The organism is Sphingobacterium sp. SGL-16 (assembly GCF_011043515.1).
GTDB lineage: Bacteria > Bacteroidota > Bacteroidia > Sphingobacteriales > Sphingobacteriaceae > Sphingobacterium > Sphingobacterium litopenaei.
On sequence record NZ_JAAKGQ010000028.1, the window covers coordinates 1 to 50,006 of the forward strand.

Here is a 50,006-nt window from a genome sequence, read left to right on the forward strand (position 1 = left end):
GGTTGATGTATGAGAGGTTGGACTTGCTAGGTGTTCTGGAGATGCCCATATGGCTCATGTTTCCTGTAGTACTACGAAGCCCATTAGAAATATCACGAACGGAATCAGCTGAGGAAAGATGGCAGAAAAGCATACTTACAAAGTGTGTCCAACTATTAATTCCTTTATGGTGTTTATCGGAATGATATTGTTGAACTAATTTGTTAAAAATATTGCGATCTACTAGTCCTAATATCTGAGAAAATACGTTTATATTTACCATGGCGGTGATGGAATTTTAGCGAATTAAATATAGCAATCCCTGCTATATAAATACACCGCCATTTTTTCCCTTATTTTGGACACTACTGATTGATTATCAATAAAGTAGTAGGTATATAGAAATTAAAAAAACCGAATTTACCACCATCTTTGCTCTCAATATGAAGCATATCATCTAAATAAAATTGAATCACGATGAAACCAAAAAAGGCTCAACAAAACTGTTGAGCCTTTTAAAATATATTACAATATTGCTTTTATTATGCCTTTACCATGCTAACGAAATCGTCAAATAAATAACGAGAATCGTGAGGACCTGGAGATGATTCTGGGTGGTATTGTACTGAGAAAGCTTTTTTACCTTTCACACGGATACCTTCAATAGAATTATCATTCAAATTGATATGTGTTACTTCGATATTATCTGAGTCCTCAATATCCTCTCTTACTACCCCGAAACCGTGATTTTGAGAAGTAATTTCGCAACGGTTAGCAATGATATTTTTTACTGGGTGGTTGATACCACGGTGACCGTTAAACATTTTCTCCGTACGGATACCGTTAGCTAATGCTAAGATTTGGTGACCTAAACAGATACCAAACATTGGTTTGTCAGCAGCTAAGATTTCTTTTACCGTGTTGATCGCGTAATCCATTGCAGATGGATCACCAGGACCATTAGAAATAAAGTAACCATCAGCCCCCCAAGCTTCCATTTCTGCGAAAGAAGTTTTTGCTGGGAATACTTTAGCATATACTTGACGTGCATCAAAGTTTCTTAAGATATTGCGTTTGATACCTAAATCCAAAACCGCAATACGAACTGCAGCATCTTCATCCCCATAGAAGTAAGGTTCAGTAGTGGTTACTGTAGAAGACAATTCCAATCCGGCCATCGAAGGAACTTTCGCCAACTCAGCTTTCAATGATTCTGCATCCAAATTCTCCGAAGAAATGATAGCATTCATCGCTCCTTTGTCACGGATATGACGAACTAAAGAACGTGTGTCGATATCGGAGATACCTACCAAATTTTCTTCTTCAAAATAAGTCTGAATAGAACTGTCAGCCATTTTACGGCTATAATTAATGTTATAGTTTTTACAAACTAATCCAGCAATTTGAATTTTTTTAGATTCAGTATCATCTTCGTCAATACCATAGTTACCAATATGTGCATTGGTTGTCACCATGATTTGTCCATAATACGAAGGGTCTGTGAAGATTTCTTGATAACCTGTTGTACCTGTATTAAAACAAATTTCACCAGTAGTTGTTCCTATTTTTCCGGCAGCTTTACCGTGAAAAACAGTACCATCTTCTAAAACTAAAATTGCGGGTAATTTACTGTAGCTGGTCATTATTTATATTGTAAAAATAAATTATTCATTTTGTAGTGTATGTAACTTCTGACGATTAGACACAAAAAAAGCCCAAATGGGCTAAACGTATCAAAAATATGATATTTCAATGATAACATTGAAGTTGATTGCACTAATTACTGGGTCAAAAGTATCAAATTTCACGGGAGACAAAGGTACAACAAAAAAGTAAAAATTAAAAAGTAAAAAGCGAAAAATCACCTTTTATCTTATTTAATTAAAAATCGTCTTCAATAATCTCTTGCACCCTTCCAATTTGCCCATCTGTCAAACGTACTTTTATGCCACGATGATGAAATGCTGCGGATGTCAACAAATCTTTTACTATTCCTTCCGTCAATATCCCTGTGCGCTGGTCTTTCTTCAATACAATATTAACCAACATCCCCGGTTTTATATCCGCTCTTGTTTTTCCGTCTTTCATCTTATTATTTAAACATTAAACCAACAGACACATTGAAATGTTGGTGTTGAAAATCTTTCATAAAAATATTCTTGGTCAATTGCTGATAGCCATAAGCCGCCGAAATCGTCCACTTTGTTTTAAAAGGTGTATCATGCAAATAGAAAAAACCTGCTTTAAACAAAAATCCTTTATCGTACTGCGCGCTTAGCTTAGGCGCGTAACCCGCATTAGCCCAAAGTCCAATTCGCGACACCTCATTAAACTCTCCAATTGGCAAACGACCATCTACAAAGATTGGAAACAAATTTTGGTCGTAGGAATATTCTGCTTGATTAGTTTCATGCGGATTATTTGTTTTATAGGTTCCTTTAAGACGCTCATTCCCTAATCCCAACCCTAAATAAGCACGCTCATTGTAATTCTTTCCGAAAATAAAATGCGCCGAATATCCATTGAATGCACCTTTATATCCTTCATTTGCAAAACCCAAATTACCTCCACCTTGGATAATCATATAATTTGAAGATTGTGCTTGCACCGCAAATGAAGCACTTACTAAAGCCAAAGCAAGTAAGATTTTTTTCATATGTAAATATTAAATTAGTTTAGAATTTTAAAAATCATTTCACGCAACAAATCGCCAACCGAAGTATTAGGCCCAGCATCCAATCCTTTAAACTTCAAATCGTAATCCTTCAAAATCGTCATCACATGAAACAATTTGAGTTTATTAAAATTACGCGCTGCATATTCGTAATCTTTTACAAAGTAGGGGTTCACGCCTAATTCTTTTGCGGCAGTGGATTTATCTGGCAGATAATGGTACTTTAATACCTTAGAAAAGTAGCCATACAGAGTTCCCATTACCAATACTACGGGATTTGATTTGGGGTTGGCCGCAAAATAATCTACAATCTGAATAGCTTTCAACGCATCCCGTTTTCCTAAAGCATTATTCAGTTCGAAAACATTGAAATCTTTACTGATACCAATATTTTGTTCAATATCCTGAACCGAAATTTCTCGTTCTTTGGAAACGTTTAAAATCAGCTTTTGAACTTCATTAGCTACTTTAGAAAGATCCGTTCCTAAATATTCAGCCATCAATGCTGCGGCTTGCGGATGAATCTTGCGACCTTGACTTTGAATTTCATCTACAATCCAAGGCGCTACTTTATTATCATATAGCTTCTCTGATTCAAACACTATACCTGCCTTTTCAATGGCTTTATACAATTTAGTACGTTTGTCGAATTTGCCATGTTTGTAAGCAAATAGCAGAATCGTAGTTGGGGTTAAGTTTTCGACATATTTTGCCAACATTTCTACACCTTCTTCCCCTTTCCATTTTAGACCTTGCGCTTCTTTGATAATGATGACTTGATAATCACTCATCATCGGATAACGCTTTGCCGCACTAATAATAGTTGAAAAGTCCACATCCTTTCCATATAGGATAGTCTGATCAAAACCTTTCTGCGCATCATTCAGTACAGTACTTTCTATAGCATCGCAAATCACATCGATATAATGTGATTCCTCTCCATGTAATAAATAAAGAGGCTTATATTTACGTTGCTTTATTGCGCTAAGTATTTCTTGTACTTTCATAACATCGCGAAATTAACTATTTATTACGAAACATTTTGAAATTGCACAATATTGAAGTTGCATATATTTTCAAATTCGTGCTTAGTTTTGTATATTTGTATATGTTTAGTCCCGTTCCATTAAACTTACCTCCTACTTCACTAAAACTTTCACGCGTTAACGACAAAATCTACATTTTTGATGTATTGCGTAAGAAAAATTTGGTTTTGACTCCAGAAGAATGGGTGAGACAACATTGGGTACATTTTTTGCATCAATATAAAAAGTACCCGAAATCGTTAATGAAAATTGAAGGCGGACTCATTTTAAATGATCTACATAAACGTTCGGATTTAATCATCTACAATAACAGGGGTGAAAAAGTCATTTTGGCAGAATTTAAAGCTCCTGAAGTAAAGATAAATTCAAAAACTTTTGAACAAATAAGTTCATACAATAGTAAGCATAAAATACCCTTGTTATTAGTGAGTAACGGTCTAGAGCATTATTTTTGCAAAGTAAATTTTGAAGACAACAGTTATCAATTTATTGAGGATCTTCCAAATTACATTATTGAGACATAAAATTTATATGTATTTAACAAAAAGCATTTATATTTAGTCTTTAATTAGGGAATTGAAAAATATATACATATGAATATAGATAAAAACGAATTCAGAAAATATGCGATTAAACACCACAGAATTGGTAGCCAACATGTGGATGGTTTTATCTCAAGAGTAGAAACTAAAATGCCTACAAACTTGACACCTTACATCGTTGAAGAGCGTCAGTTAAATGTAGCTCAAATGGACGTTTTCTCTCGCTTGATGATGGACCGTATTATTTTCTTAGGTGACGGAATTAATGATCAAGTAGCGAACATTATCCAAGCTCAATTGTTATTCTTACAGTCTACAGACGCAAAAAGAGATATCCAAATCTATATCAATTCACCAGGTGGTAGCGTATATGCTGGTTTAGGTATTTATGACACCATGCAATATATTACGCCAGACGTAGCAACTATCTGTACTGGTATGGCGGCTTCTATGGGTGCTGTATTATTAGTTGCAGGAGCAAAAGGCAAACGTGCAGCATTGAAACACTCCCGTGTCATGATTCACCAACCATCAGGTGGTGCTCAAGGTGTAGCTGCAGATATGGAAATCAATTTGCGCGAGATGTTAAAATTGAAAGAAGAATTATACACCATTATTTCTGAACATTCAGGTCAGTCTTACGAATGGGTAGAAAAATCTTCAGACCGTGATTATTGGATGAAAGCTGCAGAAGCCAAAGAATTTGGAATGATTGATGAGGTGTTAGCACCAAGAAAAGATATTAAATAAAATGAGTAAAAATCAAAAAGATATACAATGCTCCTTTTGTGGGATCAGTAAGAATGAAGCTTTGATGCTGATAGCTGGTGATGGAGCGCATATCTGTGATCGTTGTGTAACTCAAGCTGGAGAAATCTTAGCAGAAGAGTTAAATCAACGAAAAAATAAATCTTTACAGACGACTTTAAAATTAATTCGTCCTTTAGAGATTAAACAGCACTTGGATCAATACGTTATCGGACAAGATGATGCGAAAAAAGTAATTTCAGTAGCAGTTTACAACCATTACAAACGATTGAACCAAAAAGCTTCTGCTGATGAGACGGAAATCGAAAAATCTAACTTGATTATCGTAGGTGAAACAGGTACAGGTAAAACATTATTAGCAAAAACAGTTGCCAAAATACTGAATGTACCTTTCTCTATCGTCGATGCGACAGTATTAACTGAAGCGGGTTATGTGGGTGAAGACGTAGAAAGTATCTTAACAAGATTGCTACAAGCTGCGGATTATGATGTTGCTGCTGCCGAAAGAGGTATTATCTATATCGATGAGATTGACAAGATTGCACGCAAAAGCGATAATCCATCTATCACACGTGACGTATCTGGTGAAGGTGTACAACAGGCTTTATTGAAAATATTAGAAGGTACAAATGTAAACGTTCCGCCTCAAGGTGGCCGCAAACATCCAGACCAAAAAATGATCTCCGTAAACACAAGTAACATCTTATTTATTTGTGGTGGTGCATTCGATGGTATTCAGAAAAAAATCGCTAACCGTTTGAGAACACAAACTGTTGGTTTCAAAATGTTGGAAGAAGAGGAAGATGTAGATTTAAACAATCTATACAAATATATCACACCTCAAGATTTGAAAAATTTTGGTCTGATTCCAGAATTAATTGGTCGTCTTCCAGTATTGACACACTTGAATCCTTTGGATAAAGAGACGTTGTTAAGCATCTTGACAGAACCAAAAAATGCCTTGATAAAACAATACATTAAGTTATTTGAATACGAAGGGGTTGATTTAGTTTTTGACAAAGAAGTGTATAGCTTTATAGTAGACAAAGCATGGGAATTCAAATTGGGTGCCCGTGGCTTACGTAGCATTTGCGAGGCGATTATGCTGGATGCAATGTTCGAGATTCCATCGACAAAAGAACACAGTGAGGATAAAACACTTCACATTACGCTCGATTATGCGAAGAAGAAATTTGCAAAATCAGACATTAAGAAATTAAAAGTAGCGTAATAATAAAAAATCCCTCACTCTAAAAAGTGAGGGATTTTTGCAAATAATAAATTAAAACTAGAATTGCTTATGACAAAAAAACAAAAAACAGTAGACAGTCCTATTACTCCAGGACTTAAATCGAAAGAGGAAATCGTAGAAAACTGGCTTCCACGTTATACAGGTAAGCCATTAGAAGAGTTTGGCCAATACATTCTCTTAACCAATTTTTCGAAATATGTAAAGATGTTTTCGGAAATGCACGACGATGCACCTATTTATGGAGAAGATAAAGCGATGCAAGCGTGTACTGCCAACGGTATTACGATAATTAATTTTGGTATGGGTAGCCCTATGGCAGCTACAGTGATGGATCTACTAACTGCTATAGATCCCAAAGCGGTACTTTTCTTAGGAAAAACTGGAGGGCTGAAAAAGAAAATTGAAGTAGGTGAATTAATACTTCCTATTGCTGCTATTCGTGGCGAGGGTACATCAAACGATTATTTCCCACCCGAAGTCCCTTCCCTACCGGCTTTCGCCTTGCAAAAAGCCATTTCGACTACTATACGTGATCACGGAAGAGATTACTGGACAGGAACTGTATATACCACTAACCGTCGCGTATGGGAACATGATAAAGCTTTCAAAAAGTATTTAAAATCCATCCGCGCAATGGCTGTCGATATGGAAACCGCAACAATCTTCAGTGTAGGATTTGCAAATAAAATTCCAACAGGTGCATTATTACTCGTTTCGGATCAGCCGATGGTACCAGAAGGTGTGAAAACTGCAGCATCTGACTTATCGGTAACGGCAAAATTTGTGGAAACACATTTGAATATTGGTATTGATGCGCTGAAACAACTTATCAATAATGGTCTAACAGTAAAGCATTTGAAATTCTGATGCAATGAAACCGAAAATCAATCAAACCTCATAAAAGTTCAATTCTTAATCGATTGAACTTTTATTTTTCTATTATTTTTCAAATAGTTTTTATTTTTTAAAAATTCTACTATATTTGCCGAGTACTTTAGTAGAGTATCTAATCAACACCTTTCTAGTATCGGTCTTGATTTATAAAGAAGTGGCGAGAGACTGGCTCAATGACCCACTGGCAACCTTCAATAAAGATTGAAAAGGTGCCAAATCCTGTCCAAAGTAACATTACTATGGAGCATATAAATGAAATAGACTATGACAACATTAACAATATTAAATCTTACAAATATTGCTGTACTAGAAAAGTGCACTCCAATCTTGCTACCAAATAATCCCGTATTATTTTCTATTCGAATGCGCTAGTCGTCTGTCGTACTATTACTTTTTGTAATGGTATTACATTCATGACGACCAAACTTTTGCATCTCTTAATAGAATTTATACATATATTTAATAACCTAAAAAAACAGAAAAGAAAATGGCAGAGAATAAAAACTTAAAATTCGAAACTTTACAGATTCACGCAGGACAAGAAGTAGATCCTACAACTGGCTCAAGAGCAGTTCCAATTTACCAAACTTCATCATACGTTTTCGAAAACGCAGAACATGGCGCTAACTTATTCGCCTTAAAACAATTCGGAAACATCTATACACGTATCATGAACCCTACTACTGATGTATTCGAAAAAAGAATTGCATCGCTAGAAGGTGGTGTGGCAGCAGTAGCTGTAGCTTCTGGCCAGGCAGCACAATTTATCGCTTTAAATAATATCTTAGAAAGCGGTGATAACTTTGTTGCTGGATCGAATTTGTACGGCGGAACATATAATCAATTCAAAGTAGCTTTCAAAAGATTAGGTGTAGATGTCCGTTTTGCAGCTGATTCTGATGCTGAAAATATCGAGGCTTTAATCGACGATAAAACAAAAGCTATCTACGTAGAAACCATTGGTAACCCAAGTTATAACATTCCTGATTTCGAAAAAATTGCTGCTGTAGCACGCAAACACGATTTACCTTTAATCGTAGATAATACATTTGGTGCTGGTGGTTATTTATTCAAACCATTAGAGCATGGTGCTAATGTTGTCGTTGAATCTGCTACTAAATGGATCGGCGGTCATGGTACAAGTATCGGAGGTGTAATCATCGATGGTGGTAACTACAACTGGGGCAACGGTAAATTCAAACAATTCTCTGAACCTTCAGAAGGTTATCATGGATTAGTATTCTCCGATGTATTTGGCGAAAACGGTCCTTTCGGAAATATCCAATTCGCTATCCGCGCTCGTGTAGAAGGTTTAAGAGATTTCGGTCCTGCCCTATCACCTTTCAATTCATTCTTACTATTGCAAGGTTTGGAAACATTGTCTTTGCGCGTACAACGTCATGTAGATAATGCTTTAGAAATCGCACAATGGTTGGAAGCGCATCCACAAGTGGAAAAAGTGAGCTACCCAGGTTTGAAAAGCCATCCTTATCACCAAAATGCACAGAAATACTTGAAAAATGGTTATGGCGCTGTATTATCATTCTCTATCAAAGGTAGTGCAGATAAAGCGAATGAATTTATCGATGCATTGGAATTGGTAAGCCACTTGGCAAACGTAGGTGATGCGAAATCATTAATCATTCACCCAGCAGCGACTACGCACCAACAGTTGAGCGACGAAGAACAAGCTAAAGCGGGAGTGTACGCAGGTTTATTACGTTTGTCAGTCGGTATCGAACATATTGATGATATCAAAGCAGATTTAGAACAAGCTTTCGAAAAAATTAAGTAGTCAATCGACTACTTAATTTTTTAGGAAAATATACATACAAGGAAAAGGAAAACTGAAATTTTAAAGCTATATATGAGTAAGAAACTTACTATCGGTATGTTCGGGTTCGGCGTAGTTGGGCAAGGATTATACGATATTATTAAAACAAAAAACTTAAACCTAGAAATTAAAAAATTCGTAATTAAGAATGCAGACAAAAAACGTACGTTGCCTGATGAATTATTTACAATAGATGCGAATGTTATCTTAGACGATCCAGAAATCAACACGGTAGTAGAATTGATTGATGATGCTGATGCCGCATTTGAAATCACTAAAAAAGCACTTTCTTCAGGTAAAAATGTTGTTTCCGCAAATAAAAAGATGATTGCGACACATTTAGAAGAATTGACAGAATTACAAAATCAATACGGTACTTCTTTATTGTACGAAGGTGCTGTTTGTGGAAGTATACCAATCATCCGCAATTTGGAAGAATACTATGACAACGAACTTTTACATTCGGTAAGTGGTATTTTCAATGGTTCTTCAAACTACATTTTATCAAAAATTTTCAACGAAGGTCAAAGTTATGCCGATGCGTTGAAAAAAGCCCAAGAATTAGGTTTTGCCGAAACAAATCCAATTTTGGACGTAGGTGGTTATGACCCGAAATACAAATTAACTATCGTTGCCTCACATGCGTATGGCTTGTTTGTAAATCCAGAAACTATCCTAAACTTAGGCATTGATAAATTAAATGATAGTGATATCCGCTACGCACGTGAAAAGAATTTCAAAATCAAATTGATTCCTTTCGCTAAAGAAATCAGCAATAGCGAAGTAGTATTATATGTGTTGCCAAGATTTATTACGAAAGATAATATCCTTTATAACGTTGAAAATGAAAACAACGGGGTACTGGTAAAAGCCGCTTTTGCGGACGAACAATTCTTCTATGGTAAAGGCGCGGGAGGTCACCCTACGGGATCTGCTGTACTTTCAGACATTGCTGCTTTACGCTATGATTACCGATACGAATACAAAAAACATTTGGAATCCCAAGAGCTTCAGTATTCGACAAATTATGATTTGAAAGTTTATTTCCGTTATCAAGATGAGGATGTATTAGAGAATATTGAGTTCAAATCAATAACCGAACGTTATTACGGTGAACATTCGAAATATGTAATCGGTTACATCAACTTGCAAGAGATTATTGATAAGCGAGATTTGATTAATCAAGACGGTTATTTCTTAGCGGAATTATCTTAAGTCACTATAAATATGTCCACGTATACGTTAATAAGTTAGTTTTTCCATCAAACGTTAAAAAGTCTTAAAAGGGTTGCGAATATGATGTTTAATAATTAGATTTATTAGAAAACGTTATATTCTGATTTTATGAAAAAGTTAGGTGGCATATTTTTCTTAACATTGTGGTCTAGTTTGGGATGGGCTCAAACACAACAGCAAGAAGAGCAGGGATCTTCTACTGGTTATATCATCATTGGTGCCATCCTACTTCTAGTCGTAATTATTATTCTTTACAATAGACAAAAACGTAAGTTTAATCATTAACAAAAAAGGTTGTGAAATATCACAACCTTTTTTGTTATATATATGCTCCAAATTTCTGAAGCTTATTTTTTAAATCATCTTCGGAAATACCAATGATATGTGCAGTCTTGCCAATATCGCCTCCATTCTTATTCAATTTATGCACTAAGAATTTCTCTTCGGCAAAATTCAAAAAGTCACCATACGTTTCCATTCGATCCAAATCAATCATAGATGTACCTGCTACTTTAGAATTGTGCGTTGATACCGAAGGGTTAGCAAACATATTGACATCCGTGTCAGTAATTTCTTTGCCGCTCAATATAATTAAACGTTCCACCATATTTCGAAGTTCACGGATATTACCTGTCCAAGGTAAAGCTTGCAAGGCTTTCATCGCATCGTTGGTAATTGGTTTTGTTGGAATATTATATTCTTCGCATATCTCGGTACAGAAGGAAGAGGCTAAAGTAGGAATATCGTCTCGACGCTCTGCCAATGAAGGCACATGAATCAATATCACACTCAAACGGTGATACAAGTCCATTCGGAAATTACCAGCATCTATTTCTTTCAACAAATCTTTGTTTGTCGCCGCTATCACACGTACATCTACCGATATTTCTTTCTCGCCTCCTACACGCGTAATTTTATTCTCTTGTAATGCACGTAATACTTTTGCTTGTGCAGAAAGACTCATATCACCTATTTCATCCAAGAATAAAGTACCGCCATTCGCTTGCTCAAACTTACCTATACGTTGTTTTACAGCTGAGGTAAAAGATCCTTTCTCATGACCGAATAATTCGGATTCAATCAATTCAGAAGGAATAGCAGCACAATTTACCTCAATCAAAGGCGCGGAAGAACGGTTAGATTTCTCATGCAACCATCGCGCAACTAATTCTTTACCCGAACCATTAGCTCCAGTGATTAATACACGTGCATCTGTGGGTGCTACTTTATCAATGCTGTCTTTTATTAAAGAAATTCCATGCGAGTCGCCCAAAATTTCTTTTGTTTTTGAAACTTTGCGCTTCAAAACTTTTGTTTCTTTCACTAAAGTTCCTTTTTCCAAGGCATTACGTACCGTAATCAAAAGCCTGTTCAGATCCAAAGGTTTTTCCAAGAAATCAAAAGCGCCTTTACGTGCAGCCTCCACGGCAGTTTCAATAGTTCCGTGTCCCGATATCATAATGAATGGGACATCTGAAAATTCTTTAGCTCCGCTAAGTACTTCCATGCCATCCATTTTATTCATTTTAATATCACAAAGCACAAGATCAATCTTGTCCTTTTTCAATATTTCCAATCCATCGGCACCATTATCAACATCCAACACCTTGTAATCTTCGTATTCTAAAATATCGCGAAGAGAGCTTCGTATCGGTCGTTCGTCATCAATAATTAAAACTGTCGCCATAATGTGTCTGTATATATTTTTGATTGGTTAACAAAATAAGAAAATATGTAGGAAAAACAAAAAGAAGCAAACCTTATAAGCCGGGTTCTGTATCCTTAAGTAAGGATTTCTATCATTTATCTAGGCTTGCACTCACGCACAAGCTCCATCAACCTACCCATTGTGAGTTCCCCGAAAAGAAAAAGACGAGCAGCCCTTGATTCTCACAACCTATTTGGTTTTTCAACACACGAGGTTTACCGTAATGTATGTCACCATACAAGACCGTGAGCTCTTACCTCACGTTTTCACCCTTACCCTACATTAAAGTAAGGCGGTATATTCTCTGTGGCACTTTCTGTCTACCCAAAGGTATCCTTCCCGTTAGGAAGCGTGTCGCTCTATGTTGCCCGGACTTTCCTCTCTCCCATTACAGGACAGCGATAGAACCAGTTTGCTTCAACTGCAAATGTACTGCAATTATTCGTATTCATAGTAGAAATCATTAAACAATTTAAAATGGAAATTTATTTTAACTCATTAAACAGGTAGAATGAGCAAATGTTCAATCTTTCTTTTAAATGTCTTCTATAAAATTGACTGAAATAATTATGATTTTATGGAGCAACTAAAGTACATATAAGCTGTTCATTAACTGAACTAAAGGACAATGCGTATGTTTTTCTCCATTTTATTCGGTGTAGTATTTGTTGCTGTGGTGTTGTATTTGATTTTCAGAAAACAGAAAAAACGTGAAGTAAACCCACGAAGAGATGACTACATCTAGATGTAAAAAAGTTGTATTAAAATGAAAAATCCCTCACAGAAGTTGGCGAGGGATTTTCATTATTAGCTATTTTCTACAATTAATGCTTCCTTCTTTACATAACCCTTTGTCCACATTCCTGCTCCTAAAGCGGAGAAGCCCATTACTATATGAAATAAGAATGTTTCTCCATAAAAACCTAAGAGCCAAGGAGAAATAATTAAAAATAACCCCAAAAGAATATCTGTCATAAGATGTATTCGCATTGGAATCAATCGTACAACACCATATTCATAACGAGTCAGAAGAGACATCACTAATATCATAACGCCCACAAAAATGGATAGCCATTTTGCGGTAGGAACATCACTGAATTTGAAAAGCCATGGGCTAACCAAAAAAATTAGAGCAGATCCGTAATCTATATACGCATGTACTGTAGTTGGTATCTTTTTCATAGCATTATAGTTTATATATTTAAACATTTAGCCTATAAATAGTTCAAGATTTTTAGTCATATCCGTATGTTTTACTATAGAATAGAGTACTTAAGGAAAGTCCATAGGTATATAACTAATCATTAACGATTTATTTCTTTTCTTATGCAAAGTTTTTTCACTTAAATTTATAATAGATTTAACAGTCTATTATTTCTTCTTTAACCTAATTAAATAAATATGAGAATCTTTAAATTTATTGTCTGTCTACTTACTGGCCTAATGTTTATTAACGCCGGTTTAAATAAACTCTTCCACTACATTCCTACGCCAGAACTCAGTGAGCAATTACAAAAAGTAGATGCTGCTTTTGCAACTATAGAATGGTTAATGCCACTTATTGCTATAGTAGAAATCATTGGAGGAATCCTTTTTATTATCCCAAAAACAAGAGCTTTAGGAGCTATTATACTGTTTCCTTTAATAGTGGGTATTATATTACAACACATTTATTACGCTCCAGAGGGATTAATATTAGCATTAGTATTTTTTGCGGTAATTCTCTGGGTTATTATTGATAATAGAAATAAATATCTCACGTTAATAGAGAAATAACTAACCTAATAAACTTATAACGATGATAAAAGTACATTCATATCTTAATTTTAACGGAAATTGCGAAGCAGCTTTCAATTTCTATAAACAAGTTTTTAATGCTGAATTTTCTGGCATATATCGTTTTGGAGACATGCCAGAAGATCCTAATTATCCCATTCCAGAGGCAGACAAGGATAAAGTAATGCATGTTGGCTTACCTATAAATGAATACACAATGCTAATGGGCTCCGATTGTTTGGAGAGTTTTGGACAAAAGGCTATTTCAGGAAGCACAACGTATATAATGCTCGATGTGGAAACTGCTTATGAGGCTAAATCCCTTCATGATGCCTTATCTGTGAATGCTCAAAAAATTGAAATGGACCTTGGCGAAACATTTTATGCCGAACTCTTTTCTTCCTTTGTCGATCAGTTTGGAATTGCATGGATGATTCATTTCGAAGGAAATAAAAAATTTGACTAATTGGATGACGACCTATATAATACTGTTGCGCGCCGTCAATGTTTCAGGAAAAAATATTATCAAAATGGCTGAATTAAAAAGTCATCTTGAGAATACTTCTTTTCAAAGTGTGAAAACTTATATACAGAGTGGAAATATCATCTTAAAATCCGATTTGAATAAGACAGAAGTACAAAAAAATGTAAGCCAGCTTATAAAAAAAGGATTTGATTTGGATGTACAAGTATTTGTACTTACCAAAGAAGAATTACAAACTATTATTGCTCATAATCCTTTTCCTGAAACATATCCACCAAACAAAGTATACATAACAATATTAGATCATGTGCCTTCAAAGGAAAATATGGAAAAATTCTCAAACATTGACTTAGCTGAGGAACAATATGTATTGACCAATGACATCTTTTATTTTTATGTGCCTGAAGGAATGGCTAACGCAAAACTTTCTAATCCTTTTATTGAAAATAAATTGAAAGTAAAGGCAACTGGAAGAAACCTTAATACAATATTAAAATTACAAAACCTTGCTGATCAAATAAACTAACCTATATTTTGTATGAAAATTTTAAAATATATACTTGTCACCTTGCTTGTTTTGGTAGGAATAGTATTAATAATTGCAGCTATTTTACCAAAAACTTTTCACGCAGGAAGCGAATTAATTGTCAACAGAAATGCTAATGAAGTATTTGACTACGTAAAACAAATCAAAAAGCAGGGGGAATATGACAATTGGTCACGCCAAGACCCTAATATTCAAAAGGAATATGTGGGAGAAGATGGCACTGTAGGATTTACGTATACCTGGAAAAGTGATAAGGTAGGCAATGGCAAACAAGTAATCACCAATGTAATCGAAGGCAAACGCGTAGAAATGGATCTATATTTTGATAACTCAGAAGAAGCCAATAAATCGTTTATTGCGGTAGATTCTGTAGGTCCAAATCAAAGCAAGGTAACTTGGCAAATAGATGGAAAAATCCCTTTTCCATTCAACATTTTCACTTTGTTTTACGACATGAGCGAAGATTTCAATCAAGGATTGGTTAATTTGAAAAACAATCTCGAAAAATAAATCGAAGAGTAGGCTCTTCGATTTATTTACACGAAAGCACTTCTTTTTCGAAAGATACACCGTCCCAACCATTGACTAGGAATTGGCGGATGTTTTGGTGATCAGTTCCATCAGGAGTAGATAAAACTGCATCGAAATGTTCCGCGAAAAGTTGTAAAGTATCATCTTGGAAAAGATAATTCAGCTTTGCAAAATATAATACACGTGCACTTCCTTGATTTTCACTTTCCCCATTTTTTTGACTACCATTGGTAAATGCAGAAGGTGTATAATCATATCGTTCTTCGATATACGCTAAAACATCTTTGAAGACTATTTGTTTAGCTTTTAATTCTTGTAATAAATCTTGTAGATTCATAAACAAATATACTTTATTAAAATGCATACTATGAAAAATACTTCTTTATTATTATCAGGATGTTTAATAGCATTGTGTATAAGTTGTCAAAATAACAATGGAAAAACAGAACAACAAGAACACGAAGACAGTATCTCTGTACATGATGAACATACTTCACAAACTTCATTAGATTGGGCTGGTACTTATCAAGACACAATACCTTGTGCGGATTGTCCAGGAATCCTTACAACCATAAAGCTTTATGAAAATGGAAACTACACTTATAATGCAGAGTATCTGGAGCAAAATACTACCTTACAGGATTCTGGTCAATTTATGTGGCATGAGAACGGAAGCGTGGTACATTTAAAAGGAAAAAATGTAGATACAAAATATAAAGTTGGAGAAAATACACTTTATCAAACTGACACCGAGGGAAAAGTGATAGAAGGTGAAATGGCAGAAAAATACACGCTACATAAAGTATTCTAAAAAAAGAAAGGTTGCTTCTTTTTAGAGCAACCTTACAAATTGTAAGTACCAATTACAATTACCAAACAAAGATCTATTTTTTACCACCACGTAAAAGAGCTACTAAAAGTAAAATAAATACCGCTGCGCCTACAATCCAGACCCAAGGTCTTGCAAACAAATTGTCATCATCTTTATTAATGTCTACATCTATATCCAATCCTTTATCTTGTGCAAAAGTCTGGATAGACGTAAAAACGAACATAATTAACATTAATGATCGTTCCCATGATAGTGTGATAAACTTTTTCATAATGAAATATTAGAATTTATAATTTATAGTAAAACACAGAACAACATATAATTGTTCTAAAAGGGCAAAAATTTTTAATAAATTACAATATGAAAGATGAATTAACTGCTAAAGCATCCATACAGATTTCCAAACCTATAGAGGTGGTATACGAGGCAATAGTTGACCCAAATAAAATGAGCAATTATTTTATAGAACGCGGCTCGGGACGATTGAATGAAGGAAAGACTGTAGAATGGAAATTTCCTGAGTTTGAGGACGTATTTCCAGTACAAGGAAAATTAACCCAACCACATGATTATATTTCTTTTGATTGGAGTGGTGGAAACCCAGATATGTTAGTCGAAATATTTTTGGAAAAAACTTCGCCTATGACAACTGTGGTTCGTGTCAAAGAAAGTAAATTTAATGATGATAGTAGTGGTATCATACAAGCATTAGGGCAAACTGAAGGTTGGGCAAACTTTTTAGCTTGCCTTAAAGCTTATTTAGAATATGATATCAATCTTCGAAAAGGAGCGTTTGATTTTATGAAACCATAAAATATGAATAAGGATTTTGAAAATATAGACGAATATATCGCGCTACAGGAACCTTTGCACCAAAAGAAACTAATGCAATTGCGCTCAATAATAGCCGAGATTGTTCCCGAAGGAACTAAAGAAACGATTTCTTACAAAATACCAACGTTCAGATTGAATGGCAATCTTATTCATTTTGCTCAATTTAAAAATCACATAGGCATTTATCCAGGATCTGAAGCCATTGAAGCTTTTCAAGAAAGACTTCATTCTTACAAAACTTCTAAAGGCGCTATTCAGATTCCCAATAGTAGCCCTATAGATAAAGATTTGATATACGATATTGTTCAATATAATATTGAAATTCTACGCCAGAAAAAATCACCAAATTGGACGAGTTACCAAAATCAATGGCAAGAACTTTACGAGAAAATGAATGTAACCATCTCCAAATTAAATCTTAAAAAAGAGATAAAATGGGGCATGGATATTTATACTTTCGAAGGGAAGAATGTGCTGGGTTGGGCTGGATTTAAAAATTTCTTTTCAATTTGGTTTTATAATGGCGTGTTCTTGAGCGACCCATACAGCGTATTATTCGCAGCAACAGAAGGAAAAACCAAGTCATTGCGCCAATGGAGATTGAAGAACGCGAATGAATTCGATGAGAAAAAAATTATAGAATATATTGAAGAAAGCATTCAAACCATAAAAGATGGAAAATTTGTTCCTGCAGAAAAAGGAATAAAAAAAGAAGCAGAAGGTGTCTTGAAAGATGAATTGCTAACAAATAAAGAACTTAAGCAAGCCTTCGAAAAATTAACACCTGGAAAACAAAAAGAATACATAGAATATATCGAGGAAGCCAAACAAGAAAAAACTAAACTTACGCGCTTAGAGAAAATCATTCCCTTTATTTTGGGCGGAAAAGGTTTAAATGATAAATATAAACGCTAATTATATGGAAAAAACTGTTGTTCACATAGAGGCAGAAGTAAATGCGCCTTTACAGAAAGTATGGGATGATTATAATTCGCCACAAGCAATAACTAAATGGAACCAAGCAAGTGCAGATTGGTATTGTCCCTCGTCTACCGTGGATTTACGTACAGGAGGTAGATTCCAGAACAGAATGGAAGCTAAAAACGGTAGTTTTGGTTTTGATTTTGAAGGAGAATATCTAGAAGTCTTACCGCTTCAAAAAATCGTTTACCGAATGGATGACGACAGAAAAGTGTGGATAAATTTTATTGAAGAGGGCGATAACACGAGATTAAAAATAGACTTCGAAGCAGAAGATATGAATCCTGTGGAACTTCAAAAAGAAGGTTGGCAAGCAATCTTGAATAGTTTTAAAAATTATACAGAAAACAATTGATGAGTAACGAAAAACCTAAAAACGGTCAACTTTATTGGACTGATATGACTGTGGATAATCCTGCAGAAGTAAAAGAATTTTACAAACAAATCTTTGGCTGGCATGAAATGGAAGTTCCCATGAAGGATGGCGATGAATCCTATGTGGATTACGGAATGGCTGTAGACCCATCGACCGCTGCTGGAGGAATATGTCACAATAGAGGCAAAAACAAAGGCATTCCACCCCAATGGATTTCCTATTTTTATACTGATGATGTCGAAAAAGCATTGCAGACTTGTATAGAATTGGGTGGAGAATTATTAAAAGAAAACCGAAAGAAAGACGGGACTCTAAGTTTTGCCATCGTCAAAGATCCGCAAGGAGCTGTTTTCGGAATGGGAAATCTTACTTAATTCTTATGTCAGTAAATAAAACACACTATACTGAAGCGAATGTTTTAGCTTTTATTGAGACTGTTGACAATCTACAGAAGAAAGAAGATAGCCTTCGACTAATCGAATTAATGGAAACAGCTTTGGGAGAGAAAGCAAAAATGTTTGGACCTTCCATAATAGGTTTTGGAAAATACCATTATAAATACGACTCGGGACATGAAGGTGAAGCGCCAATTTTAGGATTTTCACCACGAAAAGCAGCCATCTCTTTATATGTGTATTCAGGCAGCGCTGAACAAGACGGCTTCTTAACTCAACTCGGTAAATTCAAGATGGGAAAAGCTTGTATTTACGTCAAAAAACTAAGCGATATTAACTTAGAAATTCTCCAAAAACTCATGGCTTCTTCGATTGATTTTATTTCTAAAAAATATCAAAGAATACTTGAATAATATATAAAATAAAAGCTGCACTCTCGTGCAGCTCTCCTCTTTAATTGTTGTTTGTTGTTATTTTAAAAGATCTCTATATACTTTAGCTTTTTTAAGCTCTGTTTGAATATCTTTTCTGTTCGAGTCGTAAGCCAAAACTTTTTCGTAATCCGCTACAGCTTTATTATAAGCGTCTGTTGCAGCTTGTTTATTGTATCCTTTAGCTCCTTCTGTACCTTTCAAAATTCCTAAATCTCTATAAGCTACAGCACGATTTTGATATAATTTTGCATCGCTAGCATTAATAGCAATGGCTGCAGAATAGTCCGCTACTACAGATTGTAACAATTGTTCTTTTTGCGCCACTGTTAATTTTGATTCTTTCTCTACTGCTAATACGTTGTTTGCTTTTGCTTTGTAATATAAAGCATTTGCATTTTTAGCGTCCAATGCAACCACTTTGCCAAAAGTTTCTGCAGCTTTTTTGAAATCTGCAGACTGGAATTGAGAATATCCTAATAAATAAAGAACGTTAGGATCGCTAGCTTCAGCAGGTAAGGCTTTTTCTAAGTGCGTGACAGCCGATTTAAAATCTCCATCCAAAAGTGCTTTTTGGCCTAAGCGCACATTTGGATTTTTGTGTTCCTCTTGCTGCGCAGATACTGTCATTGTCAACATAGCTAAAGCTAAAGTTGACAAGCCGATTTTCACTGATTTTAATCTGCTACTCAAATTGTTAAAATTCATATCGTGTATTTTTAATTGTTTCTATCCTGATTAGAGTAAAGTTGGGACATTAAGTTTAAGGTATCAATAAATACTTATAAACATTTCCACATTATACATGTTCTTTTACTCAAATGGTAATTTTATATTCTGCCATAAATCGAATATATTGCTGACGAATTAGCAGAAAACTGCATTCATATAGCATAAATGATACCAAATTTGTATTTGGCATTCCACTTGCAATATACTATAACACATCATAAAGTCTAAAATAAATACAAACGTCTGACATCTTGTCGGATAAGGAACGAAATATCATATGAGTAAATTTAACACATTCGACTTCAATCAAGCTATTCCGATTATTAGTGAGGATACGGAGTTTTTTCCATTGTTGAGTCAGCAAGATGAAGATGAAATGCGAAACGAAGATATACCTGAAATTTTAGCTATTCTGCCGTTACGAAATACTGTTTTATTCCCTGGCGTCGTAATTCCTATTACTGTAGGTCGCGACAAATCTATAAAATTGGTAAAAGAAGCCTACAAAGGCGACAAAACTATAGGGGTTGTAGCGCAAAAAGATATGAGCGTCGAAGACCCAAATTTTGAGCAGTTGCACAAAATTGGTACCGTAGCCAATATTATTAAAGTATTGCAAATGCCGGATGGAAATACAACCGTTATTATCCAAGGTAAACAACGCTTTAAACTGAATGAATTAGTACAATCTGAACCTTATGTAAAAGCCAAAGTAGAACGCTTTGCCGAAGAAAAGCCCAAAACGAGCAGTAAAGAGTTCAAAGCTCTAATTTCTTCCATCAAAGAACTGGCTTTACAGATTATTCAATTGTCACCAAATCTCCCTTCCGAAGCTGGAATTGCGATTAAAAACATTGAAAGCCCTACTTTCTTAGTGAATTTCATTTCTTCTAATCTTGCGTTAGAACTTCCATCTAAGCAAGAATTGTTGGAGTTGAAAGACTTTGTAAAGAGAGCGAAACTTTTATTGGAGCATCTGACTACTGAAGTACAGATGTTGGAATTGAAGAATCAAATCCAAAATAAGGTGCGCATTGATTTAGATAAACAACAACGAGATTATTATTTAAATCAGCAGCTAAAAACTATTCAAGAAGAATTAGGTGGAAATACGCCTGATTTGGAAATTGAAAACCTTAAAATCAGAGCAAAAGCTAAAAAGTGGCCAGATGATGTCAACAAGCATTTCGATAAAGAAATTGAAAAACTGGCACGCATAAATCCCGCTGCAGCGGATTATTCTGTCCAATTGAATTATTTGGAATTGCTTTTAGACTTACCTTGGGGTGAGTTTACCAAAGATAAATTTGATTTAAATCGTGCTGTAAAAGTATTGGATAAAGATCATTATGGTTTAGAGAAAGTGAAGCAACGTATCATTGAATATTTGGCCGTATTGAAGCTGAAAAATGATATGAAAGCTCCTATCCTATGTCTAGTAGGTCCTCCAGGAGTGGGTAAGACTTCTTTAGGAAAATCTATTGCCAAAGCTTTAGGTCGTAAATATACACGTATGGCATTGGGTGGTGTACGTGACGAAGCTGAAATACGCGGTCACCGTAAAACCTATATTGGTGCTATGCCCGGTCGTATTATCCAATCGTTGAAAAAAGCAGGAACTTCCAATCCAGTATTTGTTTTGGATGAAATTGACAAATTAGGAGCTGATTTCAAAGGTGATCCTTCTTCAGCATTATTGGAAGTACTAGATCCAGAGCAAAATACGCATTTCTACGACCATTATGTGGAAATGGAATATGATTTGTCAAAAGTTATGTTTATTGCGACAGCCAATTCATTAAGTTCTATTCAACCTGCTTTGTTGGACAGAATGGAAATTATTGAAGTAAATGGTTATACCATTGAAGAGAAAATCGAGATTGCTAAAAAACACCTTTTGCCTAAGCAACGTGACATGCATGGATTACAAGCAAAAGAAGTAAGCTTGTCGGGTAAGATTATTGAAAAAATCATAGAAGAATATACCAGAGAATCTGGTGTCCGTGGTTTAGAGAAAAAAATTGGTTCTATAGTGCGTGGTGTAGCCACTAAGATAGTAATGGAAAAACCTTACTCGCCTAATGTGAATGCAGAAATGGTCGAAGAAGTATTAGGTGCACCAATTTTTGATAAAGATATCTACGAAAATAATGATGTAGCTGGAGTAGTAACTGGTCTAGCTTGGACAGCCGTAGGTGGAGATATTTTATTTATCGAATCCAGTTTAAGTCCAGGAAAAGGAAAATTAAGCCTTACAGGTAATTTGGGGGATGTAATGAAAGAATCTGCTGCTATTGCAATGGCGTATTTACGCTCACATGCAGAAGATTTTGGCATCAATTACAAAGTTTTCGATACCTGGGATGTGAATATTCACGTACCCGCTGGGGCAACACCGAAAGACGGTCCATCCGCAGGGGTTACCATGTTGACAGCTTTGACATCATTATTTACACAACGTAAAGTGAAAGAAAAGTTGGCGATGACTGGTGAAATTACACTACGCGGCAAAGTCTTGCCTGTAGGTGGAATCAAAGAAAAAATTCTTGCGGCTAAGCGTGCAAACATTAAAGAGATCATTCTATGTAAATCCAATCAAAAGGATATTCTAGAAATAAAAGAAGATTATATCAAAGACATGAAATTCCATTATGTAACCGAAATGTCGGAGGTAATCAATATCGCATTGACCAAAAACAAAGTCAAAAATCCAAAAGATATTGAACGATTCTTAGAGACATCGAAGTAATGAATACTTAGTCAAAAAATAAAATCGGCGTTTTTCATTTGAAAAACGCCGATTTTTTATTTTGATGGATTTAGGAATAAGTATTATTTATGTTGATGGGATGGGATGGGATGGTATATTATTCCAAACTCTAATTAATTCATTCGTAGCTTGGTTTATCCCCTCAAAATATTTACCATTTCTTAATTGAGGCATTATTTTGTTATCAAGGATCTGTTGACAGATAGTATCCGTAATAATTTTTTCTGTTCCTAATCCTGTACATATTCGAATCCTCCTTAAATTGGGAGAAATAACTATACTTAAGCCATTATCACTTCCTTTCTGACCCACTCCCCAATATTTGGAAAGTTCAAGTGCATACTCATCAAAATTTGAATCAGTTACTTCTTTAAAATTTAAAGTCACCACACATATTTGATTCGTTGTCATTTGGTCTAAATCTTTCAACTTATTATCTAAATAAAGTTCTTCCTCATCACTAAGAATATTCGCGAAATCATTCACATAACCTTGCGCTGCTGGGAATTTAATATTTAGGGTATTTGTTGAACTACCTATATTCTCACTTTGATGAGAAGTTAAACAAGAATGAAATAAAAAAATAAAGAAAATTAGTATAAGAAATTGTATGAAACTTCTTCGCATGCAGATTACTTAATAGAAATCCTTTTAACAACAGTTTCAGAACCTGAAGCTACACGTAAGAAGTAAAAGCCAGGCGTTACTTTTTCATTCGAATCAAAAAGATGATTTTGATTTCCTTCATCCAATGTACCATTAAACAAATGTAACACTTCATTACCTAGCGCGTCCATTAATTTAATTGTTACAGAAGACTGTTTCACTAAATTAAATGAAACTACGATTTGTTCTACTACTGGATTGTAAGAAGCCTTAACATTATTAATAATTTTGTCCGAATTCTCCTTATCATGATCAATTACTTTTGAGCTAATCTCTCGAGGAAAAGAAGACGCCATTACGGAAGAACCAAAAATTCCAAAAGAAAATATGGCTAGAGTAATCACTCTAACTTTCAACATATTACATACTTTTGCAAAATTCGTATTCATCTTTTTCTATTCGACTATTAATGATGGTTGTGGTTTAAAGATTGATATCTTCTTAAATAATTAATCGATTACACAAATGTAACTCGATTTTGGTTATCAGCACATAAAAATAAATATTTTTTTTAAACAATTAACAATTTTTAACAAGTTTATTCGTTATGTCGAAGAATTGCTATAAATTGGCTCCCGAAATAGATATAATAAGATAGAAAACACATATGGGTTCCCACCATACTCAACATTTAAATCGGCTTAGCGGAGCCGGTTTATTAATCTCTCTAGGCATTATTTTTGGAGACATAGGTACTTCTCCATTATATGTTTTCAAAGCGATTTTTAATAATGGAATAATAGACAAAGACTTAGTCATTGGCTGCGTATCTTGTGTCCTTTGGACATTAACCATTCAAACTACTATCAAATACGTCCTTATCACTTTAAATGCTGATAACAAAGGCGAAGGTGGTATTTTATCCTTATATTCATTAGTTCGACGAAAAGCAAAATGGCTTATCATTCCTGCTGTAGTGGGAGCATCGACCCTTCTCGCAGATGGTATGATTACACCCGCTATTACTATTTCGTCAGCTATTGAAGGATTGGCTATTTTTAATCCTGACATTCCTACTGTTCCGATTGTCATTACTATTATATCCTTTTTATTCCTTATTCAACGGTTCGGAACATCTATCGTTGGTAGAGTTTTCGGTCCATTAATGCTGTTGTGGTTTAGTACCATTGGAATATTAGGTTTGAATGCCTTAGGGCAGGCTCCAGAAATCCTTATGGCTATTAACCCTTATTATGCTTTTAATACGCTTTTGGCGCATCCTGATGCGCTATTGATTGTAGGGGCAGTGTTTTTATGTACAACAGGTGCTGAAGCTCTGTATTCGGATATGGGGCATTGTGGAAAAGCCAATATTCGCGTGAGTTGGATTTTAGTAAAAATAACATTGATGCTTAATTATTTAGGACAAGGCGCCTGGTTAATAACTCATACCGGGAAAAATATTGGCGATACGAATCCTTTCTATTCCATAATGCCGAGCTGGTTCGTAGTCTACGGAATTGGAATAGCTACTATTGCTGCAGTCATTGCGAGTCAAGCCATGATTACTGGCTCTTTTACGCTTATAGCCGAGGGGGTACGCTTAAATATTTGGCCTAAAGTAGCTATTCGCTATCCAAGTAATCAGAAAGGACAATTGTATGTTCCGTCAATCAATATGATATTATTTGTCGGCTGTATGCTAATTATCTATGTCTTTGAGAAATCAAGCAATATGGAAGCGGCGTATGGTCTTGCCATCAACTTAACGTTTCTATCTACTACGATTTTGATGATTTATTTCATGCTAAGACGTAGAATTAATAAGATTTTAATCGCTTTATTTGGAGTCATTTATTTTACAATAGAAATCACGTTTTTAATTGGTAATGGAGCAAAAATAGCACATGGTGGTTGGTTAACACTTTTACTGGCGGCAAGTATATTTTTGGTTATGTATGCGTGGTTTAGGGCTAGAAAAATCAAAAATGAATTTGTGCGTTTTGTGCATATTCAAGATTATTATTCTATAATAGAAGAATTGAGCAGAGACACTTCCGTGCCTACCTTTGCATCACAATTGGTTTATTTGACTAGTGCCAACAACAAACGTGAAATAGAAGCAAAAATCATGTATTCTATTATCAACAAAAAACCTAAGCGTGCAGATGTGTATTGGTTTGTACACGTGGATGTGACCGATGCGCCTCATGGACGTGAATATGTCGTAGAACAATTGATTCCAGGTAAACTTATTCGTATTGATTTTAAATTAGGTTTCCGCGAAGAACAACGTATTAGTTTGTTATTCCGTAAGGTGGTCGAAGAAATGGTCAAAAATAAGGAAGTGGATATTATCAGTCAGTACGACACGTTGAAAAAACACAATATACCTGGGGATTTCAACTTTGTGGTCTTAGAGAAAGTGTTCACCAAAACGACAGATTTAAGTTGGCCAAACCGTATAATCATGGAAATTTACCGAATGTTAAGACGCTTCAGTTTGAGTGAGGAAAAAGGTTTTGGGTTGGATAGCAGCTTTGTGACGTTGGAACGTGTCCCATTAAATATTCCAAACACAGAAAATATTCAAATGCATAGGATACATTAAGGGAAGTAAGAAATAAGAAGTGAGAAATCAAAAGGGTAAATTAAAAAATAAAAATATCTTCATCATTTTTACACCTTTATAAAACAAGAAAGCCACTTCAATGAAGTGGCTTTTCTGTTATAATATATTTTTACTATTCTTGTGTACGCAATTTTGAGTTTTTATAACCATAAAGGAAATAAATCAGTAAACCTGCTATCAACCACAATATAAAGATGATCCAATTGCTAGCGCCAAGTTCTGACATCAAATACAGATTGATCAAAATTCCAATAACAGGTAACAACGAAAAATTGTGTTTAAATGCTAGAATACTCAGTGTAAGCCAAGTCAACCAGAATATTAAAACCAAGGATTTGTGCAAAATTACTTTTCCCGCTCCTAATGTTTTCCATTCTGCCAGACTATCCTGTCCATACATATACATCAAGATTAGCCCAATCACAAAACCAATACCCACAAGATATTTACCATTTATGTAAGGAACTTTAAATTTAGATTTTGCAGAAAGACCCGATTTATCCATATAAAGCACACCAGCACATACTAAAATAAATGCGAAGAAAGTTCCTACGGAGGTTAAATCTACGAAGAAGTCCATCTTAAAAAATAAAGCTGGAATGGCTACCACGAAACCTGTTACTATAGTCGCAAAGGAAGGTGTTTTGTATTTTGGGTGTATTGTAGCAAATTTCTTCCATAAAAGACCATCACGGCTCATCGTCATCCAAATGCGTGGCTGTGCTAATTGGAATACCAATAACGCACTTGTAATCGCAATTACTGATGTTACAGAGATAATCCCAGCCATATGATCAAAGCCTACATATTCAAATACATACGCTAATGGATCCTTTACATTCAATTCCGTGTAATTAACCATACCAGTTAGTACCAAAGTAATTAAAACGTATAACACCGCACAGATAACCAAACAATAAATCATCGCTTTTGGCAAATCGCGCTGAGGATTTTTACACTCTTCGGCAGTAGTAGAGATGGAGTCAAAACCAATAAAAGCAAAGAATACAGCTGCTACCCCACTCATCACCCCTGTTAATCCATTAGGCGCAAAAGGCGTCCAGTTTTCTGGTTTGACATAGAAAATACCCCCGACAATTACCGCGATAATAATCCCTATCTTAATCATTACCATAATATTGCTGGCACGTTGAGATTCTTTAATCCCTATATATACTAACCAAGTTACTAATACGGTAATTATTCCGGCTGGCAAGTCAAATACCACAGGAATATCTCCAATACGAGGCGCTGTTTCGTAGGCTTGCAAAGCAATTTTGTCTATCCCTGTTAAATTGTCCGCACCGACTTCCAACATCTTGGCATGGGCTTCAATAGCATATCCCGGAGCCATAGTCAGCCATTTGGGGATGTGAAATCCAAAACCTTCGCACATGGATACAAAATACTGCGACCATGAAATTGCTACAACCATATTGGATACCGCATATTCCAACACTAACGCCCAGCCAATGATCCAAGCAAACAATTCTCCAAATGCGACATACGCGTAAGTATAAGCAGATCCTGAAACAGGTACTGTACTTGCAAATTGAGCGTATGATAAAGCGGTGAAAACACAGGCAAAAGCGACAAAGACAAATAACATGGATACGGCTGGACCACCATTGAAAGCTGCTAACCCGATGGTACTAAAAATTCCCGCACCTACAATGGCTGCAATACCTAATGATACTAAATCGCGAACCCCTAAAATTTTAGCCAATCCACTTCCTTTAGTCTCGGAATCTAGTAATATTTGGTCAACACTTTTCTTTTTGAAAAGCTGATTCTTCATATGTAATAGTATTTTGGTTTTTCAATCATTAATCTAATTGTTGTGAGATATACGTAAATATTTCACTGTAATCTCTCAACTGTTCACGCTGGTAATTATCCAATTGATGGGCAAGTACCTCAAAGTGATGAGCAGAAGGTGAAAAATTCCACACGCGTTTGCAGATATTGAAAAGTGCGTGTGGTAGATTCTCTACTTTTGCGTAGTCAAAGATATATCTTGATGAGACAAATTTATCATAAAAGTTGTAAAATCTATCGATATCGACTACTTCAAGAGATTTTAGGTATTTCGTTAAATTATTTCTATCAATATTCTCAAGATGTTCGTATAATCTTGCGACAGATAATAAATTATTCGCAATTAATTTGTGATCGAGCAATAATTCTAAGCTAATATGAGCAAGAAAAGAAGCTCTAACAGGCAAGTCAGAAATGTTTTCTGCTATATCTTTGCGTAATTGATGCGTGTGATGATAAAAAAAGTCAGAGCTATGGAACAGTTTATCCACTTCGATATGTCTTTTCCATCCCTCAGTAATGGACCCACTCTTTATACCAAAAGGAAATGAGGTTTCATGCTTATGTAGTGGAAAAGAATAAGTTTTGTCTACATTCTTCAGCAAATCGGGCAAAAGACTACCTAGCACTTGCTCTGAATAAGCAGGGTAGCGTTCGAAATAGTAATGCGACAAAAAATTCAAAATACCGTATTTATCAATTATTACTCGTAAGATACGTCATAATCTCTTATCTTTGCAATCTTAAATTAAATTATATTAATCATATCGTTATGAAATGTCCTTTGCGGATATTCCATAAGACAATTGAAAATCAAACAAAAAACTTATGAATTTTGTAGAAGAATTACGTTGGAGAGGCATGCTTCAAGATATCATGCCGGGTACCGAAGATTTACTGAACAAAGAGAAAGTTTCAGGCTATATCGGTTTTGACCCAACTGGCGATTCTTTACATGTAGGTCATTTGACTCAAATCATGACGTTAATCCATTTTCAAAATGCAGGCCATAAACCTGTTGCCCTTGTAGGAGGTGCTACAGGAATGATTGGTGACCCATCATTCAAGTCTGCTGAGAGAAATCTTTTGGATGAGGCTACTTTACAACACAATGTAGCTTGTCTTAAAAATCAATTAGCGAAGTTTTTAAATTTTGGTGAAGGTGAAAACGATGCCAAAATGGTAAACAACTACGACTGGTTCAAAGATTTCAGCTTTTTGGATTTTATTCGTGATGTGGGTAAGTTGATTACAGTCAACTACATGATGTCCAAGGATTCGGTAAAGAAACGCTTAGAAGGTGATAACGGTTTATCGTTCACTGAGTTTACGTATCAATTGATTCAAGGATATGATTTCTATTATTTGTGGAAACACCACAACTGTAAAATCCAGATGGGTGGTTCGGATCAATGGGGTAACATCGTAACGGGTTCTGAGATGATTCGTCGTCAGGATCAAGGTACGGCTTATGCATTAACGACTCAATTGATTAAAAAAGCGGACGGACAAAAATTCGGTAAAACAGAATCTGGAGCTGTTTGGTTAGATGCCAAGAAAACATCTCCTTTCAAATATTACCAATTCTGGTTGAACACATCGGATGATGATGCTAAAAACTGGATTAAAATCTTTACATTAAAATCGAAAGAAGAAATCGATGCTATCATCGCTGAACATGATGCAGCTCCTCATTTGAGAGCGGTTCAAAAAGCATTGGCAAAAGATATCACTATCCGCACACACTCGGAAGAAGCATACGAAACAGCTGTAAAAACTTCAGAATTCTTATTCGGAAACGGTTCTTTAGAATTCTTAGCAAGCTTAGATCACGATGCGGTATTGGATGTATTCGATGGAGTTCCTCAATTCACTGTTAGCAAAGTTGAATTAGAAGCTGGTGTAAACATTTTAGATTTATTAGCTGTGAAAACACAAGTATTTGCATCTAAAGGGGAAGCGAAGAAAATGTTGACAGGTGGAGGTGTATCGTTGAATAAAGTAAAATTAGGCGATATCGAACAAACCATATCAGCTACAGATTTAATCAACAACAAATACTTAGTTGCTCAAAAAGGTAAAAAGAATTATTTCTTGATTATCGCAGAGTAATTTGGTCTTTTAGATATTTTAGGAAAGCCTCAATCGTTGATTGAGGCTTTTTTATGGAATATTTTTACGTCATGCTGACGATAGAGGACTAAAAATTTTGGATCTAAGTGGAAGAGTTAACTATTTTACTCCACAACATTTAAGGTAATATATCGTTGATTATTATTAGTAAAATATATAGGAACCATTTGGTGATACGTCACTTCGTTTTCCCAGTACTGAACCTCTAAGAATGTTTCAAAACTTAAGTTTTTATTCTCCGACAAATCTCGAAATCTAACTCCCAAAAGATAATTTTTACTTTCTAAAAGTTCATAATAAATAATTTGTTCTAAATAAGTTTCATTATTTTGACTTACGATTGAATTACTCATTTTACTAATATCAAATAATGGGGTTAAATATTTCCCATCATTGTTATTATTATCAAATAGTATAAACGTGCTATAAATTGCAGAATTAAATCCTTTCCAATTATTCCAATCACTTTTATTAACCCTCAAAACGCATTTGATTGTATCTCCCACTTTATAAACCTCCTTTATTGGTGCTATAGTGGCGAAAACTTTAGCATCCTTTAATTCTTCAATAGGCAACGTTTCTGGACGAACTGGATCACAATGAAAAGCTGTAGTCAAAAGAAATATGCCTAATAGCACAAAACTGATATAGTTAATTTTCATATTTAACATCATTAAAATAAACAATTACAAAAAGAATCATCAATATAAAATTGAATTCCAACATCATTGATATAATAGCATTTTCTATAACTATCACGTTGTGTTGGATACCCTTGATAATTACAAGTTATATTATCAAAAAAATCCTCGCATCCACTCATCATAATCATTACTAAAATCATGTAAATGTATCTCATAACGCAAGTTTAAAAATTACATTTAAAATTAAAATAATTTACAAAAAAACAAGTCAATAATAACTTTACGGGGCAAATTTTCCTTTGTACCTTTGCACTATGATTAGTAACAGAGAGCTTTTCTTAAAAAATACAGCTCAAACCTCGGAAAGTCCACGACTTATCGAAATCGAAAAAGCCGAAGGTTCTTATCTTTACGGACCTGAAGGACAAAAATATTTAGACTTAGTATCAGGATTTAATGTCAGTAATATTGGTCACCGCCATCCTAAAGTGATTCAAGCGATAAAGGACCAATTGGAAAAATATTTGCACGTAACCGTGTATGGAGAGTTTGTACAAGCTCCACAGGTGCAATTCGCTACCAAACTATTGGAAAATCTTCCTTCTTCTTTTGGCTCGGTGTATTTGACTAACTCTGGTGCAGAGGCGGTAGAAGGTTCAATGAAAATAGCCAAACGCTATACTGGAAGAAGACAAATTATCGCTGCAAAAAATGCTTATCACGGTAGTACACAAGGTGCTTTGAGTTTGATTGGTGGCACACAGTACCAAGAAGCGTATGCTCCTCTCCTTCCTGAAATTGATTTCATTGAGTTCAATGCAGTTGCTGATTTAGATACTATCACCGAGAAAACAGCAGCAGTTATTGTAGAAGCGATTCAAGGTGAAGCTGGAATTCGTGTTCCTACAGCAGAATATATGCAAGCTCTTAGTGCCAAATGTACAGAAGTCGGTGCTTTACTTATTTTCGATGAAATTCAAACAGGTTTTGGTCGTACTGGAAAGCTTTTCGCTTTCGAACATTTTGGAATAGTTCCAGATATTTTGATGTTAGCGAAAGGAATTGGTGGTGGTATGCCATTAGGTGCTTTTGTGGCTCCAAAAGAAATTATGGACGTCATTAAAGCGAATCCAATGTTAGGACATATTACTACTTTTGGTGGACATCCTGTTTCTTGTGCAGCTGCCTTAGCCTCATTAAATGTTATTTTGGAAGAGCAATTAGTGGAAGGTGTAGCTGATAAAGGCCAACTTTTCCGTCAGGAATTAGCCCATCCAAAAATCAAAGAAATCCGTGGCTTAGGGCTAATGATGTGTTTGCAAGTAGAAAATTTTGATCAAGTCTATAATGTCAGCAAATATTGCGCGGACAATGGAGTTATGATCGATTGGTATCTGCACTGTGAAACCGCATTGCGTGTAGCTCCTCCCCTAACAATTTCAGAAGAAGAAATAAGAGAAGCTTGTCGCACCATCAAAATAGCAATTGATAAATTCTGTTAATATGCATATTTTAGGGTTTATAAACCTTAATCTATGAAAGACAGAAGAAGTTTTCTTAAACAATCCTTAGCTGCAATAGGTACTACAGTTATTGTGAGCAATCTGGCTAAAGCGGAGTCATTCGCTATTAAAGAGAGTAAAATTGAATTACACAAAAACGATATTATTCTTTTTCAAGGAGATTCTATAACAGATCATGGTCGTAGCCGAGATAGACTTGGACCGAATGATATTGATGCTCTTGGCAAAGGATATGTTGCGCACGCTGCCAGAACCTTGTTACACGAACATGCTACTAAAAATTTGCAGATTTATAACCGCGGTATTAGCGGGCATAAAGTTCCGCAACTGATAGATAGATGGCATTCAGATTGTTTGGATATCAAACCAAATGTGTTGAGTATACTTATTGGTGTAAATGATTACTGGCACAAACGGGATGGTAAATACCAAGGTTCTGCAGCGGAATATAAATCCCAATATCAAAAAATGCTGGACTTAACATTACAGCATTTACCAAATGTAAAACTAATCATTGGAGAACCTTTTGGTGTAAAAGGTGTGAAATATGTGGACGAAAGCTGGTATCCTGAGTTTGCTGGATATCAACAGGTAGCAAGAGAGATCGCTACAGAATATAAAGCAGTTTTTATACCCTATCAAAGCATATTTGATAAAGCAGAAAAACAAGCTGAAGGCAAATATTGGGCTCCAGATGGTGTACACACCTCATTAGCAGGGATCAGCTTGATGGCAGAATCGGTTCTAAATTGCTTTAAATAAAGATATTCAACTGTTCCATGCTTAATATTAAGTTAACAATTCGTTAATATAAGTGTTATACTTTTGTATTGTTAACTTAACATGTATGGAACATTATCTTTATTTAGTAATTATTACGCTCATAGTCTTAGCAGTCATCGATTTGATGGTTGGTGTAAGCAATGATGCTGTAAACTTCCTTAATTCGGGCATAGGCTCCAAAGCCCTTTCCTTCCGCGTAATTATGATGCTTGCCTCCGCGGGGATATTATGTGGGGCTATTTTTTCTAGTGGCATGATGGAAATCGCCAGGAGTGGTATCTACGTCCCTAGTATGTTCAGTTTTAATGATGTGATGGTCATATTTCTCGCCGTCATGATTACCGATATTATTTTACTGGACGTATTCAATTACTTTGGTCTCCCTACTTCAACTACCGTATCTATTGTATTCGAACTATTAGGAAGTGCGGTATGCTTGGCTCTATATAAAATAATGAATACAACAGGTGATTGGAGCACACTCTCACAATACATCAATACAGAAAAAGCATCTGAAATTGTTATAAGCATTTTGCTTTCGGTTGCTATTTCCTTCACATTGGGAATGATAGTTCAATATGTATCTCGCGTAGTATTCACTTTCCAATTTGAGAAAAGATTAAAAACTTTTGGGATATTCTTTGGTGGTATTGCATTGGCATTAATTGCCTATTTCATTATTATAAAAGGACTGAAATCTGTAACTTTTATTAGTAACGATGTAAAATCATGGATAAATGAACATGAAATCTTGTTAGTATTTGGCTCATTCATAATATTTACTCTACTTAGTTATATACTTACCAAACTGAATATCAATATTCTTAAAGTAATAATTGGAGTAGGAACATTTGGACTAGCTTTGTCCTTTGCAGGAAATGACTTGGTAAATTTTATTGGAGTTCCTGTCGCAGCAATACAGTCTATAGGATTTTTTAAAGCCGCAGGAGCTGATCCAAACACATATATGATGTCTGAATTAGCCTCTTCAGATATTGTAGCACCAATGTGGATTCTGTTTGCCAGCGGCATTGTTATGATTTTCACGCTATGGACCTCTAAAAAAGCACGTACGGTTATCGAAACGGAAATGAGCTTGAGTAGTCAAGATTCTTCTTCTGAAAAATTTCAACCCAATGCATTATCGAGATTGATTGTACGTGGCTTTGTGAATTTAGGCAATACTCTATCTTTTATCATGCCTAGAACACTGCAAGCCAGATTAGATAGCCGATTTGATAAAGCTACCAACGTCCACAAACAATCCAAAGAAGAACCCATGTTCGACATGGTTCGTGCTTCTGTAAATCTAATGGTAGCCAGCAGCTTGATTGCTGTCGGGACCTCGTTGAAACTACCTTTATCAACTACCTATGTCACCTTTATGGTGGCAATGGGTACTGCCTTTGCGGATAGAGCTTGGGATAGAGAAACAGCAGTATATCGTGTTTCTGGGGTATTTCACGTCATTGGAGGATGGTTTTTTACTGCAGCATGTGCATTCACGGGAGCATTTATCATTGCTTATTTCTTGAAAATAGGTGGTATTGTAAGTTTTGTAGTAGCCTTAATCGTACTGGCTTTATTATTATTCCAAAATGCACGTAGCCACAAGAAAAAAGTAGCTGAGCAAGCTGAACGTAAACTTTCATTAGAAAGATCAGATATTCGTTCAATGCAGCAGGTAACGGAAGCAAGTTCCAATCAGATCTCAGAAGTCATAGCAAAAGCGAATTTATTCTATAAAGAAGTTATTGAGAATGTTTGTAAAAATGACTTAACATCCTTAGCAATTAACAAAAAGCTGATTAAGAAACTCAATAAGGATTTGGATTCTACGAACGACAACTTGTATAATTTTATCCGCAATCTAGATGACAATTCTGCGAAATCCAGTCGTTATTACATTATTTCGTTAGGTTATTTACAAGACATTATTGAGAACCTGTATATCATCAGTAATAATACGCATAATCATGTGGACAACAACCACAAGCCTCTAAAACAATCGCGCTGTGAAGATTTAAATCTAGTCGCAGATCAATTGGGAAATTGGTACGCTGAAATATACAACATGTACAAGCGTTTTGAATTTAACAACATTGACTTAGTTATGAAAAAACGGAACAAAATTCAAACTACAATCAATAATTTGATGGATCGTCAAATTCAGGATATTCGCACAACGGAATCAAGCCCACGAAATACCAGATTGTACTTCTCAATCTTACTTGAAACAAATGAAATGGTGAGCTCGACGTTTAAATTATTAAGACTTCACAAAGAGTTCCTGGAATTTAAGCAAGCTAATAAGTAATGAATAATTGATAATTGATAATTGATAATTGATAATAACAAAAAAAGCGATGAAATAAATTTCATCGCTTTTCTTATGTGCATTCCCGAAGGAAATCTTAGCCATTTGAAAGTGCAGCAGCACCTGATACAATCTCTGTAAGCTCTGTAGTAATAGCTGCTTGACGAGCTTGGTTATACGAAAGTTTTAATTGACGTAATAAATCACCAGCATTTTCTGTTGCTTTATCCATCGCTGTCATACGTGCACCATGCTCAGAAGCATTAGAATCTAATACTGCTTTGTACAATTGAATCTTAATCGCTTTAGGGATTAATTCTTCAATGATTTTTTCTTTAGAAGGCTCGATAATGTAATCTAATTCTACTGTGTCTTCTTTTTTCTCTTCAGGCAATAGAGGTAACAATTGTTCTGAAGTTAAAACTTGTACAGCAGCATTACGGAATTGGTTGTAAACAACCTCTACACGGTCGATATTTCCTTCTTTGAATTCATTCATGATATATTCAGTCACTTTAGATACGTTTGTGAAATCTAAATTGTTGAATAATTCATTATGATTGCCAATAACGTTGAAATTACGTCTAGAGAAGAAATCATGACCACGCTTACCAATAGCAATGATACTTACATCCCCTCTCGCAAATTGATCAGCATATTTAGTAGCGATCAAATTGTTCGCCGTTTTAATAGCATTAGCATTGAATGCTCCAGCCAAACCTCTATTTGAAGTCACTACTACGATCATAACCTTAGTAGGAACTCTATCTTGAGTATATGGAGAATCATTTCCTTCTACAGAAGCTGAAACTTGAGCAAGAATATCTCTTAATTTATTGGCATAAGGGCGCAATTGAATGATAGCATTCGTCGCACGCTTTAATTTTGCCGCAGAAACCATTTTCATGGCTTTGGTAATCTGCTGCGTGGATGTCACCGAGGTGATACGGTTTCTTACTTCTTTTAAATTTGCCATATTTCAGATAAAAGATGTGAGACTTTTAGATATGAGATATGAGACAACTAAATCTCAAATTCTCATATCTATAATCTCATATCTAATTAATATTTTGAAGCTAATTCTTTAGCTACTTTTTCTAAAACGTCTGTTAACTCATCTGAGAATTTACCAGCTTTTAATGCTGATAATACTTCTGGATGACGTTGCTCTAATTGAGTCAAGTATTCTTCTTCGAATTGACGTACTTTGTTCACAGGAACATTACGCAACAATCCTTTAGTACCTGCATAGATGATAGCTGTTTGCTTTTCAACTGATACTGGTGAGAATTGACCTTGTTTCAAGATCTCAACGTTACGAACACCTTTATCTAATACCGCTTTAGTAGCCGCATCTAAATCCGAACCGAATTTAGCGAATGCTTCTAACTCACGGAACTGAGCTTGGTCTAATTTCAATGTACCAGATACTTTCTTCATTGACTTAATCTGTGCGTTACCCCCCACCCGTGATACCGAGATACCTACGTTGATCGCTGGACGGATACCTGCGTTGAATAAGTTAGACTCTAAGAAGATCTGACCATCAGTGATTGAGATTACGTTAGTAGGGATATATGCTGATACGTCACCTGCTTGTGTCTCAATGATAGGAAGAGCTGTCAATGACCCCCCCCCTTTTACTAAGTGTTTGATAGACTCAGGAAGATCATTCATGTTGCGAGCGATCTCGTCAGAAGAGTTGATTTTCGCAGCACGCTCTAACAAACGTGAGTGAAGGTAGAATACGTCACCTGGGTAAGCTTCACGGCCAGGAGGGCGTTTCAATAACAAAGACACTTCACGGTAAGCCACAGCTTGTTTTGACAAATCATCATAAACGATTAACGCTGGACGACCTGTATCACGGAAAAACTCACCGATAGCAGCACCTGCCATTGGAGCGTAGAATTGTAATGGAGCTGGCTCAGAAGCTGAAGCAGCTACTACTACTGTGTACGCCATAGCACCTTTTTCCTCCAATACGCGTACGATGTTTGCTACTGTAGAGTTCTTTTGACCTACAGCAACATATATACAGAATACTGGTTGACCAGCATCGTAGAATTCTTTTTGGTTGATGATAGTATCGATACAAACCGCTGTTTTACCAGTTTGACGGTCACCGATTACTAACTCACGTTGACCACGACCTACAGGAATCATAGCGTCGATAGCCTTGATACCAGTTTGTAATGGCTCAGTTACAGGTTGACGGAAGATAACACCTGGAGCTTTACGCTCGATAGGCATTTCATAAGTTTCGCCAACGATAGGTCCTTTACCATCAATTGGTTGACCTAATGTGTTAACCACACGACCAAGCATACCTTCACCTACTTTAATAGATGCGATACGATTAGTACGTTTGATTGTATCACCTTCTTTGATTTCGTCTGAAGGACCTAAAAGTACAACACCCGCGTTGTCTTCTTCTAAGTTCAATACAATACCTTGTAATCCGTTTGAAAATTCAACCAACTCACCTGATTGAACTTTTGTTAAGCCGTAAACGCGAGCAATACCGTCACCAACTGTAAGCACGGTACCTACTTCCTCTAATTCGGCCTCTGACTTAAAGCCTGACAATTGCTCTCTAAGAATTGCCGAAACTTCATCTGGTCTTACCTCTATCATTTTACTTCGTATAAGGGGTTTTAGATTCTATTACTTTACTACCTCAAAGTGATTATACACCTTGATTGATGAAATGTCTTTCTAATTTATTTAATTTTCCAGCAATACTTTCGTCTAATTGCTTATCTCCTACTTTGATGATAAATCCACCGATTAACGATGTATCTACTTTATTTGTAAGGATTACATTCGCATTGATTTGCGTAGCAATAGTATTACCTAAAGACTGAATATTAGCTGCAGACAATGGTTGTGCTGAAATAACTTCAGCTTTCACGATACCTTTTAATTCGTTGTATTCACGAATAAACTCTAAAGCTGTAGCGTATACTAATTCACCACGACCTTTGCGTACCATGATATTGAAGAATGTAGACACTTCTGTGCTTACTTTTCCTTCGAATAATGCTTTTAAGATATTTTGCTTCTTATCTGTTTTGATAATAGGATTAGCCAATACAGCTTTCAATTCTGAATTGGATTTGATTACTTTGGCAACCTCTTCCATTTCAGCTTTCACCTGATCTAACGTACCTTTCTCTTGTGCTAAATCTAAAATAGATTTAGCGTATCTCGAAGCAACTTTGAATACTGACATTTTCTCAAATTAAAAATTAAAAACTAAAAATATTAAAAGCGTAACGCAAATTAATATTAGTTTAATTTAACGTCTTTCAACAAGTCAGACACTAAAGCTTCTTGTTTACCTTGGTCTTCAAATTCTTTTGTCAAAACTTTGCGAGCGATGTCTAATGACAATGCAGAAACTTGGTTTTTAACTTCTGCCAACGCTTTTAATTTTTGATCTTCGATCTCACGTTTTGCAGATTCAATTAATTTTGCACCTTCAGTTTGAGCAGATTCTTTCGCTTCAGCAACGATTTTATCTTTCAACTCTTTTGCTTCTTTCAAGATAGCATCGCGCTCTTCACGTGCTTCTTTCAATAATTGCTCGTTTTCATTAGTCAAACGTGCCATTTCTAATTTAGCTTTCTCTGCAGAAGCTAAAGCATCAGAAATACCTTGTTCACGCTCTTCTAAAGCATTAACGATTGGTTTCCAAGCAAATTTTCCTAAGATAAAGATTACAATTAACAAAATAATTAATTGCCAGAAGAACAAACCGTATGAGAACTGATTAAGTAATGCGTCCATTATATTTGCTTATAAAATATGATTTTCTATTTATTGTCTTTAATTTTTTGTCTTAAAACATGACTTACAACCAACCGTTGCAAGTCATGTTTAATACTTTTAATCAACTTGGATTATTTACCTAAGATTAAAGCACCGAATGCTAAACCTTCTACTAAGGCACCAATGATGATCATCGCAGTTTGAATTTTACCAGCTGCTTCAGGTTGACGTGCGATAGCTTCCATAGCTGAACCACCGATTTTACCTAAACCTAAACCTGCACCGATTACGATTAAACCTGCTCCAATTAAATTGTACATAATGATTTATTTATAAAAATTTAACAAAAAATTCTGATTAATGATGTGCGTGCTCTTCTACGGCCATACCAATGAATAATGATGACAACATCGTGAAGATAAACGCTTGTAAAAATGCAACTAACAATTCTAAGAAGAATAAGATCAATGTCAACAACATTGACACACCGATACTACCTCCTACTGATAATTGTTGTTGGAATAAATATACGATAGCAATCAAACCCATTACTACAGAGTGACCTGCAGTGATGTTAGCGAAAAGACGTAACATCAATGAGAATGGTTTTGTAAACATACCTAACACCTCAATTGGCGCTAACACAAATTTGAAAGGAACAGGAACACCTGGCATCCAGAAGATGTGTTTCCAGTAATCTTTGTTTGCTTTGAAGTTTGTAATCACGAAAGTGAATAAAGCTAAACACAAGGTTACGGAGATATTACCAGTTACGTTGAAACCAATTGGAGTTAACCCTAATAAGTTCAAAGTGAAGATCAAGAAGAATACTGATAATAAGTAAGGCATGAATTCTTTGTAACGGTGACCGATGTTAGGAATAGCCATCTCGTCACGTACATATAATACTAAAGGCTCTAATACACGACCAACACCTTTAGGTAAGTTGTTCGAACCTTTTTTGTAAGTCTTAGCTAATGAAGTGAATCCTAAGAATAACAATAATGCTGCTAACATTAAACCCGTTACGTTTTTAGTGATTGAGAAATCTAACGGTTTAGCATTTGTTGGATGGTGGTGTTCGTCATAAGCAATAGAACCAGCAGCATCAGTTTTGTAGATTTTTCCGTGGTAGTATTTATAGAACTGACCATCTACTTCTGTCAAACCATCATTTTCGTGGAATTTAGCAGATGAGAAAACTTTCAAACCATTATCAATTAAGATAACTGGCAATGGAAAACCTACATACTCTTCACCTTTTTTGTATAAAGTAAAATAGTGATCATCCTCTAAGTGATGTTTGATATGGGCATTGATCTCTTCCGCTTGAGTCTTCTCGCCGTCACCATGTCCGTGCGTCTCTTCTGCGGCAATTGATGTAAAAGGATTGGCAGCAAATAAAATTACTGTTAAGAATAAAAGTGCTCTTTTAAGATTCACCATTTTAGATTACTGTTGAATAATGAAAAATTTTGTGCAAAAATACAACTTTATTTGGCATATAATACGTTTTGTATAAACTTTTTTATAAAAAGTTTACTGCTCATTATTTTCTTGATTTATAGCCTTGAAAGCCACAAAAACATCAAAAAACAAGAACAGAAAAAACACTACTAAGAAATTATATTCGATAAAGTCATTTTCAAATTTATTTAAGCCATTTTTGATATAAATGTAACTCGCGACAGCATTTATAGTCATCAATCCCAAAAAGATAAAACCTAGATTTTTGGGCATAGCATATTGCGCCATTAAAGTCAATACCACTATGAAAAGTGATATTCCGACACCAAATGCATACATCCCCAATAAGGTATAATCCGTTTGCTCCCAGAATTGGTTAGTTCCTAATCCTTTTAATATTAAAGTATGTGCAAAATACGCTGCTACTCCTAATACGAGTAACGTGATAATATATCTAATATAGTTAATCATTCTTACTTATACGATTGGCTTGTTTAATAAATTGATATAAAGATGCCACGACGCCCAACATAGTTAATCCTTTGGTCCACCAGCCACCGTCAACATCATATTTGACATCCAGCCAATCTCCCAAACGATAGAATAAATAAATAGTCACCCCCATCTGAAAAGGCATAGAAGTAAATACTATCCATTTGTTTAGTTTAGGATCTTTCTTTTTGTCTTTCTGCTGCTCCAAAGCCAATCAATTAATTCCAACAAATATATTACAATAACGGCTTATCACGAAGACAATGCTAAATTTTAGTTTCTAACACTTTTTGTCCGATCTTAATTTCTGGATAAGAATAGTCCTCACCTAAGATGATTTTGATTTGAGAAGAAGATTGACCTTCATTCGCTTTGAGCACCTCAAGGATTCTATCCAATTTGTTAAGATCGATTAATTCTTCAGCTTCAATCTCTGATCCAACGTAGTGAATCAAATGTCCATATACTGTACCTTCCACCATACCTCTTTTCTGCGCAATCTGCGCAATATCCATCCCATCTTGATACATATCCAGCGTAATCTGCTTTGTATCCTTTTCTTCTGTAGTATCGTCGTCAGCAACTTTTACAGAATCATCTTTCACGACATTCATCTTCAAAGACAAATCATCCAACACTTCTTCTTTCGTCAAAGCTTCCGCTATAGTCAAGCAATGTTTTAGAATTTCGTATTTACGTTTAAAATCCAACAACAAAGCTTTCATTTCTTGAATATACTTTTTAGTACGTTTACGTATACTCCAGTCTTCAATATGTTTTTCGGTAGCTTTTAATAGCTCTTCTTCCATTTTTGGCAAAAACCAATTAACAGCAGAAGTCGTACGTTCACAGATTTTGTGGTAATCCAATGCGTCCTTATCAGACAACATAGTATGCAACTGTTGCATGAATTTATGCGCAACCTTTTCTTGAGTCTGTAACGATTGTTGCAACAAAAAGAAAAAAGAAACTACACCTTCTTTGTTGTCAATATTGCGATCTTTGAGACTTACTTCCATTTCATTAACAGCTTCTGTCAAACTAGTCCAACGAAAACTGTTAAGCAAAATTTGACCTAGATAAGCACGTTGACTATTTTTCAAAATATCATCCACTTCCTCTTCTTTCACGAGCTGCTTCATAAAATCCACAACTTGAAAGTCTGTTCGAATCGCATGCGGCGCTATCTTAGACCGCAACACTAACCCTTCCAAACCAGTTAGCCTACTCAATGCCACATAAACTTGTCCGGCAGCAAAGGAAGTTCCTGCGTCAATAATCGCCTTATCAAATGTTAAACCCTGACTTTTGTGAATCGTAATCGCCCAAGCCAATCGTAAAGGAAACTGCGAAAACGTACCTAATACTTCTTCCTCAATTTTGTCCTCTCCTTTATTATACTTGTATTTGATATTTTCCCAAGTCTCGCGACGTACGACCACATCTTCCGAACCATCTTTGAATCCGACAACTACTTGATGTTTGTCCAGATTCAATTCTTTGACCACGCCTATCTTACCATTAAAATATTTACGATCTTCGCCTGTATCATTCTTAATGAACATCACTTGTGCGCTCAGCTTCAGTGTTAGCGTTTCCTCCGTAGGATAAGCACCTTGTTGGAAATCATCTTTTACTACAGCTTTGACATTGTGCATTTTGCCCGGAAGTTTAGCCAATTCTTCTTGATTGATTTGATCCGCCAAACGATTATGTGAAGTCAACGTAATAAACTGTTCGGATTTATCTGGAACGAAATCTTCTTTATAATGCGTATTTAATTCCTCCAAATCCTGCTGCGTACATTGGTTATTTCGGATATTATTTAATACCGAGATAAACTTGTCGTCACTTTGTCTATAGATATGCTGCAGTTCCAATTTAATCAACGGCGTAGAACGCAATACTTTTGCATTAAAGAAAAAGGGACTCGTATAATGATTACGCAAAATCTGCCATTCTTGATCGCGAACTACGGGAGGAAGCTGGTATAAGTCTCCAATAAACAAGACCTGCACCCCACCAAAAGGACGCATATCGCGACGCACGGACTTCAAGATAACATCAATAGCATCTAGAGTATCTGCACGCACCATGGATACTTCATCTATCACCAACATTTCCAACTCTTGCAAAATTGCACGTCGTTGTTTAGTTAACTTTATAGTAGAAAAAAGACGGTTTTTATTGTATATATTATTGTCTTTCTCATCCCATTTGAGCTCATAATCTTCCAAAAACACCCCAAAAGGCAACCAAAACAAAGCATGCAATGTCGTTCCTCCTGCATTCATCGCTGCTACTCCAGTTGGCGCTGTGATAGCCATTTTCTTATAACAGTTTTCACGGATATACTTTAGAAAGGTAGTTTTACCCGTTCCGGCTTTACCTGTTAAAAAAAGATTCTGGTTAGTTTGATTAACAAATGCTACTGCCTTTTTGAAAATAAGATTATTTGCGTCGATCGTTTGCTCCTTCATATCTATTACAAAGGTAAGGTAATGTCCAACAATAAGTATTTATATATTAATTTTAAATTTTTGAAAAATTTGTGGATATTAGTTAATAATAAAATTTTAATAAACTTAAATAAATACATATTATGGCATATGTTGATAAGAGTGAGTTATTTAATCAGATTCAAGGAAAACTTGAAGGGTTAGGCTTTACTATTGAAAACGTGGATCAGACAAGACCGTGGGGTGGTTTTTTTGTGATAGATGAAAGTCAAGCACAAAAATTTGCGAATGAGTTTTTTGATGGATTAGACACTCAGGATCTAAAAATATCGGGCAAATTAAGTCCAAAGATTTTGATCGTAGGTCCCAACAAGCGCTTATCATGGCAATACCATCATCGTCGTGCCGAAATCTGGCGCGTAATACGTGGAGAAGTAGGTGTAGTAACAAGTCCCGATGATGATGAGCACGAATTGAAAATCTTAAAAGAAGGTGAATTTATTCGCCTATCTCAAGGTGAACGTCATAGATTGGTAGGGCTTGCTGAGTATGGTGTAGTAGCAGAGATATGGCAACATACAGATGCAACTAATCCTTCGGATGAAGATGACATTGTACGCGTACAAGATGATTTTGGAAGATCGATATAAGCCTCAAAACGAGATACAAATAAGCCGAGAAAATTCTTTCTCGGCTTATTTCATTTTATGGATAAAGTAAATATTTCTGTCTTATTTTTTTGAATTCATTAATTCCTGGCTCCCAAGTTTTGCGTATTTGCTCTTCTGTCCAACCTTCTGCTATTTGTTTCTTAAAATCTGCATAACCAATAAGGTTATCAATATTACCGATTTGCTTACTCAAACTTCTGTCAAAGAATTTCTCTTTATTCGGATGATTTTTGTACAAATCAATCATCCATGATAGGTTAATCTTTTTGCTCATTACAATCTTTTCAAGATCGATGTCTCTTAAATCAAGACCATAGCAAACCTGATCTTTGAACAAAGGATCTTCAGCCATTCCTGGAATGCTGTATGGGGTGTAACTGAAGGTATATTTGTTCTTCAACATAGGTCCGCCTACTACTGTAAAAGGATACATGGTGCCTCTCCCGTGATTCAAAGCGATTCCTTCGAATAAACACGTAGATGGATATAGCAATATACTTTGAGCAGTATTCAAATTTGGGGATGGATTGACGGGCAATCTATAAAGCATATCATGGTTGTACCCTTTAACTTTAATCACCTCTACATCGCACTTAATCTTATTTGCCATCCAACCTTCTCCATTAATCATTAAAGCAAATTCACCTAATGTCATGCCGTGAACGATAGGAATGGGGAACTGCCCTATCCCCGATTTGTGCTTCATATCTAATATAGGACCATCAATAAAATAGGCATTGGGGTTCGGACGATCCAAAATCATGAAGGGCTTTCCATTTTCTGCACTTGCTTCCATCACATCGCGCATGGTGTTCATAATGGTATAAAAACGGCAACCTACATCCTGAATATCAAAAAGTATCAAATCCACATCTTTCAAATCCTCTTTACTAGGTTTCTTCTTACTTCCATAAAGGGATACAATCTTTAAACCCGATTGGACATCGATTTCATCTTTTACTTTAATACCTGCGCTAGCATTACCCCGAAAGCCATGTTCAGGGCCAAATACCTTGACAATATTCACACCTAATTTTTGGAGACTATCCACTAAATGGGAATTACCAATAATAGCAGTCTGATTAGCCACAATAGCTACGCGCTTGCCTTTTAATTTGGGTAAATAGCGTTCGGTTTGCTCGGCTCCCGTTTTTATTTTATCGTTGTCATATTTTAATTGCGCATTAGCATCCAATATTCCAATAACGCATAAAATCAGTATAATTGCTCTTTTCATAAGGTATATGCAATTGATTAAAGCTTAAATATAAGAATAAATCGACGTTATTGGCTCTATTTAATATGTAATATTTGCGTTGGGTTATTTACTACCTTTATCAGTAATTTTTTTATATTTTTGCTACACATTTTTGAGAATAAAACCATGACAGCATATAACGAAGACAGTATACGATCCCTCGACTGGAAAGAACATATTCGATTACGTCCAGGTATGTACATTGGTAAGCTAGGAGACGGTTCGGCTTATGATGACGGTATCTATGTATTGCTTAAGGAAGTCGTAGATAACTCTATCGACGAATTCGTTATGGGCGCAGGAAAAACCATAGACATTACAGTTACAGAAAATAAAGTTTCAGTACGTGACTATGGACGTGGTATTCCTATAGGTTCTGTCGTCGATGTAGTATCAAAAATCAATACTGGAGGCAAATACGACAGCAAGGCTTTCCAAAAATCTGTAGGACTTAACGGTGTAGGTACAAAAGCTGTGAATGCCCTATCAACAAATTTTACTGTTCAATCCTACCGTGATGGCAAGACCCGTATAGCTACATTTAGCAAAGGGGAGTTGCAAACAGACGAACAAAAAGATACGACACAACGTAATGGTACAGCCGTAACGTTCTATCCAGACGATAGTATCTTCAAACATTACAAATACCGCATAGAATTCGTAGAAAACATGATCTGGAATTATGTTTTCTTAAATTCAGGCTTAACAATAAACTTCAATGGTCAGAAATTCGTGTCCGAAAATGGTCTTAAAGACTTATTGGAACGCAATGTAGACACAGAAGGTATGCGTTACCCTATTATTCACCTTAGAGGCGATGATATTGAGATAGCAATGACGCACGGTCAGCAATATGGTGAAGAATATTATTCATTCGTGAATGGTCAGCATACCACACAGGGCGGTACACACCAAGCTGCATTCCGTGAGGCTGTAGTAAAAACTATTCGAGAATTTTATAAGAAAGATTTTGATGCTTCAGATGTGCGCGCATCCATCATTGGTGCTATAGCTATCAAAGTACAAGAGCCTGTTTTTGAGTCGCAAACAAAGACAAAATTAGGTTCGCAAAGTATAGGTCCTGATGGGCCTACGGTACGTACTTTCATCAATGATTTCGTTAAGAAAGCATTAGATGATTACTTACACAAAGATTCTGCAACAGCAGATGCGTTGTTGAAACGTATTATGCAATCCGAGCGGGAGCGTAAAGATATTGCAGGAATTAAAAAGCTTGCCAATGAACGCGCTAAAAAAGCTTCTTTGCACAACCGTAAACTACGTGATTGTAAACTCCATTTTGGTGATAAAAATGAAAGAAATCTAGAGACCACCTTATTCATCACTGAGGGTGATTCTGCATCAGGTTCTATCACCAAGTCTCGTGACGTTCAGACTCAAGCAGTTTTCAGTTTACGCGGGAAACCACTAAACTGTTATGGATTAACCAAGAAAATTGTATACGAAAACGAAGAATTCAACTTACTTCAACATGCTTTAAATATTGAAGAGGGCATGGAAGGTTTGCGTTACAACAATATTGTCATCGCTACCGATGCCGATGTCGACGGTATGCACATCCGTCTGTTGATGATGACTTTCTTCTTGCAGTTCTTCCCAGATTTGGTAAAAGCCGGTCACGTGTACATCTTGCAGACGCCGTTATTCCGTGTTCGTAATAAGAAAGAAACAATTTATTGTTATTCGGACCAAGAACGTATTGATGCAATCAACAAATTAGGAGGAAAGCCAGAGATCACCCGATTCAAAGGTTTGGGGGAAATCTCTCCTTCAGAATTTGGTCAATTTATAGGTGAAGATATTAAACTTGAGCCTGTTATCTTAAATAAAGACAACAAACTTCCTCAAATATTAGAGTATTACATGGGTAAAAACACCCCTGACCGTCAACGTCATATCGTAGATAACTTACGTGTAGAAATTGACTTAGAGGAAGAATTGGTGAAAGCAGCCATTTAAGAAATACCTTTCAGCCTCTTATCACCTAGAGGCTGAATACCATTATAAACAACCTAACCAAACATGACGAAACAAACTTTAATACTTATTCAATGCCAAGATGCTGTTGGATTAGTATCTAATATATCAAATGTACTTGCTAAACATAAACTCAATATCATAACGATGCGGGAATATGTGGATGAAGAAAACAACAAATTCTTTGTTCGTGTAGTCTGCACGGGATATGTAGAAGAAAGTAATGGCTTATACAGCCATCTCAAAGCTGTATTGCCAGAAAAAGCTAGCATTTCTATTAATCCGTCGAAAAGAAAACGTATTGCAGTTTTAGTTACCAAAGAACACCATTGTTTGGCTGATATTTTAGTGCGTAATTATTTCGACACGTTGAATGCAGATGTATGTGCGGTAATAGGTAATTATGATAATCTACGTGATTTTGCTGAGAGATTTGACATTCCTTACTACCATATTTCGCATGAGAATAAGACAAAAGAAGATTTTGAGGGGGAATTAGCGGTTCAATTAAAAGCTTTAAATCCTGATTTCATTGTTCTTGCTAAATTTATGCGTATACTATCGCCTTCTTTTGTCAAAGAATTTGAACACCGTATCATCAACATCCATCACTCATTCTTGCCTGCTTTTATTGGTGCCAATCCATATAAACAAGCACATGATCGTGGCGTGAAAATTATCGGAGCTACAGCACATTTTGTTACCAATGATTTGGACGAAGGTCCAATTATTGTACAAAATATCAAAAACATTGACCACAGTTACGATGTACATAAAATGAAGCGCACAGGGCAAGAAATCGAAAAAGCCGTATTAACTCGTGCAATACAATTAATTGTCGAAGACCGTGTTATGCTCAATGGAAATAAAACTATAGTATTTAAGGCTTAACTATACAAAACTAATTAGGTTTTTCAATAAAAAATTTAAGTGACACAAAGCACTTTTTAGAATTTGTGTCACTATTTTTTAATTGGATTAAAAGAGGGTATTTGCGTCATATTTCAAACTATGACACACAAATTCCATATTCCTGTTTTAGGACTTGCATTTTCAATTGATTCGCCAATTAAAGTAGCTCAATTCGGGATATCTTCTGTGATTTCTATCGTTGACGATGAGCTTATAGAAAGAATGCGCAAATATTATTGCCATCTCACTGGTAAATCCTATGAGCCCATTAACTTACATCAAGACGACGCACGCGCGAAAAGAATTACAGCCTATCTGGATTTAGTTTATGATATTGTGCAAGATCAAGTCAAAGAACTCAAGTCCCAATCCGATATCATATCTTCAAAGTTGCAAAAATATATTGATCTACAACCTTCTAACTCTCCAATAGCTAATTTATATAGTAAATATTTAGAAGAAGATTCTAAGGAAATACGAAATTTTATTCTAGGTGAAATAAGGAATAAAATAGAAGTTGGAGATATCAATGTCAACATTATGTCCAAAGTGGACAAAATAAACCGCGATAGAAAAGGAAATGAATTAGATGCGTACTATTCAGACGCCAATGCTGCGCTACGTGGCTTCGCAAAAAGTAAGTTGACTTCTGCTGTCGTACTATCCGCAGGAATGAATCCTCGCCTTTATAGATATTTAGCTGAATTACCCCAATTTTTACCCATTAAAAATTCCAATTTCAACAAAAAAATTATTTTAAAAGTTTCTGATTTCAGATCGGCATTAATTCAAGCTAAATTCTTAGCCAAAAAAGGCATATGGATTTCGGAATACCGCATAGAATCTGGCTTAAACTGTGGTGGTCATGCATTTGCTACGGATGGTTATCTATTAGGACCTATTTTGCAAGAGTTCAAAGAAAAACGTCATCTCCTTCAAGAAGAACTTTTCCTAACTTATAAAGACGCTATTGAAAAAAAAGGATTTTCTATTTCACAAATTCCTGCTATAAAAATTACAGCTCAAGGAGGTATTGGAACACCTGCAGAACAAGATTTTCTGATCAATTATTACAATTTGGACGCAAATGGATGGGGTTCACCATTCTTGTTAGTTCCTGAAGCAACGACTGTGGATGAAAAAACACTTAAAAGTCTCGTGGAAGCATCAGAAGATGACTTTTACTTAAGTGGCGCTTCTCCACTCGGTGTTCCTTTCAACAATTTTAGAAAAAGTTCAGCAGAAACGTTTCGCGAATCGAGGATTCAAAAGGGGCGTCCTGGCGCTCCTTGCACAAAGAAATATCTGGTCACACCTTCGGTGTATGAGGAAGAACCTATGTGTTCGGCATCTCGTGTATTTCAACATCTCAAAATCATTGAGCTTGACGTATTAGGTTTAGATGATTCAACTTATGCTCAAAAATTATCCGAAATAACCGAAAAAACCTGTCTTTGTGAAGGATTAGCGAATGCAGCATACGTAAAATATGATATTTTAGAACGTAAGGACACGGACACCGTAGCGATTTGTCCAGGTCCAAATACAGCCTATTTTAACAAAATTTACACTTTACAAGAAATGGTAGATCATATTTATGGACGTCATGACCTACTGAGGAATGTAGAAAGACCATCTATGTTCATAAATGAATTAAGACTGTACATTTCTTTTCTTGAAAAATACATTTCAACCAATCAAAATACGATGGATGCTACCAAGGAAAAATACATCCATAAATTCAAAAATGAGATGCTGTCTGGAATCTCCTATTACAGAGAATTGAGCGGAAAATTATTTGAAGTAGAAACGGAGAAATATATGGAGTTCCATAACCAACTTAATCAAGCAGAGAACCAAATCAATACGATATAAAACGAAAAAAGCTGCCTTAGGG

Annotated in this window: 52 protein-coding genes, 1 other RNA gene and 1 riboswitch; of the genes, 27 read left to right on the forward strand and 26 right to left on the reverse strand. The window is 35.6% G+C overall.

Annotated elements, in window-relative coordinates; translation table 11 throughout:
• The 5 genes from G5B32_RS10400 to holA form a co-directional block, all read right to left on the reverse strand.
• On the reverse strand, positions 1 to 262 hold a 262-nt coding region (locus G5B32_RS10400; RefSeq protein WP_165291477.1), incomplete at its 3' end, for a DUF4372 domain-containing protein.
• Between the two features lie 259 nt (positions 263 to 521).
• Complete coding sequence (carA, locus tag G5B32_RS10405) at positions 522 to 1,622, reverse strand: glutamine-hydrolyzing carbamoyl-phosphate synthase small subunit (protein WP_165291478.1); 1,101 nt, start codon at positions 1,620 to 1,622, stop codon at positions 522 to 524.
• 238 nt (positions 1,623 to 1,860) lie between these two features.
• Positions 1,861 to 2,067 (reverse strand): YwbE family protein, encoded by a 207-nt coding sequence (locus G5B32_RS10410; RefSeq protein WP_165291479.1) that lies wholly within the window; start codon positions 2,065 to 2,067, stop codon positions 1,861 to 1,863.
• A 4-nt stretch (positions 2,068 to 2,071) separates the two neighbouring features.
• On the reverse strand, positions 2,072 to 2,635 hold the full coding sequence (locus tag G5B32_RS10415) for a hypothetical protein (protein WP_165291480.1): 564 nt from the start codon (positions 2,633 to 2,635) through the stop codon (positions 2,072 to 2,074).
• 14 nt (positions 2,636 to 2,649) lie between these two features.
• A complete protein-coding gene (gene holA / locus G5B32_RS10420; protein WP_165291481.1) occupies positions 2,650 to 3,660 on the reverse strand; it encodes a DNA polymerase III subunit delta in 1,011 nt (336 codons plus the stop codon).
• A 35-nt stretch (positions 3,661 to 3,695) separates the two neighbouring features.
• Between holA and G5B32_RS10425 the strand changes: the two genes are divergently transcribed.
• From G5B32_RS10425 to G5B32_RS10455, 7 genes are all read left to right on the forward strand, one after another.
• Positions 3,696 to 4,223: a type I restriction enzyme HsdR N-terminal domain-containing protein gene (locus G5B32_RS10425; protein ID WP_317166108.1), complete on the forward strand. Its 528-nt coding sequence runs from the start codon at positions 3,696 to 3,698 to the stop codon at positions 4,221 to 4,223.
• A gap of 69 nt (positions 4,224 to 4,292) precedes the next feature.
• Positions 4,293 to 4,991, forward strand: coding sequence for an ATP-dependent Clp endopeptidase proteolytic subunit ClpP (gene clpP, locus G5B32_RS10430; RefSeq protein WP_165291482.1), 699 nt, complete (start codon positions 4,293 to 4,295; stop codon positions 4,989 to 4,991).
• 1 nt (position 4,992) lies between these two features.
• Positions 4,993 to 6,240 carry an ATP-dependent Clp protease ATP-binding subunit ClpX gene (clpX, locus tag G5B32_RS10435; protein WP_165291483.1) on the forward strand — a complete coding sequence of 416 codons (1,248 nt, stop codon included), beginning with the start codon at positions 4,993 to 4,995 and terminating at the stop codon, positions 6,238 to 6,240.
• 69 nt (positions 6,241 to 6,309) lie between these two features.
• On the forward strand, positions 6,310 to 7,128 hold the full coding sequence (locus G5B32_RS10440; protein WP_165291484.1) for an AMP nucleosidase: 819 nt from the start codon (positions 6,310 to 6,312) through the stop codon (positions 7,126 to 7,128).
• A gap of 168 nt (positions 7,129 to 7,296) precedes the next feature.
• A riboswitch (SAM riboswitch) is annotated at positions 7,297 to 7,410 on the forward strand.
• Between the two features lie 232 nt (positions 7,411 to 7,642).
• Positions 7,643 to 8,950, forward strand: a complete 1,308-nt coding sequence (locus G5B32_RS10445; RefSeq protein WP_165291485.1) for an O-acetylhomoserine aminocarboxypropyltransferase/cysteine synthase family protein — start codon at positions 7,643 to 7,645, stop codon at positions 8,948 to 8,950.
• 72 nt (positions 8,951 to 9,022) lie between these two features.
• Entirely contained in the window at positions 9,023 to 10,204 is a 1,182-nt protein-coding gene (locus tag G5B32_RS10450; RefSeq protein WP_165291486.1) for a homoserine dehydrogenase, read from the forward strand.
• 129 nt (positions 10,205 to 10,333) lie between these two features.
• Positions 10,334 to 10,510, forward strand: a complete 177-nt coding sequence (locus G5B32_RS10455; protein ID WP_165291487.1) for a hypothetical protein — start codon at positions 10,334 to 10,336, stop codon at positions 10,508 to 10,510.
• Between the two features lie 34 nt (positions 10,511 to 10,544).
• Here G5B32_RS10455 and G5B32_RS10460 read toward each other — a convergent pair whose 3' ends face one another.
• The 3 genes from G5B32_RS10460 to G5B32_RS10470 form a co-directional block, all read right to left on the reverse strand.
• Positions 10,545 to 11,912 carry a sigma-54-dependent transcriptional regulator gene (locus tag G5B32_RS10460; RefSeq protein WP_165291488.1) on the reverse strand — a complete coding sequence of 456 codons (1,368 nt, stop codon included), beginning with the start codon at positions 11,910 to 11,912 and terminating at the stop codon, positions 10,545 to 10,547.
• Between the two features lie 60 nt (positions 11,913 to 11,972).
• Positions 11,973 to 12,351, reverse strand: an RNA gene (gene rnpB, locus G5B32_RS10465) — RNase P RNA component class A.
• Positions 12,352 to 12,740: 389 nt separating this feature from the next.
• Complete coding sequence (locus G5B32_RS10470) at positions 12,741 to 13,115, reverse strand: SPW repeat protein (RefSeq protein WP_165291489.1); 375 nt, start codon at positions 13,113 to 13,115, stop codon at positions 12,741 to 12,743.
• Positions 13,116 to 13,334: 219 nt separating this feature from the next.
• On the opposite strand from G5B32_RS10470, the gene G5B32_RS10475 reads away from it, so the two are divergent.
• The 4 genes from G5B32_RS10475 to G5B32_RS10490 are packed head-to-tail and all read left to right on the forward strand — an operon-like array spanning position 13,335 to position 15,250.
• On the forward strand, positions 13,335 to 13,709 hold the full coding sequence (locus G5B32_RS10475; RefSeq protein ID WP_165291490.1) for a MauE/DoxX family redox-associated membrane protein: 375 nt from the start codon (positions 13,335 to 13,337) through the stop codon (positions 13,707 to 13,709).
• A gap of 22 nt (positions 13,710 to 13,731) precedes the next feature.
• Positions 13,732 to 14,175, forward strand: a complete 444-nt coding sequence (locus G5B32_RS10480; RefSeq protein ID WP_165291491.1) for a VOC family protein — start codon at positions 13,732 to 13,734, stop codon at positions 14,173 to 14,175.
• Positions 14,176 to 14,179: 4 nt separating this feature from the next.
• Positions 14,180 to 14,719, forward strand: coding sequence for a DUF1697 domain-containing protein (locus G5B32_RS10485; protein ID WP_165291492.1), 540 nt, complete (start codon positions 14,180 to 14,182; stop codon positions 14,717 to 14,719).
• A gap of 12 nt (positions 14,720 to 14,731) precedes the next feature.
• A complete protein-coding gene (locus G5B32_RS10490; protein WP_165291493.1) occupies positions 14,732 to 15,250 on the forward strand; it encodes an SRPBCC family protein in 519 nt (172 codons plus the stop codon).
• A gap of 22 nt (positions 15,251 to 15,272) precedes the next feature.
• Here G5B32_RS10490 and G5B32_RS10495 read toward each other — a convergent pair whose 3' ends face one another.
• A complete protein-coding gene (locus G5B32_RS10495; RefSeq protein ID WP_165291494.1) occupies positions 15,273 to 15,608 on the reverse strand; it encodes a HopJ type III effector protein in 336 nt (111 codons plus the stop codon).
• A gap of 30 nt (positions 15,609 to 15,638) precedes the next feature.
• On the opposite strand from G5B32_RS10495, the gene G5B32_RS10500 reads away from it, so the two are divergent.
• Complete coding sequence (locus tag G5B32_RS10500) at positions 15,639 to 16,082, forward strand: copper resistance protein NlpE (RefSeq protein ID WP_165291495.1); 444 nt, start codon at positions 15,639 to 15,641, stop codon at positions 16,080 to 16,082.
• Between the two features lie 73 nt (positions 16,083 to 16,155).
• On the opposite strand, the gene G5B32_RS10505 is transcribed toward G5B32_RS10500, so the two are convergent.
• Entirely contained in the window at positions 16,156 to 16,326 is a 171-nt protein-coding gene (locus tag G5B32_RS10505) for a hypothetical protein (protein WP_165291496.1), read from the reverse strand.
• 137 nt (positions 16,327 to 16,463) lie between these two features.
• On the opposite strand from G5B32_RS10505, the gene G5B32_RS10510 reads away from it, so the two are divergent.
• From G5B32_RS10510 to G5B32_RS10530, 5 genes are read left to right on the forward strand one after another with little or no spacing between them, the layout of a single operon-like run.
• The gene (locus G5B32_RS10510; RefSeq protein ID WP_165291497.1) at positions 16,464 to 16,916 is read left to right on the forward strand and encodes an SRPBCC domain-containing protein; all 453 of its coding nucleotides are present in this window, start codon (positions 16,464 to 16,466) and stop codon (positions 16,914 to 16,916) included.
• Positions 16,917 to 16,919: 3 nt separating this feature from the next.
• Complete coding sequence (locus tag G5B32_RS10515; RefSeq protein WP_165291498.1) at positions 16,920 to 17,852, forward strand: DUF1801 domain-containing protein; 933 nt, start codon at positions 16,920 to 16,922, stop codon at positions 17,850 to 17,852.
• A 4-nt stretch (positions 17,853 to 17,856) separates the two neighbouring features.
• Positions 17,857 to 18,273, forward strand: a complete 417-nt coding sequence (locus G5B32_RS10520) for an SRPBCC domain-containing protein (protein WP_165291499.1) — start codon at positions 17,857 to 17,859, stop codon at positions 18,271 to 18,273.
• Positions 18,273 to 18,668, forward strand: a complete 396-nt coding sequence (locus tag G5B32_RS10525) for a VOC family protein (protein ID WP_165291500.1) — start codon at positions 18,273 to 18,275, stop codon at positions 18,666 to 18,668. The genes G5B32_RS10520 and G5B32_RS10525 overlap by 1 nt, the downstream gene beginning before the upstream one ends.
• Before the next feature lie 5 nt (positions 18,669 to 18,673).
• On the forward strand, positions 18,674 to 19,102 hold the full coding sequence (locus G5B32_RS10530) for a DUF1801 domain-containing protein (protein ID WP_165291501.1): 429 nt from the start codon (positions 18,674 to 18,676) through the stop codon (positions 19,100 to 19,102).
• A 57-nt stretch (positions 19,103 to 19,159) separates the two neighbouring features.
• Here G5B32_RS10530 and G5B32_RS10535 read toward each other — a convergent pair whose 3' ends face one another.
• A complete protein-coding gene (locus G5B32_RS10535; protein ID WP_165291502.1) occupies positions 19,160 to 19,828 on the reverse strand; it encodes a tetratricopeptide repeat protein in 669 nt (222 codons plus the stop codon).
• A gap of 301 nt (positions 19,829 to 20,129) precedes the next feature.
• Between G5B32_RS10535 and lon the strand changes: the two genes are divergently transcribed.
• Positions 20,130 to 22,601 (forward strand): endopeptidase La, encoded by a 2,472-nt coding sequence (gene lon, locus G5B32_RS10540; protein ID WP_165291503.1) that lies wholly within the window; start codon positions 20,130 to 20,132, stop codon positions 22,599 to 22,601.
• A gap of 87 nt (positions 22,602 to 22,688) precedes the next feature.
• Here lon and G5B32_RS10545 read toward each other — a convergent pair whose 3' ends face one another.
• Together G5B32_RS10545 and G5B32_RS10550 are read right to left on the reverse strand one after the other, a co-directional pair.
• Positions 22,689 to 23,249, reverse strand: a complete 561-nt coding sequence (locus G5B32_RS10545) for a TPM domain-containing protein (RefSeq protein ID WP_165291504.1) — start codon at positions 23,247 to 23,249, stop codon at positions 22,689 to 22,691.
• Positions 23,250 to 23,254: 5 nt separating this feature from the next.
• Positions 23,255 to 23,677, reverse strand: coding sequence for a T9SS type A sorting domain-containing protein (locus tag G5B32_RS10550; RefSeq protein ID WP_165291505.1), 423 nt, complete (start codon positions 23,675 to 23,677; stop codon positions 23,255 to 23,257).
• 218 nt (positions 23,678 to 23,895) lie between these two features.
• Here G5B32_RS10550 and G5B32_RS10555 point away from each other — a divergent pair, with 218 nt between their 5' ends.
• The gene (locus tag G5B32_RS10555; protein ID WP_165291506.1) at positions 23,896 to 25,839 is read left to right on the forward strand and encodes a KUP/HAK/KT family potassium transporter; all 1,944 of its coding nucleotides are present in this window, start codon (positions 23,896 to 23,898) and stop codon (positions 25,837 to 25,839) included.
• Between the two features lie 133 nt (positions 25,840 to 25,972).
• Here the strand turns inward: G5B32_RS10555 and G5B32_RS10560 are convergent, their stop codons facing one another.
• Positions 25,973 to 27,658: an amino acid permease gene (locus tag G5B32_RS10560; protein ID WP_165291507.1), complete on the reverse strand. Its 1,686-nt coding sequence runs from the start codon at positions 27,656 to 27,658 to the stop codon at positions 25,973 to 25,975.
• A 28-nt stretch (positions 27,659 to 27,686) separates the two neighbouring features.
• Positions 27,687 to 28,361: a hypothetical protein gene (locus G5B32_RS10565; protein ID WP_165291508.1), complete on the reverse strand. Its 675-nt coding sequence runs from the start codon at positions 28,359 to 28,361 to the stop codon at positions 27,687 to 27,689.
• 145 nt (positions 28,362 to 28,506) lie between these two features.
• On the opposite strand from G5B32_RS10565, the gene tyrS reads away from it, so the two are divergent.
• The gene (gene tyrS / locus G5B32_RS10570) at positions 28,507 to 29,790 is read left to right on the forward strand and encodes a tyrosine--tRNA ligase (RefSeq protein ID WP_165291509.1); all 1,284 of its coding nucleotides are present in this window, start codon (positions 28,507 to 28,509) and stop codon (positions 29,788 to 29,790) included.
• A gap of 125 nt (positions 29,791 to 29,915) precedes the next feature.
• On the opposite strand, the gene G5B32_RS10575 is transcribed toward tyrS, so the two are convergent.
• Positions 29,916 to 30,473 (reverse strand): hypothetical protein, encoded by a 558-nt coding sequence (locus G5B32_RS10575; RefSeq protein ID WP_165291510.1) that lies wholly within the window; start codon positions 30,471 to 30,473, stop codon positions 29,916 to 29,918.
• 296 nt (positions 30,474 to 30,769) lie between these two features.
• Here G5B32_RS10575 and G5B32_RS10580 point away from each other — a divergent pair, with 296 nt between their 5' ends.
• From G5B32_RS10580 to G5B32_RS10590, 3 genes are all read left to right on the forward strand, one after another.
• A complete protein-coding gene (locus G5B32_RS10580) occupies positions 30,770 to 31,957 on the forward strand; it encodes an aspartate aminotransferase family protein (RefSeq protein WP_165291511.1) in 1,188 nt (395 codons plus the stop codon).
• A gap of 33 nt (positions 31,958 to 31,990) precedes the next feature.
• Complete coding sequence (locus G5B32_RS10585; RefSeq protein WP_165291512.1) at positions 31,991 to 32,740, forward strand: SGNH/GDSL hydrolase family protein; 750 nt, start codon at positions 31,991 to 31,993, stop codon at positions 32,738 to 32,740.
• Positions 32,741 to 32,825: 85 nt separating this feature from the next.
• Entirely contained in the window at positions 32,826 to 35,078 is a 2,253-nt protein-coding gene (locus G5B32_RS10590; protein WP_165291513.1) for an inorganic phosphate transporter, read from the forward strand.
• Positions 35,079 to 35,175: 97 nt separating this feature from the next.
• Here the strand turns inward: G5B32_RS10590 and atpG are convergent, their stop codons facing one another.
• The 9 genes from atpG to G5B32_RS17560 all read right to left on the reverse strand — a co-directional run bounded on the left by atpG (position 35,176) and on the right by G5B32_RS17560 (position 43,291).
• A complete protein-coding gene (gene atpG, locus G5B32_RS10595) occupies positions 35,176 to 36,054 on the reverse strand; it encodes an ATP synthase F1 subunit gamma (RefSeq protein ID WP_165291514.1) in 879 nt (292 codons plus the stop codon).
• 86 nt (positions 36,055 to 36,140) lie between these two features.
• Positions 36,141 to 37,715 carry a F0F1 ATP synthase subunit alpha gene (gene atpA, locus G5B32_RS10600; protein WP_165291515.1) on the reverse strand — a complete coding sequence of 525 codons (1,575 nt, stop codon included), beginning with the start codon at positions 37,713 to 37,715 and terminating at the stop codon, positions 36,141 to 36,143.
• Between the two features lie 52 nt (positions 37,716 to 37,767).
• Positions 37,768 to 38,313 carry an ATP synthase F1 subunit delta gene (gene atpH / locus G5B32_RS10605; protein ID WP_165291516.1) on the reverse strand — a complete coding sequence of 182 codons (546 nt, stop codon included), beginning with the start codon at positions 38,311 to 38,313 and terminating at the stop codon, positions 37,768 to 37,770.
• Positions 38,314 to 38,369: 56 nt separating this feature from the next.
• On the reverse strand, positions 38,370 to 38,870 hold the full coding sequence (locus tag G5B32_RS10610) for a F0F1 ATP synthase subunit B (protein WP_165291517.1): 501 nt from the start codon (positions 38,868 to 38,870) through the stop codon (positions 38,370 to 38,372).
• Between the two features lie 113 nt (positions 38,871 to 38,983).
• Positions 38,984 to 39,172, reverse strand: a complete 189-nt coding sequence (gene atpE, locus G5B32_RS10615; protein ID WP_039053475.1) for an ATP synthase F0 subunit C — start codon at positions 39,170 to 39,172, stop codon at positions 38,984 to 38,986.
• A 37-nt stretch (positions 39,173 to 39,209) separates the two neighbouring features.
• The gene (atpB, locus tag G5B32_RS10620) at positions 39,210 to 40,298 is read right to left on the reverse strand and encodes a F0F1 ATP synthase subunit A (protein WP_165291518.1); all 1,089 of its coding nucleotides are present in this window, start codon (positions 40,296 to 40,298) and stop codon (positions 39,210 to 39,212) included.
• Between the two features lie 93 nt (positions 40,299 to 40,391).
• Positions 40,392 to 40,790 (reverse strand): hypothetical protein, encoded by a 399-nt coding sequence (locus tag G5B32_RS10625; RefSeq protein ID WP_165291519.1) that lies wholly within the window; start codon positions 40,788 to 40,790, stop codon positions 40,392 to 40,394.
• Positions 40,783 to 41,019: an AtpZ/AtpI family protein gene (locus G5B32_RS10630; RefSeq protein ID WP_223815470.1), complete on the reverse strand. Its 237-nt coding sequence runs from the start codon at positions 41,017 to 41,019 to the stop codon at positions 40,783 to 40,785. The genes G5B32_RS10625 and G5B32_RS10630 overlap by 8 nt, the downstream gene beginning before the upstream one ends.
• A gap of 58 nt (positions 41,020 to 41,077) precedes the next feature.
• On the reverse strand, positions 41,078 to 43,291 hold the full coding sequence (locus G5B32_RS17560; protein ID WP_165291520.1) for a helix-turn-helix domain-containing protein: 2,214 nt from the start codon (positions 43,289 to 43,291) through the stop codon (positions 41,078 to 41,080).
• A 122-nt stretch (positions 43,292 to 43,413) separates the two neighbouring features.
• Between G5B32_RS17560 and G5B32_RS10640 the strand changes: the two genes are divergently transcribed.
• Positions 43,414 to 43,920: a phosphoheptose isomerase gene (locus G5B32_RS10640; RefSeq protein WP_165291521.1), complete on the forward strand. Its 507-nt coding sequence runs from the start codon at positions 43,414 to 43,416 to the stop codon at positions 43,918 to 43,920.
• 55 nt (positions 43,921 to 43,975) lie between these two features.
• Here the strand turns inward: G5B32_RS10640 and G5B32_RS10645 are convergent, their stop codons facing one another.
• On the reverse strand, positions 43,976 to 45,178 hold the full coding sequence (locus tag G5B32_RS10645) for an exo-beta-N-acetylmuramidase NamZ domain-containing protein (RefSeq protein ID WP_165291522.1): 1,203 nt from the start codon (positions 45,176 to 45,178) through the stop codon (positions 43,976 to 43,978).
• Positions 45,179 to 45,325: 147 nt separating this feature from the next.
• Here G5B32_RS10645 and G5B32_RS10650 point away from each other — a divergent pair, with 147 nt between their 5' ends.
• From G5B32_RS10650 to G5B32_RS10660, 3 genes are all read left to right on the forward strand, one after another.
• Positions 45,326 to 47,179, forward strand: a complete 1,854-nt coding sequence (locus G5B32_RS10650) for a DNA topoisomerase IV subunit B (protein WP_165291523.1) — start codon at positions 45,326 to 45,328, stop codon at positions 47,177 to 47,179.
• Between the two features lie 63 nt (positions 47,180 to 47,242).
• Entirely contained in the window at positions 47,243 to 48,088 is an 846-nt protein-coding gene (gene purU, locus G5B32_RS10655; protein WP_165291524.1) for a formyltetrahydrofolate deformylase, read from the forward strand.
• 120 nt (positions 48,089 to 48,208) lie between these two features.
• Positions 48,209 to 49,984, forward strand: a complete 1,776-nt coding sequence (locus G5B32_RS10660) for a hypothetical protein (protein ID WP_165291525.1) — start codon at positions 48,209 to 48,211, stop codon at positions 49,982 to 49,984.
• Positions 49,985 to 50,006: the final 22 nt, after the last annotated feature.

Excerpts from the sequence above, each read along its gene's own strand:
- carA (WP_165291478.1), bottom strand. The coding sequence starts at position 1,622 with ATGACCAGCTACAGTAAATTACCCGCAATTTTAGTTTTAGAAGATGGT.
- G5B32_RS10410 (WP_165291479.1), bottom strand. The coding sequence starts at position 2,067 with ATGAAAGACGGAAAAACAAGAGCGGATATAAAACCGGGGATGTTGGTT.
- G5B32_RS10415 (WP_165291480.1), bottom strand. The coding sequence starts at position 2,635 with ATGAAAAAAATCTTACTTGCTTTGGCTTTAGTAAGTGCTTCATTTGCG.
- holA (WP_165291481.1), bottom strand. The coding sequence starts at position 3,660 with ATGAAAGTACAAGAAATACTTAGCGCAATAAAGCAACGTAAATATAAG.
- clpP (WP_165291482.1), top strand. The coding sequence starts at position 4,293 with ATGAATATAGATAAAAACGAATTCAGAAAATATGCGATTAAACACCAC.
- clpX (WP_165291483.1), top strand. The coding sequence starts at position 4,993 with ATGAGTAAAAATCAAAAAGATATACAATGCTCCTTTTGTGGGATCAGT.
- G5B32_RS10440 (WP_165291484.1), top strand. The coding sequence starts at position 6,310 with ATGACAAAAAAACAAAAAACAGTAGACAGTCCTATTACTCCAGGACTT.
- G5B32_RS10445 (WP_165291485.1), top strand. The coding sequence starts at position 7,643 with ATGGCAGAGAATAAAAACTTAAAATTCGAAACTTTACAGATTCACGCA.
- G5B32_RS10450 (WP_165291486.1), top strand. The coding sequence starts at position 9,023 with ATGAGTAAGAAACTTACTATCGGTATGTTCGGGTTCGGCGTAGTTGGG.
- G5B32_RS10455 (WP_165291487.1), top strand. The coding sequence starts at position 10,334 with ATGAAAAAGTTAGGTGGCATATTTTTCTTAACATTGTGGTCTAGTTTG.
- G5B32_RS10460 (WP_165291488.1), bottom strand. The coding sequence starts at position 11,912 with ATGGCGACAGTTTTAATTATTGATGACGAACGACCGATACGAAGCTCT.
- G5B32_RS10470 (WP_165291489.1), bottom strand. The coding sequence starts at position 13,115 with ATGAAAAAGATACCAACTACAGTACATGCGTATATAGATTACGGATCT.
- G5B32_RS10475 (WP_165291490.1), top strand. The coding sequence starts at position 13,335 with ATGAGAATCTTTAAATTTATTGTCTGTCTACTTACTGGCCTAATGTTT.
- G5B32_RS10480 (WP_165291491.1), top strand. The coding sequence starts at position 13,732 with ATGATAAAAGTACATTCATATCTTAATTTTAACGGAAATTGCGAAGCA.
- G5B32_RS10485 (WP_165291492.1), top strand. The coding sequence starts at position 14,180 with ATGACGACCTATATAATACTGTTGCGCGCCGTCAATGTTTCAGGAAAA.
- G5B32_RS10490 (WP_165291493.1), top strand. The coding sequence starts at position 14,732 with ATGAAAATTTTAAAATATATACTTGTCACCTTGCTTGTTTTGGTAGGA.
- G5B32_RS10495 (WP_165291494.1), bottom strand. The coding sequence starts at position 15,608 with ATGAATCTACAAGATTTATTACAAGAATTAAAAGCTAAACAAATAGTC.
- G5B32_RS10500 (WP_165291495.1), top strand. The coding sequence starts at position 15,639 with ATGAAAAATACTTCTTTATTATTATCAGGATGTTTAATAGCATTGTGT.
- G5B32_RS10505 (WP_165291496.1), bottom strand. The coding sequence starts at position 16,326 with ATGTTCGTTTTTACGTCTATCCAGACTTTTGCACAAGATAAAGGATTG.
- G5B32_RS10510 (WP_165291497.1), top strand. The coding sequence starts at position 16,464 with ATGAAAGATGAATTAACTGCTAAAGCATCCATACAGATTTCCAAACCT.
- G5B32_RS10515 (WP_165291498.1), top strand. The coding sequence starts at position 16,920 with ATGAATAAGGATTTTGAAAATATAGACGAATATATCGCGCTACAGGAA.
- G5B32_RS10520 (WP_165291499.1), top strand. The coding sequence starts at position 17,857 with ATGGAAAAAACTGTTGTTCACATAGAGGCAGAAGTAAATGCGCCTTTA.
- G5B32_RS10525 (WP_165291500.1), top strand. The coding sequence starts at position 18,273 with ATGAGTAACGAAAAACCTAAAAACGGTCAACTTTATTGGACTGATATG.
- G5B32_RS10530 (WP_165291501.1), top strand. The coding sequence starts at position 18,674 with ATGTCAGTAAATAAAACACACTATACTGAAGCGAATGTTTTAGCTTTT.
- G5B32_RS10535 (WP_165291502.1), bottom strand. The coding sequence starts at position 19,828 with ATGAATTTTAACAATTTGAGTAGCAGATTAAAATCAGTGAAAATCGGC.
- lon (WP_165291503.1), top strand. The coding sequence starts at position 20,130 with ATGAGTAAATTTAACACATTCGACTTCAATCAAGCTATTCCGATTATT.
- G5B32_RS10545 (WP_165291504.1), bottom strand. The coding sequence starts at position 23,249 with ATGCGAAGAAGTTTCATACAATTTCTTATACTAATTTTCTTTATTTTT.
- G5B32_RS10550 (WP_165291505.1), bottom strand. The coding sequence starts at position 23,677 with ATGAATACGAATTTTGCAAAAGTATGTAATATGTTGAAAGTTAGAGTG.
- G5B32_RS10555 (WP_165291506.1), top strand. The coding sequence starts at position 23,896 with ATGGGTTCCCACCATACTCAACATTTAAATCGGCTTAGCGGAGCCGGT.
- G5B32_RS10560 (WP_165291507.1), bottom strand. The coding sequence starts at position 27,658 with ATGAAGAATCAGCTTTTCAAAAAGAAAAGTGTTGACCAAATATTACTA.
- tyrS (WP_165291509.1), top strand. The coding sequence starts at position 28,507 with ATGAATTTTGTAGAAGAATTACGTTGGAGAGGCATGCTTCAAGATATC.
- G5B32_RS10575 (WP_165291510.1), bottom strand. The coding sequence starts at position 30,473 with ATGAAAATTAACTATATCAGTTTTGTGCTATTAGGCATATTTCTTTTG.
- G5B32_RS10580 (WP_165291511.1), top strand. The coding sequence starts at position 30,770 with ATGATTAGTAACAGAGAGCTTTTCTTAAAAAATACAGCTCAAACCTCG.
- G5B32_RS10585 (WP_165291512.1), top strand. The coding sequence starts at position 31,991 with ATGAAAGACAGAAGAAGTTTTCTTAAACAATCCTTAGCTGCAATAGGT.
- G5B32_RS10590 (WP_165291513.1), top strand. The coding sequence starts at position 32,826 with ATGGAACATTATCTTTATTTAGTAATTATTACGCTCATAGTCTTAGCA.
- atpG (WP_165291514.1), bottom strand. The coding sequence starts at position 36,054 with ATGGCAAATTTAAAAGAAGTAAGAAACCGTATCACCTCGGTGACATCC.
- atpA (WP_165291515.1), bottom strand. The coding sequence starts at position 37,715 with ATGATAGAGGTAAGACCAGATGAAGTTTCGGCAATTCTTAGAGAGCAA.
- atpH (WP_165291516.1), bottom strand. The coding sequence starts at position 38,313 with ATGTCAGTATTCAAAGTTGCTTCGAGATACGCTAAATCTATTTTAGAT.
- G5B32_RS10610 (WP_165291517.1), bottom strand. The coding sequence starts at position 38,870 with ATGGACGCATTACTTAATCAGTTCTCATACGGTTTGTTCTTCTGGCAA.
- atpE (WP_039053475.1), bottom strand. The coding sequence starts at position 39,172 with ATGTACAATTTAATTGGAGCAGGTTTAATCGTAATCGGTGCAGGTTTA.
- atpB (WP_165291518.1), bottom strand. The coding sequence starts at position 40,298 with ATGGTGAATCTTAAAAGAGCACTTTTATTCTTAACAGTAATTTTATTT.
- G5B32_RS10625 (WP_165291519.1), bottom strand. The coding sequence starts at position 40,790 with ATGATTAACTATATTAGATATATTATCACGTTACTCGTATTAGGAGTA.
- G5B32_RS17560 (WP_165291520.1), bottom strand. The coding sequence starts at position 43,291 with ATGAAGGAGCAAACGATCGACGCAAATAATCTTATTTTCAAAAAGGCA.
- G5B32_RS10640 (WP_165291521.1), top strand. The coding sequence starts at position 43,414 with ATGGCATATGTTGATAAGAGTGAGTTATTTAATCAGATTCAAGGAAAA.
- G5B32_RS10645 (WP_165291522.1), bottom strand. The coding sequence starts at position 45,178 with ATGAAAAGAGCAATTATACTGATTTTATGCGTTATTGGAATATTGGAT.
- G5B32_RS10650 (WP_165291523.1), top strand. The coding sequence starts at position 45,326 with ATGACAGCATATAACGAAGACAGTATACGATCCCTCGACTGGAAAGAA.
- purU (WP_165291524.1), top strand. The coding sequence starts at position 47,243 with ATGACGAAACAAACTTTAATACTTATTCAATGCCAAGATGCTGTTGGA.
- G5B32_RS10660 (WP_165291525.1), top strand. The coding sequence starts at position 48,209 with ATGACACACAAATTCCATATTCCTGTTTTAGGACTTGCATTTTCAATT.